General features: G+C 72.5%; 38 protein-coding genes and 2 pseudogenes. 19 read left to right on the top strand and 21 right to left on the bottom strand.

The features are described from left to right. Positions 1–677, bottom strand: a 677-nt coding sequence (locus ABZ484_RS09725) for a DMT family transporter (protein WP_358865338.1), incomplete at its 3' end; no start/stop codon positions are given. Between the two features lie 235 nt (positions 678–912). Here ABZ484_RS09725 and ABZ484_RS09720 point away from each other — a divergent pair. Continuing rightward, positions 913–2,391 carry a glutamate--cysteine ligase gene (locus tag ABZ484_RS09720; protein WP_358865337.1) on the top strand — a complete coding sequence of 493 codons (1,479 nt, stop codon included), beginning with the start codon at positions 913–915 and terminating at the stop codon, positions 2,389–2,391. Positions 2,392–2,459: 68 nt separating this feature from the next. Next, positions 2,460–3,674 (top strand): MFS transporter, encoded by a 1,215-nt coding sequence (locus ABZ484_RS09715; RefSeq protein WP_358865336.1) that lies wholly within the window; start codon positions 2,460–2,462, stop codon positions 3,672–3,674. Positions 3,675–3,689: 15 nt separating this feature from the next. Here ABZ484_RS09715 and ABZ484_RS09710 read toward each other — a convergent pair whose 3' ends face one another. After that, positions 3,690–5,141, bottom strand: a complete 1,452-nt coding sequence (locus tag ABZ484_RS09710; protein WP_358865335.1) for a WGR domain-containing protein — start codon at positions 5,139–5,141, stop codon at positions 3,690–3,692. A gap of 115 nt (positions 5,142–5,256) precedes the next feature. Between ABZ484_RS09710 and ABZ484_RS09705 the strand changes: the two genes are divergently transcribed. Continuing rightward, the gene (locus ABZ484_RS09705) at positions 5,257–5,793 is read left to right on the top strand and encodes an SRPBCC family protein (protein WP_358865334.1); all 537 of its coding nucleotides are present in this window, start codon (positions 5,257–5,259) and stop codon (positions 5,791–5,793) included. A gap of 120 nt (positions 5,794–5,913) precedes the next feature. Here the strand turns inward: ABZ484_RS09705 and ABZ484_RS09700 are convergent. Further along, positions 5,914–6,789, bottom strand: a pseudogene (locus ABZ484_RS09700) (FAD-dependent monooxygenase); the annotation flags it as partial. Positions 6,790–6,944: 155 nt separating this feature from the next. Further along, complete coding sequence (gene proP, locus ABZ484_RS09695) at positions 6,945–8,453, bottom strand: glycine betaine/L-proline transporter ProP (RefSeq protein ID WP_358865333.1); 1,509 nt, start codon at positions 8,451–8,453, stop codon at positions 6,945–6,947. Positions 8,454–8,686: 233 nt separating this feature from the next. Here proP and ABZ484_RS09690 point away from each other — a divergent pair, with 233 nt between their 5' ends. Further along, complete coding sequence (locus ABZ484_RS09690) at positions 8,687–9,775, top strand: lytic polysaccharide monooxygenase (protein WP_358865332.1); 1,089 nt, start codon at positions 8,687–8,689, stop codon at positions 9,773–9,775. A gap of 114 nt (positions 9,776–9,889) precedes the next feature. Continuing rightward, positions 9,890–11,134 carry a cellulose-binding domain-containing protein gene (locus ABZ484_RS09685; protein WP_358865331.1) on the top strand — a complete coding sequence of 415 codons (1,245 nt, stop codon included), beginning with the start codon at positions 9,890–9,892 and terminating at the stop codon, positions 11,132–11,134. 196 nt (positions 11,135–11,330) lie between these two features. Here ABZ484_RS09685 and ABZ484_RS09680 read toward each other — a convergent pair whose 3' ends face one another. The 10 genes and pseudogenes from ABZ484_RS09680 to ABZ484_RS09635 all read right to left on the bottom strand — a co-directional run bounded on the left by ABZ484_RS09680 (position 11,331) and on the right by ABZ484_RS09635 (position 23,995). Next, positions 11,331–12,473 carry a cellulose binding domain-containing protein gene (locus ABZ484_RS09680; protein ID WP_358865330.1) on the bottom strand — a complete coding sequence of 381 codons (1,143 nt, stop codon included), beginning with the start codon at positions 12,471–12,473 and terminating at the stop codon, positions 11,331–11,333. Between the two features lie 291 nt (positions 12,474–12,764). Then, complete coding sequence (locus tag ABZ484_RS09675) at positions 12,765–13,787, bottom strand: LacI family DNA-binding transcriptional regulator (protein ID WP_358865329.1); 1,023 nt, start codon at positions 13,785–13,787, stop codon at positions 12,765–12,767. Between the two features lie 122 nt (positions 13,788–13,909). Further along, on the bottom strand, positions 13,910–14,800 hold the full coding sequence (locus tag ABZ484_RS09670; RefSeq protein ID WP_358865328.1) for a serine hydrolase: 891 nt from the start codon (positions 14,798–14,800) through the stop codon (positions 13,910–13,912). Positions 14,801–14,948: 148 nt separating this feature from the next. Next, complete coding sequence (locus ABZ484_RS09665; RefSeq protein ID WP_358865347.1) at positions 14,949–15,593, bottom strand: carboxypeptidase-like regulatory domain-containing protein; 645 nt, start codon at positions 15,591–15,593, stop codon at positions 14,949–14,951. Between the two features lie 27 nt (positions 15,594–15,620). After that, positions 15,621–17,267, bottom strand: a pseudogene (locus ABZ484_RS09660) (MFS transporter); the annotation flags it as partial. 65 nt (positions 17,268–17,332) lie between these two features. Further along, the gene (locus ABZ484_RS09655; RefSeq protein WP_358865346.1) at positions 17,333–17,728 is read right to left on the bottom strand and encodes a MarR family transcriptional regulator; all 396 of its coding nucleotides are present in this window, start codon (positions 17,726–17,728) and stop codon (positions 17,333–17,335) included. Positions 17,729–18,276: 548 nt separating this feature from the next. Continuing rightward, positions 18,277–20,508, bottom strand: a complete 2,232-nt coding sequence (gene katG / locus ABZ484_RS09650; RefSeq protein ID WP_358865327.1) for a catalase/peroxidase HPI — start codon at positions 20,506–20,508, stop codon at positions 18,277–18,279. Between the two features lie 24 nt (positions 20,509–20,532). Further along, positions 20,533–20,979 carry a Fur family transcriptional regulator gene (locus ABZ484_RS09645; RefSeq protein WP_358865326.1) on the bottom strand — a complete coding sequence of 149 codons (447 nt, stop codon included), beginning with the start codon at positions 20,977–20,979 and terminating at the stop codon, positions 20,533–20,535. Between the two features lie 184 nt (positions 20,980–21,163). Beyond that, positions 21,164–22,804 (bottom strand): phosphoglucomutase (alpha-D-glucose-1,6-bisphosphate-dependent), encoded by a 1,641-nt coding sequence (pgm, locus tag ABZ484_RS09640; protein ID WP_358865345.1) that lies wholly within the window; start codon positions 22,802–22,804, stop codon positions 21,164–21,166. A gap of 168 nt (positions 22,805–22,972) precedes the next feature. Then, positions 22,973–23,995 (bottom strand): GAF domain-containing protein, encoded by a 1,023-nt coding sequence (locus ABZ484_RS09635; protein WP_358865325.1) that lies wholly within the window; start codon positions 23,993–23,995, stop codon positions 22,973–22,975. A 761-nt stretch (positions 23,996–24,756) separates the two neighbouring features. Between ABZ484_RS09635 and ABZ484_RS09630 the strand changes: the two genes are divergently transcribed. From ABZ484_RS09630 to ABZ484_RS09595, 8 genes are all read left to right on the top strand, one after another. Then, complete coding sequence (locus ABZ484_RS09630) at positions 24,757–26,709, top strand: beta-ketoacyl synthase N-terminal-like domain-containing protein (RefSeq protein WP_358865324.1); 1,953 nt, start codon at positions 24,757–24,759, stop codon at positions 26,707–26,709. Further along, positions 26,706–28,517 (top strand): AMP-binding protein, encoded by a 1,812-nt coding sequence (locus tag ABZ484_RS09625; protein ID WP_358865323.1) that lies wholly within the window; start codon positions 26,706–26,708, stop codon positions 28,515–28,517. Before ABZ484_RS09630 ends, ABZ484_RS09625 begins: the two co-directional genes overlap by 4 nt. A gap of 79 nt (positions 28,518–28,596) precedes the next feature. Continuing rightward, positions 28,597–29,781, top strand: a complete 1,185-nt coding sequence (locus ABZ484_RS09620; protein WP_358865322.1) for an NAD(P)/FAD-dependent oxidoreductase — start codon at positions 28,597–28,599, stop codon at positions 29,779–29,781. A gap of 187 nt (positions 29,782–29,968) precedes the next feature. After that, the gene (locus ABZ484_RS09615) at positions 29,969–32,833 is read left to right on the top strand and encodes a nitrate- and nitrite sensing domain-containing protein (protein WP_358865321.1); all 2,865 of its coding nucleotides are present in this window, start codon (positions 29,969–29,971) and stop codon (positions 32,831–32,833) included. A 12-nt stretch (positions 32,834–32,845) separates the two neighbouring features. Then, the gene (locus tag ABZ484_RS09610; protein ID WP_358865320.1) at positions 32,846–33,277 is read left to right on the top strand and encodes a roadblock/LC7 domain-containing protein; all 432 of its coding nucleotides are present in this window, start codon (positions 32,846–32,848) and stop codon (positions 33,275–33,277) included. Then, positions 33,270–33,644, top strand: a complete 375-nt coding sequence (locus tag ABZ484_RS09605; protein ID WP_358865319.1) for a DUF742 domain-containing protein — start codon at positions 33,270–33,272, stop codon at positions 33,642–33,644. Before ABZ484_RS09610 ends, ABZ484_RS09605 begins: the two co-directional genes overlap by 8 nt. After that, a complete protein-coding gene (locus tag ABZ484_RS09600; RefSeq protein ID WP_358865318.1) occupies positions 33,625–34,221 on the top strand; it encodes an ATP/GTP-binding protein in 597 nt (198 codons plus the stop codon). The genes ABZ484_RS09605 and ABZ484_RS09600 overlap by 20 nt, the downstream gene beginning before the upstream one ends. A gap of 108 nt (positions 34,222–34,329) precedes the next feature. Next, positions 34,330–35,010, top strand: a complete 681-nt coding sequence (locus ABZ484_RS09595; RefSeq protein WP_358865317.1) for a GPR1/FUN34/YaaH family transporter — start codon at positions 34,330–34,332, stop codon at positions 35,008–35,010. Positions 35,011–35,038: 28 nt separating this feature from the next. Here the strand turns inward: ABZ484_RS09595 and ABZ484_RS09590 are convergent, their stop codons facing one another. From ABZ484_RS09590 to ABZ484_RS09580, 3 genes are all read right to left on the bottom strand, one after another. Continuing rightward, positions 35,039–35,407, bottom strand: coding sequence for a cytochrome C oxidase subunit I (locus tag ABZ484_RS09590; RefSeq protein ID WP_358865316.1), 369 nt, complete (start codon positions 35,405–35,407; stop codon positions 35,039–35,041). Then, positions 35,404–37,083: a cytochrome c oxidase subunit I gene (ctaD, locus tag ABZ484_RS09585; protein ID WP_358865315.1), complete on the bottom strand. Its 1,680-nt coding sequence runs from the start codon at positions 37,081–37,083 to the stop codon at positions 35,404–35,406. The genes ABZ484_RS09590 and ctaD overlap by 4 nt, the downstream gene beginning before the upstream one ends. 196 nt (positions 37,084–37,279) lie before the next feature. Beyond that, positions 37,280–38,239 carry a LysR family transcriptional regulator gene (locus ABZ484_RS09580; RefSeq protein ID WP_358865344.1) on the bottom strand — a complete coding sequence of 320 codons (960 nt, stop codon included), beginning with the start codon at positions 38,237–38,239 and terminating at the stop codon, positions 37,280–37,282. Between the two features lie 103 nt (positions 38,240–38,342). Between ABZ484_RS09580 and mdlC the strand changes: the two genes are divergently transcribed. The 4 genes from mdlC (at position 38,343) to ABZ484_RS09560 (ending at position 44,363) form a co-directional block, all read left to right on the top strand. After that, entirely contained in the window at positions 38,343–39,923 is a 1,581-nt protein-coding gene (gene mdlC, locus ABZ484_RS09575; protein ID WP_358865314.1) for a benzoylformate decarboxylase, read from the top strand. A gap of 65 nt (positions 39,924–39,988) precedes the next feature. After that, positions 39,989–41,443 (top strand): benzaldehyde dehydrogenase, encoded by a 1,455-nt coding sequence (locus ABZ484_RS09570; RefSeq protein WP_358865313.1) that lies wholly within the window; start codon positions 39,989–39,991, stop codon positions 41,441–41,443. Between the two features lie 82 nt (positions 41,444–41,525). Further along, positions 41,526–42,773, top strand: a complete 1,248-nt coding sequence (locus ABZ484_RS09565; protein ID WP_358865312.1) for an aromatic acid/H+ symport family MFS transporter — start codon at positions 41,526–41,528, stop codon at positions 42,771–42,773. 156 nt (positions 42,774–42,929) lie between these two features. Beyond that, positions 42,930–44,363, top strand: coding sequence for a condensation domain-containing protein (locus tag ABZ484_RS09560; protein WP_358865311.1), 1,434 nt, complete (start codon positions 42,930–42,932; stop codon positions 44,361–44,363). Here the strand turns inward: ABZ484_RS09560 and ABZ484_RS09555 are convergent. The 3 genes from ABZ484_RS09555 to ABZ484_RS09545 form a co-directional block, all read right to left on the bottom strand. After that, positions 44,306–46,996 carry a SpoIIE family protein phosphatase gene (locus ABZ484_RS09555; protein ID WP_358865310.1) on the bottom strand — a complete coding sequence of 897 codons (2,691 nt, stop codon included), beginning with the start codon at positions 46,994–46,996 and terminating at the stop codon, positions 44,306–44,308. The genes ABZ484_RS09560 and ABZ484_RS09555 overlap by 58 nt on opposite strands. A gap of 146 nt (positions 46,997–47,142) precedes the next feature. After that, entirely contained in the window at positions 47,143–47,712 is a 570-nt protein-coding gene (locus tag ABZ484_RS09550; protein WP_358865343.1) for a TetR/AcrR family transcriptional regulator, read from the bottom strand. A gap of 92 nt (positions 47,713–47,804) precedes the next feature. Beyond that, a complete protein-coding gene (locus ABZ484_RS09545; protein ID WP_358865309.1) occupies positions 47,805–49,088 on the bottom strand; it encodes an FAD-dependent oxidoreductase in 1,284 nt (427 codons plus the stop codon). A 609-nt stretch (positions 49,089–49,697) separates the two neighbouring features. On the opposite strand from ABZ484_RS09545, the gene ABZ484_RS09540 reads away from it, so the two are divergent. Beyond that, a complete protein-coding gene (locus tag ABZ484_RS09540; RefSeq protein ID WP_358865308.1) occupies positions 49,698–50,438 on the top strand; it encodes a L,D-transpeptidase family protein in 741 nt (246 codons plus the stop codon). On the opposite strand, the gene ABZ484_RS09535 is transcribed toward ABZ484_RS09540, so the two are convergent. Continuing rightward, the gene (locus tag ABZ484_RS09535; RefSeq protein WP_358865307.1) at positions 50,428–50,904 is read right to left on the bottom strand and encodes an ATP-binding protein; all 477 of its coding nucleotides are present in this window, start codon (positions 50,902–50,904) and stop codon (positions 50,428–50,430) included. The genes ABZ484_RS09540 and ABZ484_RS09535 overlap by 11 nt on opposite strands. A gap of 250 nt (positions 50,905–51,154) precedes the next feature. Between ABZ484_RS09535 and ABZ484_RS09530 the strand changes: the two genes are divergently transcribed. Further along, positions 51,155–51,982, top strand: a complete 828-nt coding sequence (locus tag ABZ484_RS09530) for an ATP-binding cassette domain-containing protein (protein WP_358865306.1) — start codon at positions 51,155–51,157, stop codon at positions 51,980–51,982. The last annotated feature ends 8 nt before the right edge of the window (positions 51,983–51,990 follow it).

Here is a 51,990-nt window from a genome sequence, read left to right as displayed (position 1 = left end):
AGCGGGCCGCCCTGCATGGCGTGCTCCATCAGGAGCATGGCGCAGACACCGCTCGCACCGAAGGCGTACGTCTGCCAGGAGGTGAGGAACCCGGCGAGACCGTCGTCGGTGAGGATGTGGACGGCCGTCTTCATCAGGCCTGCCGTGAGGGCGAAGCAGATCGCGGTGGCCGTGCCGAGGCAGGCGGCACGGGCCCTGCCCGGCGGTCTGCGCAGCCCCACCGCGGTCAGCGCGGCAACCCCGCCGGCGCAGGCGACCAGCACGGGAAGCCAGCGGTCGACGGACACGTGGGTGCGGTTCCCCGAGGGTGCGGCGGCCAGCAGCGCCAGCCCCAGTCCGGCGACGACGGCGCACAGCCTCAGCAGCAGCGCGGCGGACGGCCGACGGCGCTGCCACAGCGACGCCAGCAGCAGCGCGAGGGGCAGCTCCAGCACGAACAGCGGCTGGACCAGGGACAGCGGGCCGGTGGCCAGCGCGGCCGCCTGCCACACACCGGCGGCGATCACGGTGAGCACCCCGGCGAGCCAGACGGGACGACGCAGCAGGTCGAGAATCAGCCCGGGGCGCAAGCCCTGGGACTGCGGCACGGTCAGCGCGGCCCTGCGCTGAAGCACGGTGGCGAGCGCGTTGCTGAGTGCGGCCAGCAGTGCGAACAGCGTCGGCAGGACGATTCCCATGCCCTCATCCTTGGCCGATCCGCCCGCCGGCCCCCGGGCGACACGGCCGTCGCGTCCTGTCCCCGCACCCCCTGGACCACCGTCGGCCCCACCGCGTGGACCACCGTCGGCCCCACCGCGTGGACCGCCGTGGGACGCTCCCCGTCCCGCGTGGTCCGGGCCGCCCGCCGGTGGGACGCTGGGTGGAGAGGTGTCCGAGGAGGGGGATCCGAGGAGGGGTGAACAGGGAGGGCCGATGGGACGGGACGTCCCGGCGCTGGTCTTCACCCGCGAGGACCGCCGCCGGTACCGGATCAAGATGCAGGAGTGCCTCGAGGCGCTGGCGCAGATGCTGCGCGCGTCACGGTTCGAGTCCGAGCGGCCCCAGGTGGGACTGGAGATCGAGCTGAACCTGGGCGACGACGTGGCGGAACCGGCGATGCGCAACAGCGATGTGCTGGAGGCGATCGCGGACCCCGCCTGGTCCACCGAGCTGGGCAGGTTCAACCTCGAGATCAACATTCCGCCCCGCCGTCTGACGGCGGGTGGCCCCGACGCCTGGGAGTCCGAGATCCGCGCCGCGCTGAACCACGCGGAGCGGCGCGCGGCATCGGTCGGCGCACACCTCATCATGATCGGCATCCTGCCCACGCTGCGCCAGGAGGACGTCGGCGAGGCGGCGCTGTCGGAGAACCCGCGCTACCGGCTGCTCAACGACCAGGTGTTCGCCGCGCGGGGCGAGGACCTGCGCATCGACGTGGACGGCGTCGACCGGCTGCGGACCTACGCGGACACGATCACCCCGGAGGCCGCCTGCACCAGCACCCAGTTCCACCTCCAGGTGTCCCCGGAGGAGTTCGCCGGGTACTGGAACGCGGCGCAGGCGATCGCCGGGATCCAGGTCGCGCTGGCGGCCAACTCCCCGTTCCTGTTCGGCAAGGAACTGTGGCACGAGACCCGCATCCCGCTGTTCGAGCAGGCCACCGACACCCGGCCGCAGGAGATCAAGGTGCAGGGGGTGCGGCCCCGGGTGTGGTTCGGGGAACGGTGGATCAACAGTGTCTTCGACCTGTTCGAGGAGAACCTGCGCTACTTCCCGGCGCTGCTGCCCCTGTGCGAGGAGCAGGACCCGCTGGAGACGCTGGACCGCGGCGACGTCCCCGAGCTGGCCGAACTGACCCTCCACAACGGCACCATCTACCGCTGGAACCGCCCGGTCTACGCCATCGCCCACGACAAACCGCACCTGAGGGTGGAGAACCGGGTGCTGCCCGCCGGCCCGACCGTCGCCGACACTCTCGCCAACGGCGCCTTCTACTACGGGCTCACCCGCGCCCTGGTGGAGGAGGAGCGGCCGGTGTGGTCGCGGATGTCCTTCTCCGCCGCCGAGGACAACCTGCGCACGGCGGCACGGCACGGCATCGAGGCACGGCTGTACTGGCCGGGGATGGGCGAGGTGCCGGTGGCCGAACTCGTGCTGCGGCGCCTGCTGCCGCTGGCGCACCGGGGACTGGAGCGCTCGGGCATGGACGAGGCGTGGCGGGAGCCGCTGCTCGGGATCATCGAGCAGCGGTGCGTCGCCGGCCGCAACGGGGCGATGTGGCAGAAGGAGATGTTCCACCACATCGACGCAACCGCCCGGGCGGGCCGGCACGAGGCACTGCGGCGGATGACGCAGATGTACGTCGAGTACATGCACCTCAACGCCCCCGTCCACACCTGGCCGGTCGACTGACGCCCGCGCCCCGGTTGGAGATCGTCCCGCTGTCCCATGGGCCGTCGCGGGCGAATACCATCTGCGGGATGTCGAACGGACCAGGCGCCGGCCGCGCCCACCAGGAGTGCGTGCGTTCACCCGTGTGGCGGGCGCCGGGAATGCGGCCGCTGCTCGGCTCGGCGGCGCTGGGCTTCGCCGGTCTGGCGTTGCTGCTGCCGGTCGCGCCCCTGTGGACCCAGCGCGGCGGGGCGGACGAACTGGGCGCCGGGCTGGTCAACACGGTGCTGATGCTGTTCACCGTGGTCGCCCAGTTGCTGGTCGCGCGCGTGCTCCGGCGTCTCGGCTGGGCCGGGACGCTCGCCCTCGGGGCGTGTCTGCTGGGACTGCCCGCCCTCGGGCACTTCCTCAGTGACCGGGTGGGCGTGGTCGTCGCCCTCGCGGCGGTGCGGGGGCTGGGGTTCGGGATCCTCACGGTGTGCGGCGCGACCGGAGTGGCGGCGCTCGTCGAGCCCGAGCGCCGCGGCCGCGCGGTCGGTGCGTACGGGCTGGCCGTCGCGGTCCCGCAGTGTGTGTTCGTCCCGATCGCGCCCTGGCTCGCCGAACGCGTCGGTTTCGGGCTGGTGTTCGCGGGCGCCGCCGTGCCGCTGCTCGCGGTCCCGCTGGCGCCTCGGGTGGCGCGCGCGCTGCGCGGCACCGAGGACCCCGGTGCGGCACCGGCCGAGGGGCGGGACGCCGGACGGCTCCGCCGTGTCCTGGTCGGGCCGATCGCGGCGCTGCTCGCCATCACCGCGGCCGGCGGCGCCATCCTCACCTTCACGCCGAGCCTGCTGTCCGACGCGACGGCCGTCTACGTGGCGCTCCTCGCGTTCACGGCGACGGCGGCCCTGTGCCGGTGGAGGTTCGGACACGTCGCGGACCGCAAGGGGGCGGCCCCGGCGATCGCGCCGCTGCTGCTGGCCGGGGCGGCCGGGCTCGCCGTCATCGGTGCGGGCACGGCGCACGGCCTGGGTGCGGGCGGTCCGGTCCTGGTCGTGACGGGCATGCTCGTCGTGGGGGTCGCGTACGGCGGCCTGCAGAACCTGACGCTGGTCCATGCCTTCGCCGCGGCGGGCGAGGCGGCGCGTTCCTCGGTCAGCGTCGCCTGGAACATCGGTTTCGACGCGGGGACGGGGCTCGGAGCGCTCGCGGCCGGAGCCCTCGCCACCGCGAGTTCCTACACGGTGGCGTACGCGGTCCTCGCCGCCACCACCGCGTTCGTGGGCGTCTGCTGGGCCGGCGCGCGGTGGGGCAACGGGTCGTAGAGACACCGGGTCGCCTCACAGCAGCCGCCGGATGTCACCGCGCACCCGGTAGAAGCCGCCCGCCGCCGGGTGCAGGGCGTCCACGACGTACCGCGCCCCGGGTTCGCGGATGGCGCGCGGGAACTGGACGTTCCACGAGGAGTCGTAGCCGTCGGACACCACGTGCACGCGCACCCGGCCGCCCTGCTGGACGCATTCGACGACGACCGCCCCGGCGGGAGCGTGGGCGACGGTGGCCACCGCGGCCACGGCCGTCGCCGGTGCGTAGGTCGGCAGGGCCGCGGCGAGCTTCACGTCCCGTGCGACCGGCACCGTGCCCTGCTGGGCGGCGGAGACGGCGGCCTCGCTCGCGTCGACGCACACCAGCGAGCCGTCCGTGGTGACCAGGTACAGACGCTCGTCGTGGTACTGCATCGACAGCGCCGAACCGCCGCCCGTGGCGAGCTTCCACAGCCGCGTGCCGTCCCGGTCGAAGCAGTAGACGGAGGACGCCGCGTCACCGGCGAAGACGAACCGTCCGCCGGGTGAGGTGGCGCACGAGTACACCGCGCCGTCACAGGCGTAGGTGGCCTGGATCGCGCCGGTCGACTTCGACAGCCGCTGGACCACGCGGTGCGCGGTTCCCGCGTACAGGGTGTCGTCCTCCTGCCAGCCGAACAGGACGGCGCCCCGGGTGGGGGTGTGCCACAGTTCGCCGGTGCCGTCGGGCGTGTACGCCGTCACGCCCCGGTGGTGGCCATGGTAGACGGCGCGGTCGTCGGCGCGGACCATCCAGGCGTGCTCGCCCTGGCTGCGGCGGGCCCACTGGTGCTCGTCCTCGTGGTCGATGACGGTGAGCCGGCCGTCGCGGTCCGAGACGTTCAGGATGCCCTCGTGGATGTCCAGCCAGAAGATGTCGACGTCCGCGGTGATGTCGTAGGCCGCGAACGGCAGCTTGGAGGACAGGTCGTACACCTTGCCGTCGTCACAGCCCGCGTAGATCCAGAAGTCGTCAGCGACCAGGCACTTCACGCCGTCCGGCAGGCTGAAGCGGGCGAGGACGCCGCCGTCGTGGTCCAGGGTGTAGACGTCGCCCGACTGGTTGCCGACCCAGCAGTGCTCGTCGTCGACATGGATGCCGAACGCCGCGGAGCCGGTGCGGAAGCGCCACAGCACGGGTGCGACGGCACGCGCGGTGGACGGAGCGGAGGCGACCTGACGCCGCGTCACCGGGCGCGGGGCGCGCTGTCCGGGAACGGCCGGGGCGTATCCCTTGCGGACCTTCTCGCCGACCTTCTTCGCCGCGGCCGTCCGTGCCTTCTCCGCCGTGGGGAACGTCGTCGTCTGCGTCTGCCCGGCGGCGCCTATCCGCCCGTACCGCACCGTCACCACCTGGCCCTCGACGATGACTTCGTAGAACTTGTGCGCGCCGCCGTCTTCCTGCGACAACTCCAGATACGTCGTCGACACGGTGGACCCGGTGGACATGGCAGACCCCTCCCCATGACGGATCCGCGGTCTCTCCGGCGGATCCCAGTGCTCGAACCATAGGAGGTGCCACTGACAATGGGATGATCGCCGAATCCGAGACGAGGGGGATGACATGTTCTTTGCCGACGGTCCCCGCGTGCGCTGCGACGTGCACGTGGAGGCGCCCATGGAGCGGGTCTGGGAACTGGTGACCGACATCGCTCTGCCCGCCCGGCTCAGCCCGGAACTGCTGCGCGTCGCCTGGCTGGACGGCGCGGACCGTCCCGTGCCCGGTGCGCGCTTCGAGGGCCACAACCACCACGCCGTGCTCGGCGAGTGGCGGACCGTCTCCCATGTGGTCGAACTGGACGAGCCGCGGGTGTTCGCCTGGGCGGTCACCGACGCGGACGGCCGTTACGGTGAGGCGACACTGGATCCGGCGAGGCCCATGGCGTCCTGGCGCTACGAACTCCAGGCCGAGGGCGGCGGCACGCGGCTGAGCCAGACGGTCCTCGTCGGGCCGGGCCGCAGCGGGGTCACGCTGGCCCTCGAACGCCGGCCGGACCGGGAGGAGGAGATCATCGCCCTCCGGCTGAAGGAACTGCGCGCCGGTATGGAGGCCACCCTGCACGGCGTCAAGTCCCTTGCGGAGGAAGGGGAACGAGGCTGACGCGGAGGGAGGGCGGCGGCCGGGCGGCCGGTTCCGCGAGCGCCGCCCGCCCCGTGCGGCCTCCCCGTCAGCCGAAGACGCGTGCCAGGGCGTCCAGCACCTCCAGCCGGCCCGCCGGAGTGCTCCGGTCGGCGGGTGGATGTGGGCCGCGTCACCGGTGATGAACACCCGTCCGTCGCCGTAGCGGTCGGCGATGCGGTGGCTGATCCGGAACACCGAGGACCACCGCAGTGCGGAGGCGGTCACCGGTCGGGGCGACAGCCGTTCCAGGGCGGCTTCGACGTGCTCGGTCCGCGGGGCCTCGGCGTCCTCCGCACCGTGCGCGGTCTCGTGCGCCGGGGTCGGCTCGGGCCGTTGGTCCGCGTGCGGTCCGGGGTGGAGCAGCGTCGAGACCCGGTAGCGCGAACGGCCGGGCAGCGGAACGCAGACGAGCAGGTCGTCGACGGTGCCGTCCTCGGTGCGGTGCAGAGCGCGCACCACGTGACCGGCGGGCAGGTCCCAGTCCAGCTCGACGTCGGCCAGCAGGTACGCCTCGGGGAACGCCCGGCCCTGGAACGACAGCCCCAGCCGTTCGCGGACGAGGCTGTGGGCGCCGTCGCAGCCGATGAGGAACTGGCTGCGCAGCTCGGTCTCCTCGCCCGTTCCGGCGCGCAGCCCGCTCGTCACCCCGGCCGCGTCCTGTGCGAAGGACACCAGTTCCGTTCCGCGTTCGACGTGCGTGTCGTAGCGGGCGAGGTGCTCCTCCAGGATGCGCTCGGTCTCGTCCTGCGGCAGTGCGGCGAAGCCGTACGGCACCTGGGGCGGCAGTGTCAGCTCGATGCCGGCCTGCTGGGCTCCGTTGACGTAGACGAGTTGTCCGCGCAGGGGTACGGCGGCGTCCAGCACGTCGCGCACCATGCCCGTCCGGTCCCAGAGCTCCAGGGTCCTCGGCTGTACGCCCACCGCCCTGGCGTAGGGCAGGCGTCGCGGCAGGCGGTCCACGAGCCGGCACCGCACGCACGACTCCCGGCACACGGCCCGCGCGTACGCCCCCTGCCCGTGAAGGTGCCGTCGTTCGCCCGCGCGGCCGGATCCGTTCCCCTCCATGGTCGCTCGCGGCCCGGCGCCCCGCCGGCGGGTCCCGGACCGCGGGGCGGTGCGCCCCGGCCCCTTCAGAACCTGGGCACCGGTGCCTGGCTCTCCACCAGGCGCGCGGCCTCCTCCGGCGTGGCCACCGAGGGCGGGGAGCCGTCCAGCGGGCGGCGTGCCGTCTCCTTCATGCACGCCACGGAGACCACGCCGACGAGCGCGGCGATCATGGTGTAGTAGGCGGGCATCAGGTCGCTTCCCGTGACGGAGATCAGCGCGGTGATCACCAGGGGGGTCGTCCCGCCGAAGAGGGACGCGGAGAGGTTGTAGCCGATGGACAGGGAGCCGTAGCGCACCTGGGTGGGGAACAGGGCCGGCAGGGCCGCGGACATCGTGCCGAGCAGGCACACCAGCGACAGGCCCAGCATCAGCATGCCCGCGGCGACCGCGGCCAGGCTGCCCTGCCGGACCAGCAGGAACGACGGGAGCGACAGCAGGAGGAAGCCGAGCATGCCGGTCATGAGGACCGGTTTGCGGCCGACTCGGTCGGACAGCTGTCCCACCCGGTTGATCACGAGCATCAGCACCACCATGGTGCCGATGAGGATCAGCAGGCCGTGGGTCTCGGAGTACCCCATCTCGTCCGACAGATAGGTCGGCATGTACGACAGGAACATGTAGTCGGCGACGTTGTAGGCGCCGACCAGGCAGACGCACAGGACGAGCGTCGGCCAGTACTCGCGGAAGATCTTCGCGAGGTCTCCCTTGGCGGTGGTCTCCACGGTGGACGCGGCCTCGGACGCCCGGTGGAGCGAGGTGTCCTCGAGTTTCTGGAAGGCGGGCGTCTCGTCCAGTCTCAGCCGCAGGTACAGGCCGACCAGTCCGATGGGGCCGCCCACCAGGAACGGCACCCGCCAGCCCCATGCCTGCATGCCGTCGCCGCCCAGCCATGCGGTCAGCAGTGTCACCAGTCCGGCCGCGGCGACGTAGCCGGCCAGCGTGCCGAGTTCCAGGAAGCTCCCGAAGAAGCCCCGGCGCCGGTCGGGCGCGTACTCGGCGATGAAGGTGGACGCCCCTCCGTACTCGCCGCCCGTGGAGAAGCCCTGCACCAGCCGGAAGAGGATGAGCAGGGTCGGGGCCCAGAAGCCGATCGTGGCGTACGAGGGGATCAGGCCGATGGCGAACGTGCCGATCGCCATCATGATCATGGTGAGGGCCAGGACCTGCTTGCGGCCGATCTTGTCGCCCATCGGGCCGAACACCATGCCGCCCACGGGGCGCACCAGGAAGGACACCGCGAAGGTCGCGAACGACGACAGCAGTTGCACCGTGTCGTTCCCGGACGGGAAGAACACATGCCCGAGGGTGACCGCCAGATAGCTGTAGATGCCGAAGTCGAACCATTCCATGGCGTTGCCGAGCGCGGCGGCCTTGACCGCCCGCTTCACGGCGGCCTCGTCCGTGACGGTGATGTCCGTGCGCCGCAAGCGAGGGTTCCTGCGCCGTTGCACGGCGCGGAACAGCGCATGATGGCGTCTGACGGCGCCCGGGTCGGCGTCGATCGCCCGAAGGCCCTCCTCGTGCTCCTCCATGACGGCTCCTTCCTGCCTGCGGACGGCTGCATGGGACCGCATGCTCCGTCGTGGCACCAGCAAACGGCACGGAGGGCGAGTGCGACATTCGGCACAGCGGAGACCGGCGAGGACGCAGGTGCGTTTACATCGGCCCCGGCTCTCGCTACCGTGAGAATGGGAGCGCTCCCATCTTTTCCCCTGCTTGTCATGTTCCGATCACGTCCACCATTCCTTCCGAAGGGAGTCCCTCGGTGACCCGACGCAGGACGTATTCCTTAGTCGCGGCGCTGGCCACTCTGTTCGCGGCGCTCGGCCTGACCTTCCTGGGCCAGGGCAGCGCGCAGGCGCACGGCGTGGCGATGATGCCCGGCTCGCGCACGTATCTGTGCTACCTCGACGCCCAGACGAGCACCGGCGCGCTCGACCCCACCAACCCGGCCTGCCGGGACGCGCTGAACCAGAGCGGGGCCACCGCCCTGTACAACTGGTTCGCCGTGCTGGACTCCAACGCCGGGGGCCGCGGTGCCGGGTATGTGCCGGACGGCACGCTGTGCAGCGCGGGCGACCGCTCGCCGTACGACTTCTCCGCCTACAACGCCGCCCGGTCGGACTGGCCCCGCACCCATCTGACGTCCGGTGCGTCGATGCAGGTGCAGTACAGCAACTGGGCGGCCCACCCCGGTGACTTCCGGGTCTACGTCACCAAGCCCGGCTGGTCGCCCACCTCGGAGCTGGGCTGGGACGACCTGGACCTGATCCAGACGGTCACCAATCCCCCGCAGACGGGCTCGCCGGGCACCGACGGCGGGCACTACTACTGGGACCTGAAGCTGCCCTCGGGCCGCTCCGGCGACGCGCTGATGTTCATCCAGTGGGTGCGCTCGGACAGCCAGGAGAACTTCTTCTCCTGCTCCGACATCGTCTTCGACGGCGGTCACGGCGAGGTCACCGGCATCCGCGGCTCGGGCGGCGGCACACCGACGCCCACCCCGACGCCCACGCCCACGCCCACGCCGACCGATCCCGGAACGGGCGCGTGCATGGCCATGTACTCCGTGACGAACTCCTGGAGCGGCGGTTTCCAGGGCTCCGTCGAGGTGATGAACCACGGCACCGCGCCGCTGAGCGGCTGGTCCGTGAGCTGGAAGCCGGGCGCGGGCACATCGATCGGCAGCGTGTGGAACGGTGCGCTGACGAAGAACTCGGACGGCACGGTCACGGTCAGGAACGTCGACTACAACCGGACCATACCGGCCGACGGCAGCGTCACCTTCGGCTTCACCGCCACCTCCACCGGCAACAACATGCCGGTCGGATCCGTCGGCTGCGCCACTCCATAGGCGCCACAGGCCGCTTCGGCGCGCCGCCGGCCGGCCGCTTCCGCGGGCCGTCCGGCGGCCGCCCCGGCCTGACCGCGCCGAGCAGATTCCCCCCACCGCACGGAAGGAGAACCCATGGTCTCGAGGACGGTGCGACCGCCGGGCAGACGGCAGGTGCGGGCGGCGGCGCTCGTCGCGCTGATGTCCGCGCTGCTTGCCTGGCTGGCCGGTTACGGACCGCTCAGTGCCGCCCGGGGAGCCGACGGGGGCGGGGCGTGCCGGGTGTCCTGGACGGTGAACCAGTGGTCCGGCGGCTTCACCGCCGAGGTGTCCGTGACCAACCTCGGTCCACAGGTGGGCAGCTGGACGCTGGGCTGGACGTTCGACGCCGGCCAGCGGGTGACCTCCGCCTGGAACGCCCGGGTCGCCCAGACGGGCACGGCCGTGACCGCCACCAGTCTCGACTACAACGGGTCGCTGGCCACCGGGGGTTCGGCGTCCTTCGGTCTCCAGGGCACATGGTCCGGCGCCAATCCCGCTCCCGGCGACTTCACCTTCAACGGGGCGCCGTGCGCCGACGGTTCGGACCCGGGGCCGGGTCCCAGCCCCGACCCGACGCCCAGCACCACGCCCACCACCAGTGCCACCCCGACGCCCAGCCCCACGCCCACGCCGTCCGGCGGTCCCGCTCCCGGGTGCGGCGACGCGACGGTGTGCTCCGGCTTCGAGGACCAGACCGGGAGCGTGCCGTCGGGCGCCTGGACGACCGTCGCACCGGACTGCCAGGGTGCCGGAAAGGTGGCGGTCGACGCGTCGGTGGCCCACACCGGAAGCCGTTCGGTGCGGGTGGACGGGGCCGCCGGTTACTGCAACCACGCCTTCGTGGCCACCACCAAGGACGTCTCGGCGGTGGGCCCGGTGGTGTACGGCCGGCTGTGGGTGCGCCACACGACATCGCTGCCCGCCGCGCACATCACCATGATCACCATGGCCGACGCCCGCGACGGCGGCCGGGACCTGAGGGTGGGCGGCCAGAACGGCGCCCTGCAGTGGAACCGCCAGTCCGACGACGCGACGCTGCCCGCGCAGAGCCCGGCGGGCGTGGCGCTCAGCGCCCCGCTGCCGACCGGACGCTGGGTGTGTCTGCGGTTCGCCGTCGACACCACCCGGCAGAGCATGGACACCTGGATGGACGACACGCAGATCGCCGGACTGCACGTGGACGGCACGCCCACGCAGGACGTCGACGCCCAGTGGCTCAGCCGCACCACCGCGCCCCGCCCCACCACGCTGCGGCTGGGCTGGGAGAGCTACGGCACCGGCGACGACACGCTCTGGTACGACGACGTGGCGCTCGGCTCGTCCCCTCTGTCCTGCTGACGGCGGGCGGCCGGTCCTGCCGAGGCGGGCGGCCGAACGCCACCCGGGCCCGCCCTGTCGGCGGGGAAGAGGGCGGGCCCCGGTGGTCCCAGGGCTGTTCAGCAGACCCTGGAGGCGGCGCCGCATGAGCGGCGCCGCCGGTTCAGGCGGTAGTGCAGGCAGTGCCGGTGCAGCCGGTGGTGCAGGCGGTGGCGGTTCAGGCGGTGGTGCAGGCGGTGCCGTTCAGGGTGAACCGGTCGGGCTGGGCGAACGTCCCGGTGTAGGTGCCCTGGAAGCCGAAGGACTGGCTGCCTCCGGCCGCGATCCGGGCGTTGAACCCGAGGCTCGTCGCGGTGACCGCGCCGGACGACGGGGACACCGTGGCGTTCCAGCTGTTGGTGATCTTCTGGCCGGAGGGGAGCGTGAAGCCGAGCCGCCAGTCGTCGACCGGCGCCGTCCCGGTGTTCGTCACGGTCACGTCGGCGGTGTAACCGCCCTGCCAGACGTTGGTCTTGTACGCCACCTTGCAGGACGCCGGGGTGCCCGGGTCGCCGGGGTCACCCGGGTCGCCCGAGCCGCCGCCGACGGTGACCGAGGAGGAGAACGAGTTCACCGCGAGCCCGGCGCCGTTGGACCAGGGTTCGAAGCCCGCCTGAACGCTCGTCAGGTACCAGGAGGAGTCGGCCAGTCCCCGGCTGATCGCCTGCCGCACGAAGTCCATCACGTCGAACGACCAGCTGCCGATGGCCGAGGGCGCGACGAAGGACAGCACGTCGTTGGAGCCGTTGTTGCCGGACCAGACCTGCCAGCTGCGGCCCGCGACGGTGGCCGTGCCGACGGCGGACCCCACCGGCTGGATGGAGCCGACCTTGTTGAACCACACCATGATCTCGGTGCGGTTGACACCGTCGGTACGGGGCGTCGGGTCGAGCCAGATGTCGTAGGCCGCGTCGTAGACGGCGTCCGTGACATAGCCGTACGAAATGCTGGTGGGCGCGGCGGAGATGGTGCTCAGCCGGGCCGGGAGGTTGGTTCCGGGCGAGCAGTTGGTGTAGTGGCAGCCGTTGTAGACGGAGGGGTACGACTTCGGCGCTCCGTTGGTGGGCACGGAACCGTCCGCCTGGGTGATGCGCAGGCCGGTGCTCGTGGCCGTGATGCACTGGGTGGCGCTGGTGCCCCAGCGGTTGTTCTGGACGACGTAGCGGCCCTGGATGGTGGTGGAGCCGAAGGCGTCGCAGATCTCGGTGTCGGCATGGGCCGCGGGCGTCGCGGTCACCAGGGCGGCCACCGCGGCGAGGGCGGTGAGCAGCGCGGCGAGCAGCCCGCGCACGCTGCGCACAGGGAGTGTCGACGGACCCATCGGGTGTCCTTTCGGTGGGGTACATGGGGCCCGGAGATGGGGAGCGATCCCGGCGGGTTCGAAATGGGAGCGCTCCCAATCGACGGCTCCCAGGAGCGTAGGCTCAAGTCATGCCCCTGACAAGAAGTCAGGAGGCGGCAGAATCGAACTTCTGTCGAAGCACCAGGTCACTACGGTGTCCGTGTTCTCGAGGCACGCGCAAGACGATGACATCCGGAGCCGAGCACACCTTTGGAGCGCTCCCGAAAACCGGGCATACCGCCCCTATGGTCGGTGTGCCTCAAGGACGTCTCAGGCCGAGTCCCTGCGGATCAGCCGTGTCGGCAGGATGACGTGACGCCAGGCGCGGCTGGAGTCCTCCAGCGCCTCCAGGAGCAGCCGGACCATGGCCCGTCCGATCTCCTCGACCGGCTGACGCACGGTGGTGAGCTGCGGATCGGTGTGCTGTGCCAGCAGGAAGTCGTCGAAGCCGATCACGGCGACGTCCTCGGGTACTCGGCGCCCCGCGGCGCGCAGCACGTTGAGGGCTCCGGCGGCCATGGTGTCCGATGCCGCGAACACCGCGTCGACCTCGGGGTGACGGCCCAGCAGTTCGGTCATCGCCCGGCGGCCGCTCTCCTCGCTGAAGTCGCCCTCGACGATCCACGAGGGGCCGAGGGTGTGGCCGGCCCTGCGCATGGCCTCCTCGTATCCGCGCAGCCGGCACTGGGCGACGTACATGTCCAGGGGGCCGGTGACGGTGGCGACGTGGGTCCTGCCGCTGCGCAGCAGGTGGTCCACGGCGTCACGGGCGCCGCCGACGTTGTCGGAGTCGACGTAGGAGGCGCACTCGTCGCCGGAGCGGCGGCCCAGCAGGACGGTGGGCAGGCGCAGTTCGGCGAGCATGTCGGGCAGCGGCTCACCGCCGCGGACGGACATGAGCAGCACGCCGTCGATGCGGCCGCCGCGCGCGTACTCGACGAAGCGGCGCCGCTCGGCGTCCGTGCGCACCAGGGTGAGCAGCAACTGGATGTCGGTGCCGGCCAGGGCGTCGCTGACCGCGCAGACGATCTCGGAGAAGAACGGCTCGCCGAACTGCCGCCAGTCCGTCTCCGTCATCGCCAGGGCCACCGCGTCCGCGCGGCGCGCCGCCAGGGAGCGGGCCGCCTGGTTGGGGACGTAGCCGAGTTCGGTGATGGCCCGCTCCACGGCGCGGCGGGTGGAGTCCTTCACCCCGTCGGCGTTGTTGATGACGCGTGAGACGGTGCCCCGCCCCACCCCGGCGAGCGCGGCCACTTCCTCGAGCGTCGGCGTGCCGGAGCGCTGCTTCCCCACGATCGCGTACCCCCCTCGGTGACCACCCGATACTACGGCCGGTCACGGCCGGTTGGGACCGTCGATCACGGCTGGTTCCGGCTGTCGATCACGGCTCGCTCCGGCTGTCGATCAGGGCTGGTTCAGGGGGAGGCCGAGGACAGGGCCTGGCGCGCCGCCTTCTCCACCAGGGAGACGCCGTCGCTCATGGACGCGCTGCCGTTGGACAGGACCGCGACGAGGTAGTGGTGTCCGTTCGCGGTGACGCGGCCGACGCTGTTGACGTCCCAGAGCCCGGTCGTGCTGCGCTGGAGCCAGCCGTTCTTCAGCGCCCACTGGGAGTCGGCGGCGGCCGAAACACCCCATGCCTGGTCGTCGGCGACGCGGCTCATCAGCGAGCGGATGTAGGTCCGGGACTCCCCGTTCAGGGCCTGGGTGGACGCGCTCGGCGTCGTGTCGTCGAACACGGCTCGCAGAAGGCGAATCTGGTCGCGTGCCGTGGTCTGGGTGAGACCCCACTTGACGCCGGGGCCGCCCTTCGTCGACGTCAGTCCGAGGCGCTTGTTGGCCGCCTCCAGGCCGGGAGCCCGGCCGATCTCCCGCCACAGGGTGTTCGCCGCCGCGTTGTCGCTGTGCCGGATCATCGGCTCCGCCTGCGCCCGCTCCTCGGCGGTGAGGTGGCGTCCGGCGTCCTGCGCCTGGAGCAGCAGCGCCGCGAGGATGTCGACCTTGACGATGCTGGCGGTGTCGTAGGGCACGTCCTCGCCGTACACCGTGGACGTCCGGCCCGGGGCGTCGAGGTCGAGCACCGCGGTGGTGACACGCGCCGTGCTCACGGGCTGCGCCGCCGCGTGGGTCCCGCCCGACGGCACGCCGGTGGCCGCGGCCGCCGGCGGTGCGTGCAGCGCGCCGAGGGAGAACAGCGTGGTCGCGGAGGACAGGAGCAGGGCGGCGCACGCGGCGGCGCGCCGGCCACGGCGCCCGGCGGTGGTCTTCGCGGTGGCCGGGGAACGCGGGTACGACAGGTAGGACATAGGCAAACGGGCCTCACCGAATGGTCGTCGCAGGGGCACTGAGGAGTGAACGTAGACAAAACGCGCGTCCTGCGACGTGGCCGCCGTCACTCGAAGCCGCTTTTGGCGCGAATTGAGACAACAGCCACAGTCCCGGCCCCGGCGTCCGTCAGCCGGGGGTGTGACCTACCTGGAGATCGACTCGGTGGGCCCCTCCGTCGCCCAGCGCCACCTCGGCGGCCACGGGCGGGTAGCCGGTGGCGACGACGGTGTAGGCACCCGGGGCCAGGTTCCGCAGGGTGTACGTGCCGTCCGTGGCGGTCGTGGCCGACGCCACCACGTCGCCGCGCTCGTTCAGCAGGGTGACGCGGGCGTCGGGCACGGGCCGGCCGGTGTGCTCGTGGCGTACGGTCCCGTGCACGCCGCCGGCGCCCGCCAGCGTGACCTCGGAGAAGACCGGTCCGCTGCCGGCGACGATCCGCTCGGCCCGGGGACGGTGCCCCTCGGCCGACACGACCAGGGTGTATGCGCCCGGCTCGGGTTCCGCCAGGGTGTAGGTGCCGTCCTCGGCCGAGCGGGCGAGGTCCCTCTGGTGACCACGGTGGTCCACGAGGGTGAGGGTGGCGTGGGCGAGCGGTCGGCCGGTGCCGTCGCGGACCCGGCCGCGCAGCGGACCACAGGAGCGTCCGGACGCCGGGTCGGCCTGCCGCGGGGGCGTCGCGGCGGCGGACCTGCGGGGCGAGGGCGCCGGGGACGGGGTCGCGGCGCCCGCCTCGGCCGGCGGCGCCGGTGCTTGCGGGGCGACCGGCGACACGGGCGGCGGCGACGCGGGGAGCGCGCCGTGGCGGCCCCGGACCAGGGACGCGCCCGCCGCCGCCAGCGACATCGCGATGGCCAGGGAGAACACCACGACCAGGCCGTCGTGGAAGGGCTGCGAGATCAGATGGGGGAAGTACTCGCGCCCGGTGAGGTGGGCGGCGGCGGACGGCGAGAGGTGACCGAGGATGGTCGGGCCCAGGAGATGCTCGATCGGGTTGTAGCCGAGGAAGGCGGCGAACAGCACGCCGACCGGCGGCAGCCCGGCGACCTGGTGGGCGGCTCCCGCCGGGACGCCCTGGGCGGTCAGGCCCGAGCTGAGCGTGTCCGGCAGGGTGCGGGAGAGTCCGGCCACCATGAGAGAGAAGAACACCCCCATGGACAGCACCATGCCGGCGTTCTGGAAGGTGGCGCGCATGCCGGAGGCGGCGCCGCGGGCGTCGGCCGGGACGCTCGACATGATGATCGACGTGTTCGGAGCGGCGAACAGGCCGCCGCCGAGCCCGTTGAGGAAGATCAGCCCGGCGAAGACCCAGTAGTCGAAGTCGCCGGGCAGGACGAGCAGCCCGGCGAAGGACGCCGCCATGACGACGAACCCGGAGGCGGCGAACAGCCGCGCGCCGAACCGGTCCGACAGCGCGCCCGAGACGGGTCCCGCGAGCAGGAAGCCGATGGTCAGCGGCAGCATGTAGATGCCGGCCCACAGCGGGGTGTCGGCGTAGTCGTAGCCGTGCAGCGGCAGCCAGATGCCCTGGAGCCAGATGATCAGCATGAACTGGAGTCCGCCGCGTGCGATCGCGCCGAGCAGGGTGGCCGCGTTGCCGCCCGCGAAGGCCGCGTGACGGAACAGCCGCAGCGGGAACATCGGTTCGGCGACCTTGCTCTCGATCACGCAGAAGGCGGCGAGCATCGCGGCCCCGCCGGCCAGTCCGGCCAGCACCCAGGGGTTGGTCCAGCCCATGGTGTGGCCGCCGTAGGGCTGGATGCCGTAGGTGATGCCCGCGAGCAGCGCGGTCAGCCCGACGGCGAAGGTGATGTTGCCCCACCAGTCCATCCGGCCGGGCCGGCGCACGCCCGTCTCGCGCAGTGACGCGTACGCCCACACGGTGCCGATCAGGCCGATGGGCACGTTGACCCAGAACACCGAGCGCCAGTTCCAGGTGACGAGCGCGCCGCCCAGCACCAGGCCGAGGAACGACCCGGCGATGCCCGCCACCATGTTGACGCCCAGGGCCATCCCTCGCTGCCGGGCGGGGAAGGCGTCGGTGAGGATGGCCGCGGAGTTGGCCATCAGCATCGATCCGCCCACCGCCTGCACGATGCGCCAGCCGATCAGCCAGAGCGCGCCACTGCCGCCGTGGAAGGGATCGAGGGACAGCACCACCGACGTGAGCGTGAAGATGAGGAAGCCGGCGTTGTAGATCCGGACGCGGCCCATCATGTCGCCGAGCCGGCCGAGGGCGACCACCAGGACGGCGGTGACGAGCATGTAGCCCATCAGCATCCACAGCAGGTAGCTGACGTTGGCCGGCTGGAGCGGATCGAGGCGGATGCCCGTGAAGATGCCGGGCAGCGAGATCAGCACGATGGAGCTGTTGATGGTGGCGAGCAGCATGCCCAGGGTGGTGTTGGTCAGCGCGACCCACTTGTAGCGGGGGTGGTCCGCGCCCATCCAGGTGCCGCGCGTGCGCGGGCCGGGGCCGGTGGTGCCGGGTATGCGGCCGGTGTCCTCGGCGGTCATGACATGCTCCCCGTGTCGTGCCGCGCGGTCAGGTGGCGCGGCGCCGCGGCGCCTTCGAGCATCCGTCGCACCAGGGGCAGGGCGGTCCGCACGGCCTCGCCCAGCGCCTGCTGCTCCTCGGCGGGAAGGGCCGCCAGCAGATCGGCCAGCCGGCCGTCCCGCAGCCGCCGGCGCTCGGCGAGCAGCTCCCGTCCGGCGTCGGTGACGGCGACGAGGGTCACCCGCCCGTCCGCGGGGTCGTCGACGCGCCGCACCAGACCCCGGCGCTCCAGGCGCTGCACCAGCTGGGTCATCGACGGCTGGGCGACTCCCTCGGCCGCCGCCAGGGCGGTCAGCCGGGCGGGTCCCTCGCGTTCCAGCCGGGCGAGGGTGGAGGCCGCGGTGAAGCTCATGTCCCGCCGGTCGGTCACAGCCCTGATCACGGCGGAGGCCGTCTCGGCGAGCGCCCGCGCCGTCTCCAGCGGTTCCTGGCCGCGGTCCGACTGATCCACGTCTCAAGTATCACGCCGCCTATATAGGCAGGCTATAAAATCTTGGTAAGAACGTGTCCGGACGCACGGACAGGCGGCCCGACCGTCTCGCGGCACCTGGGTGCGGCATCGGCCGGCACATCACTGCGGCATCCCCGGCGCCTGGCTACGGCATCCACCGGCGCACGGCTACGGCATCCCCCGGGCAGATGGCTGCGGCGTCGGCCGGCGCACGGCTACGGCATCCCACAGCGCACGGCTACGGCATCCCCCGGCGCAGGGGTACCGGCATCGGTCCGATCCGGCTGCAAGGCCGGCGCCGCCGCGACGGGCTCGCCGCCCTTCGCCCGCAGCGGGAAGGCAGTCGAACGCCGTGCGGGCGCGGCGACTTCACCCGGGGCAGCGGGCGCCGGGTACGCACACGTCCGGGCCGGCCCGCAGGGGCCGGCCCGGACGTGTGACCGCGGTGATCAGACCAGGTCGAACCGGTCGAGGTTCATGACCTTGACCCACGCGTCGACGAAGTCGTGCACGAACTTCTCCTTCGCGTCGTCGCTCGCGTAGACCTCGGCGAGCGCCCGCAGCTCGGAGTTCGAGCCGAAGACCAGGTCGGCACGGCTGCCGGCCCACTTGACCTCGCCCGTGGCGGCGTCGCGGCCCTCGAAGGTGTTCTGGTCCTCGCTCGTCGCCTTCCACGTCGTGCCCAGGTCGAGCAGGTTGACGAAGAAGTCGTTGGTCAGGGACCCGGGGGTCGTGGTGAACACGCCGAGCTGCGACTGCTGGTGGTTCGCGCCCAGCACGCGCAGACCGCCGACGAGGACCGTCATCTCCGGGGCGCTCAGGGTCAGCAGGTTGGCGCGGTCGAGCAGCAGGAACTCGGCCGGGAGGCGGTTGCCCTTGCCGATGTGGTTGCGGAAGCCGTCGGCGGTCGGCTCCAGCGCGGCGAAGGACTCCACGTCCGTCTGCTCCTGCGAGGCGTCCACGCGGCCCGGTGTGAAGGGCACCTCGACCTCGAAGCCGGCCTCCTTGGCGGCCCGCTCGACGGCGGCGCCGCCGGCGAGCACGATCAGGTCGGCGAGCGAGATCCGCTTGCCGCCGGTCTGGGCGGAGTTGAAGGACTCCTGGATGCCTTCCAGGGTGCTCAGCACCAGGGCCAGCTGGTCGGGGTCGTTGACCTCCCAGTTGCGCTGCGGCTCCAGGCGGATGCGGGCGCCGTTGGCGCCGCCGCGCTTGTCGCTGCCGCGGAAGGACGAGGCCGACGCCCACGCGGCGGACACCAGCTGGGACACCGTGAGGCCGGAGTCGAGGACCTTGGCCTTGAGCGAGGCGATGTCCTCGGCGCCGACGAGCTCGTACGTCCGCTCGGGCAGCGGGTCCTGCCACAGCAGGACCTCGGTCGGGACCTCCGGGCCGAGGTAGCGGGCGACCGGGCCCATGTCGCGGTGGGTCAGCTTGAACCACGCCCGGGCGAAGGCGTCCGCGAACTCCTCGGGGTTCTCCAGGAAGCGCCGCGAGATCGGCCCGTAGACCGGGTCGAACCGGAGCGAGAGGTCGGTGGTGAGCATCGTCGGGGCGTGGCGCTTGGACGGGTCGTGGGCGTCGGGCACGGTCCCGGCACCGGCGCCGTCCTTCGGCCGCCACTGGTTCGCGCCGGCGGGGCTCTTGAACAGCTCCCACTCGTAGCCGAAGAGGATCTCGAAGAAGCTGTTGTCCCAGGTCGTCGGGGTGTTGGTCCAGGTGACCTCGAGACCGCTGGTGATCGTGTCGCCACCCTTGCCGGTGCCGAAGGTGCTCTTCCAGCCCAGTCCCATGTCCTCCAGGCCGGCCGCCTCGGGGTCGGGGCCGACGTGGTCCGCCGGGCCGGCGCCGTGGGTCTTGCCGAAGGTGTGGCCGCCCGCGATCAGGGCGACGGTCTCCTCGTCGTTCATGGCCATCCGGCGGAACGTCTCGCGGATGTCGCGGGCCGCGGCGATCGGGTCCGGATTACCGTTCGGACCCTCCGGGTTGACGTAGATCAGGCCCATCTGGACCGCGCCGAGAGGGTTCTCCAGCTCCCGGTCACCGGTGTAGCGCTCGTCGCCGAGCCAGGTGGTCTCGGGGCCCCAGTAGACGTCCTCCTCGGCCTCCCAGACGTCCTCGCGGCCGCCGGCGTAGCCGAAGGTCGTGAAGCCCATCGACTCCAGGGCGACGTTGCCGGCCAGGATCAGCAGGTCGGCCCACGACAGGTTGCGGCCGTACTTCTTCTTCACCGGCCACAGCAGGCGGCGGGCCTTGTCGAGGTTGGCGTTGTCCGGCCAGCTGTTGAGCGGGGCGAACCGCTGCTGGCCGGCGCCGGCGCCGCCGCGGCCGTCGCTGATCCGGTAGGTGCCCGCGCTGTGCCAGGCCATACGGATGATCAGCGGGCCGTAGTGGCCGAAGTCGGCGGGCCACCAGTCCTGCGAGGTCGTCAGGACCTCCGCGATGTCCCGCTTCACGGCCGGCAGGTCGAGGGACTGGAACGCCTTGGCGTAGTCGAAGTCCTCACCGAGGGGGTTGGCCACGGCGGGGTTCTTCGCGAGGATCTTCAGATTCAGCCGCTCCGGCCACCACTGACGGTTTCCGCCACCCTGAGTCGGGTGCGCGGCGCGCCCGTGCGCGACCGGGCAGCCGCCTGAGGCCTCCGTCTTGGCATCGGTGACGACTGCATCGTGGTTCTCGGACATGGGAATCCTTCCGGACAGGGCGGATCACGGTGCTGAGGAACTACGGCTGGTGGCACAGTCGGGGCACAGGCCCCAGTAGATGACCTCGGCCTCGTCTATCGAGAAGCCGTGGTCGTCGGACGCGGTCAGGCAGGGTGCCTCGCCCGCCGCGCAGTCCACGTCGGCGACGGCACCGCACGACCGGCACACGACGTGGTGGTGGTTGTCGCCGACACGTCCCTCGAACCGGGCCGGGCTGCCGGCCGGTTCGATACGGCGCACGAGTCCCGCCGCGGTAAGGGCGTGCAGGGCCTCGTACACGGCCTGGAGGGAGACATGGCCGACGCGCTCACGCACCCCGGACGCGATCGCCTCCACGCCGAGGTGGTCACCCGCCCGCACGGTCTCCAGGAGTGCCACGCGCGCGGCCGTCACCCGCAGGCCCGCACCACGCAACTCCTGTGCCGCCGTCGGAGGCTCGGCTTCCGTCATGCCGCCGAACCTACCCTCATAAACACGAACGGTTCAAGAAAACGAAGGGTGAAAGTCTGGTGGGTTTCACGCGGGCCGGCCGGCGATCCTCGGGTCCGGCCGAGTTCCCGCCGAAAACGCGTCGGTCCGGGCGGGGACCGCCCTTCCCGGACCGACGTACACCTCCGTCATTCCCCTGGGCCGGTCAGCCGCCCAGCGCCGCCAGGACGACCTGCTTGGCCTCGTCCTGGACCTGGCGGAGGTGGTCGGCGCCCCGGAAGGACTCCGCGTAGACCTTGTAGACGTCCTCGGTGCCCGAGGGGCGCGCCGCGAACCAGGCGTTCTCGGTGGCCACCTTGATGCCGCCGATGGAGGCGCCGTTGCCCGGGGCCTCGGTGAGCACGGCCGTGACCGGCTCCCCGGCGAGGGTGTCGGCACTGACCTGGGCCGGGGACAGCTTGGCCAGCCGCGCCTTCTCCTCCCGGGAGGCGGGGGCGTCGATGCGGGCGTAGGCGGGTTCGCCGAAGCGCGCGGTGAGGGCCGCGTAGTGCTCGGACGGGGTCCTGCCGGTGACGGCCGTGATCTCGGAGGCGAGCAGGGCCAGGATGATGCCGTCCTTGTCGGTGGTCCACACCGAGCCGTCCCGGCGCAGGAACGACGCCCCGGCGGACTCCTCGCCGCCGAAGCCGAGCGAGCCGTCGGCCAGTCCGTCCACGAACCACTTGAAGCCCACGGGGACCTCGACGAGCCGGCGGCCGAGGTCGGCGGCGACCCGGTCGATCATCCCGGAGGACACCAGTGTCTTGCCCACGGCGGCCTCGGCGGGCCACTGCGCGCGGTGGGCGTAGAGGTAGGAGATGGCGGTGGCCAGGTAGTGGTTGGGGTTCATCAGCCCGCCGTCGGGGGTGACGATGCCGTGCCGGTCGGCGTCGGCGTCGTTGCCCGTGGCGATCCGGAACCGGTCGCGCTGCTCGATCAGCGAGGCCATCGCGTACGGCGAGGAGCAGTCCATGCGGATCTTTCCGTCCCAGTCCAGCGTCATGAACCGCCAGGTGGGGTCGGTGAGCGGATTGACCACGGTCAGGTCGAGGCGGTGCTGTTCGGCGATGCGGCCCCAGTAGGCGACGGAGGCTCCGCCGAGCGGGTCGGCGCCGATGCGCAGGCCCGCGTCGCGGATCGCGTCGAGGTCCAGCACGCTCGGGAGGTCGGAGACGTAGGCGCCGAGGAAGTCGTGGCGGCCGGTGCCGGGCGCGGCGAGCGCCCGCGTGTAGGGGATGCGGCGTACGTCCTTCAGCCCGGCCGCGATGATCTCGTTCGCCCGGTCCTGGATCCAGGAGGTCGCCTCGGAGCCGGCCGGGCCGCCGCTGGGCGGGTTGTACTTGAAGCCGCCGTCGCCGGGCGGGTTGTGGGACGGGGTGACGACCACGCCGTCGGCCAGGTGCGAGGTGCGGCCCCGGTTGTGGGTCAGGATGGCGTGCGAGACGGCCGGGGTGGGGGTGTAGCCGTCCGCGGCGTCGATGAGCACGGTGACGTCGTTGGCCGCGAACACCTCCAGCGCGGTGACCTTCGCCGGCTCGGACAGGGCGTGCGTGTCCGCGCCGAGGAAGAGGGGGCCGTCGGTGCCCTGCCCGGCGCGGTACTCGCAGATGGCCTGGCTGGTCGCGGCGATGTGGTCCTCGTTGAACGCCGTCGCCAGGGACGAGCCGCGGTGGCCGGACGTGCCGAACGCCACGCGCTGGCCCGGTTCGGCCGGGTCGGGGTGCAGAGCGTAGTACGCGGTCACCAGCCGGGCGACGTCGATCAGGTCCTCGGGCCCGGCCGGCCCGCCCGCTCGTTCCTGCTGCATGGCGCACTCCTCGCGTTCGATCGTGTGTCCGCTCGCCATGTCATCTTCCCCCCTCCCCGAGGCGGCGGGCGCGGCGACCGGCGGGGCCGGGGGTACCTTCCGGCCGAGGGCCGGGGACTGTCGCAACAGGCCCTGGGTGTCGGGCTGCCGGGCGCCGCGCGGGGACCGTCACCTAAGGGGCATGCCGTCGGACAGCGCGCCGCCGCCCAGTTGCTCGAACCGCTGCTGGACGTTGGCCGCGAAGGCCTGCGACTCGGCGCCGCCGTAGCCCTGCCCGGCGGCGCTCATCGCCACCGTCAGGACGCCCTTGAAGGGTGCGCTGGGGGAGGTACGCACCGGTGTGCACAGGAAGTTGAAGTCCTGGGGCGCCGGGGCGTCGTAGGTCCTCAGGGAGACCCGGGGCACCGTGGTCGGCCGGCCGGTGCGCAGCGCGTCGTCCATCGCCCGGAACACACCGACCTCGTCCAGGCCGGGCAGCACCCTGCGGCCGAGGCTGAACTGGGGCACCATGCCGAAGGCCTGGCCCTGCTTGCCGTTGGCGTAGCGCAGCAGGTGGTCGGGGCCCTCGGTGAGCATGATGGGGAACGGCGCCCCGTCGAACACCGCGAACAGCTCCTGCTGCTGGGCGAGCAGGCTGTCGCGCAGCTTGAACTCGGACAGCAGGGTCTCGGAGAGTTCCTGCATGCCCTGCCTGAGCTGGCGGTCCCAGGTGCGTGGCTTGAAGTCGGCGACGCACACGGTGCCGAGGATCACGCCGGTGTTGTCGCGCAGCGGAGTGCCCAGGTAGGAGCGCACGCCCAGGTCGTTGACCAGGGCGTTGCCCTTGAAGCGCGGATAGTCGAAGACGTCGTCCAGGGCGAGCTGGGACTGCTGGGCGACCACGTGGGGGCAGAAGCCGTAGTCGCCGGGCGCCTCGCGGGCGAGGTTGCTCAGATCGAACGGGATTCCGCCGCCCGCGGTGTCCACGGGCTCCTCGTCGGAACCGGTGGGCACGAACATGCCGCGGAACATCTGCCGCTCGTCGTTGATGAAGTTGACCATGGCCAGCGGCGACTGGGTGAAAGTGGCCGCGAGGCGCGCGACGCGGTCGAACGTGGCCTCCGCCTCGACCGTGTTGAGGCCGAGAATCCTCAGCCGGTGCGTCCGCTGCTCGCCGGAGGCGCGCTGCTGTTCGGGTGACAGGGAATCCATGGGGTCAGATCAAAGCAGAGTTCCGGCCCCCTGTGGATCACCACTCCCGGTCATTTCCGCCCCACCCGCCCCGCCGTCAACGTCTGTGCGGGGGGCAGGACTTGGCTTCCACGCCGGTCACCGTGGGGCGCTCCGGTCGGTACCGGGCAGGACCGGCACGTGCCCATTCGGGGATTCTGTCCAAACTTTTCGATGTTTCAACGCCCAGCGATCACTTCCCGTCAATCTTTGAACGCCCGGCGAACCGAAACGATTTTGCCCCCGACAATCATGCGGTGGACTTGCTGTCGACACTGACGCGTTCAGTCCGGCACGACACCAGGCGCTCGAATATGAGTTCGAAATTGGGAAGGGTGAGGCGGGTGCACGGTCCCCGGTCCGGGCCCGAGCAGTGGGTGCGTCGAGACCGTCGGCCCCGCTTCCTTGGGCGGGCGTCACACCGTCGGCCCCCTGTCCCCGCATCGGTTTTACGCCACGACTCCCGCCTGCCGTGATCGCGCGGCCCGGAGACGGCGGAGGCCCGTCGGCCTGAACGCGGTGGCGCCCCCGGCGGTGCACAGCCGGGGGTCCGCACGACGGGAGCGCCCACACGACGGGACCGCCACGCGACCGGTTCGCGAGATTCCCTTCTCCGCCGTCCTCGTTCCGGGACGGTTGCTCAGCCTCTGACAAGTGACGTATGCGTGCGGAAAGTTGCGATGGGGCAAGATCAACTGCGCCAGGGCGTAGGAGTCGTGGCGACGTATGAACGGAGTTCTCTCATGAACAGGTCCGACGTGGACCCTCGGTCGGTCGCGGTGATCGGCATGGCCTGCCGGCTGCCCGGCGCCGCCACGCCCGGTCAGCTGTGGGCTCTGCTGCGGGACGGCGTGGACGCCACCAGCGAGACGCCTCCTGAACGCTACGACGTGGACGCCCTCCACTCCCCCGGCGCCGGCCCGGGGCGCATAGCCGCCCGCCGGGGCGGCTACCTGGACCGGGTGGCGGAGTTCGACGCGGAGTTCTTCGGGATGTCGGCCACCGAGGCCACCGAACTCGACCCGCAGCAGCGGCTGTTGCTGATGACGGCCTGGGACGCGCTGGAGGACGCCGGGCAACGTCCCGACCGGCTGGCGGGCAGCCGGTCCGCCGTCTTCGTCGGCAACGCCCGCGCCGACCACCTGGAACTCTCCCTGCGCCGCGGCCCCGAGTCGGTGACGGCCGCCCAGCTCAACAACTTCCGCTCCCTGCTGTCCGCCCGCCTGTCCCACTTCCTCGACCTCCGCGGCCCCAGCGTCGTCGTGGACACCGCCTGTTCGTCCTCGCTGGTCGCCGTGCACCAGGCCGTGCAGAGCCTGCGCGCCGGGGAGAGCCCGCTGGCCCTGGCCGCGGGGGTGAACCTGGCGCTGCGTCCGGACGAGGGCCTGGTCCTCACCCACGCCGGCGCGATGGCCGGCGACGGGCGCACCAAGTTCGGCGACGCGGGCGCGGACGGCTACTCCCCGAGCGACGCGGTGGCCGTGGTCGTCCTCAAGCGCCTGACCGACGCGCTGGCCGACGGCGACCGCGTCCGCGCGGTCATCCGGGGCAGCGCGATCGGCAACGACGGCCGCACCAGCGACTCGGTGCTCAACCCGTCGCTCCAGGGCCAGCTCGACGTGCTGCGCTGGGCGTACGAGGACGCCGGCGTGGACCCGGCCGACGTCGACTACGTCGAGGCGCACGGTTCCGGCTCGCCGGCCCTCGACCCGCTGGAGCTGAGCGCGCTGGGCGAGGTGCTCGGCAGGGGGCGGCCCGCCCACCGGCCGCTGCTGGTCGGCTCGGTCAAGACCAACGTCGGGCACGCGGAGGCCGCCGGCGGCATGGCCGGGCTGGTCAAGGCCGTGCTGTGCCTGGAGCACGGCCAGATACCGGCCAGCCTGAACCTGGACACCCCGCACCCGGGCGTCGCCTGGGACAGCCTGCCGCTGGAGGTGCCGGCCAAACTCCGGGACCTGCCCGACCCGGGGCGGCCCGCCGTCGTCGGGGTCGGCGGGCAGGGCTCCTCCGCGCTCAACGCCCACGTGGTGCTCGCCCAGGCCGACGCCCCGGCCGCGGCGCCCGCCGGCGAGACGGACGCCACGCCGTACGTCCTGGCCCTCTCGGCGCACAGCCCCGCCGCCCTCGAGGCGCTGGCCTCGGCCTACGCCGCCTATCTGCGTCCGGGCGGCGAGGGAGCGTCGTACGCGCTGCGCGACATCTGCTACAGCGCGGCCACACGGCGGCAGCACCACACGCACCGCGTCGCGGTGGTCGGCCGCACCCACGAGGAGCTGGCGGACGCGCTCACCGGGGTCCCGGCACTGGGCGGGCGCCCGCTGTCGGCCGTCGCCGACCGCTACCTCGCCGGCGAGGAGCCCGACTGGGAGGCGGTGTTCGGCCCGCCGGGCCGCTACGTCCCGCTGCCCGCCTACCCCTGGCAGCTGCGCCGGTACTGGCCGGGCGAGGAGCACGGCGACGGGCACGACGAGGCCGGCGACCTGGCCGCCTGGGTGCTGCGCGAGCACGCCCGCACCGGTTTCGACGACGCCTCCTCCCTCACCGACATCGGCATCGACTCGCTGGCGAAGCTGCGGATCGTCGTGGAACTGGCCAAGCGGTGCCGGCAGGAGGTCGACCCGGAGGAGTTCGGGCGGCTGCGCACCGTCGGCGAGCTGCGGCAGTGGACCCGGGCGCTGGAGGCGGCGGTCCGGTGAACACCCCCCAGACCCTCTACGAGTGGTTCGCCCGCACGGCCGCCGCGCACCCCGAGGAGCCGGCCCTGGAGGTCGACGGGGCCCGGCTGACCTACAGCGAACTGCGCGAGCGCGCCGAGCGGACGGCCGCGGACCTGGTCGCGGCGACCGGCGGCGGCCCGCCGCGACGGGTCGGGCTGCTCGCCACCCGCTCGGTGACCGCCTACGCCGGTTACCTCGCCATCCTGCGGGCCGGCGCGACCGTCGTCCCCCTGAACCCGGAGCACCCCACCGCACGCACGGCCGGCGTCGTCGAAGCGGCCGCCCTCGACCTCATCCTGACCGAGACCCCCGACGCCGCCGCAGACCTCGGCGTCCCCGTCCACGTGCCCGGTCCGGCGACCCCGCACAGGGACGCCCCCGGCGCCACCGCGGGCGGCCCCGGGGCGGACGGTGCGGCCGTGGGGGTCGGCGGGGCGGACAAGGCGAGCGAGGCCGAGCAAGCCGACGCGGCCACCGCTACCGGCACGGCAATCGGGGCCGCCCCCACCGGAACCGGCGCGAGCACCAGCGCGAGCGGCGAGACCCCGACAGGGGACACGAAGGCCCACAGACCCGGAACGGCCGTCGGCGTAGACGGAGCCACAGGGGCCGGCGAGGCCGACGCGGCCGGGCGGGCCGACGCAGGTGTCGGAGCCCCTGCGGCGGGCAGCGGGGCGTTTCGGCAGGTGGGGCCCGACGATGTCGCGTACATCATCTTCACCTCCGGCTCGACCGGCGCGCCCAAGGGGGTGCCGGTGCGGCACCGGAACATCTGCGCCTATCTGGAGCAGGTCGCCGGACGGTACGGCATCGGCCCGGGCAGCCGGCTGTCGCAGACCTTCGAGCTGACGTTCGACGGGTCCGTGCACGACCTGTTCGTCGCCTGGGCGGGCGGCGGCACCCTCGTCGTGCCCCGGCGCAGCCAGTTGCTGTCCCCGGTCAAGACCATCAACAGCCTGCGGCTGACGCACTGGTTCTCGGTGCCGTCGCTGATCACGTTCGCCTCCCGTCTGGGCACCCTCGCCCCCGGCGGCATGCCCACCCTGCGCTGGAGCGTCTTCGGCGGCGAGCCGCTCACGCTCCAGGCGGCCCGCGAGTGGCGCACCGCCGCTCCGGGCAGTCGCCTCGAAGTCCTCTACGGCCCCACCGAAGTGACCATCTCCTGCACCGCCTACCGGTTCCCCGAGGACGTCGCCGACTGGCCGCACACCCCCAATGGCACCGCGCCGATCGGCGCCGGCCACCCGGCCCTGGAACTGATGCTGCTGGGCGAGGACGGCCGGCCGGGCGACACCGGCGAGCTGTGCGTACGGGGCCCGCTGCGCTTCGCCGGATACCTGGACCCCGCGCACAACGCGGGCCGCTTCCTCACCGAGGACCTCCGGCCGGCCGGCGACGGACCGCCCGAGCAGCGGCACTGGTACCGGACGGGAGACCGGGTCACCGTGCGGGACGGCCGGCTCGTCCACCTCGGGCGGACCGACCACCAGGTGAAGATCCGCGGTCACCGGATCGAGCTGGGCGAGATCGAGGCCGCGCTGCGCGGGCAGCCCGGGGTGCGGGACGCCGTCGTCGTCACCGTGCCGGCCGTCGACGGCGAGCCCGAGCTGCGGGCCGCGGTGAGCGGGCCGGGCTGCGTGCCCGACCGGCTGTACACGGCCCTGGGCGACCGGCTGCCGCCGTACATGATGCCCAGCCGGATCACCGTCCTGGAGCGGCTGCCGCTCAACCCCAACGGCAAGATCGACCGCCGGGCCGTGCTCACCGAACTCGGGTGCGCGCGCTGAGTTCTTCCTGACCTTCCCTGTCCCCGAGTCCCCGAGTCCCCGAGTCATCGTCCACCGACGTTCGTTGTGAGGCATCCGCATGTACGACGCCATCGTGGTGGGGGCGCGCTGCGCCGGCGCGCCCACCGCTCTGCTGCTGGCCCGGGCGGGACACCGGGTCCTCCTGCTCGACAAGGCGGCGTACGGCTCCGACACCCTCTCCACCCACCTGATCCACCAGCCCGGCGTCGCCGCGCTCGCCCGCTGGGGCCTGCTGGAGCGGGTGCGCGCCTCGGGCTGCCCGCCCATCGAGCGCGCGGTCTACGAGGTCGCCGACATCCATATCGAGGGCTGCGCCCGGGGTGTGGAGGGGCAGCGGGCGGGATTCGCCCCGCGGCGGCACGTGCTGGACGCCCTCCTGGTGGACGCGGCCGTCGAGGCGGGGGCCGAGTTCCGCGACCACTGCCGGGTGACCGGGCTGCTGCGCGACGGCACCGGCCGGGTCGTCGGCGTCGAGGGCAGGCACGGCGGGCGCGCGTTCACCGAGCGCGCGCGCCTGGTGATCGGCGCGGACGGGATGCGTTCCGCGGTCGCCCGGCTGGCGGCGGCGCCGTACACGGTGCAGGACCCCCGGCTGACCTGCGCCTACTACACCTACTGGCAGGACGTCCCGGCCGATCTGGAGCTGTACGAGCGGCCCGGCGGCTGGGTGGCCACGGTGCCCACCCACGACGCGGCGACCCTCGTCCTGGCCTACTTCCCCCAGTCCCGCTTCGAGGAGGTCCGTACCGACGCGTGGCGCGCCTACCGGGAGCAGATACGCGCCACCGCGCCCGCCCTGCACGAGCGGCTGGCGGACGCGAGGCCGGTGGAGCGGCTGCACGGCAGCGGCGACCAGCAGAACTTCTTCCGGCAGCCGACCGGACCCGGCTGGGTCCTGGTGGGCGACGCCGCGCACCACAAGGACTCCATCACGGCACGGGGGATCAGTGACGCCTTCCAGCAGGTCGAGGCACTGGTGGCGGCGGTGAGCGGCACGCTCGGCGGCGATCCCGCGCGCCTGGACGCGGCGCTGAGCCGGTTCGCCGACGACGGCAGGGCATCCCTCGCACCGGGCTACGAGGCCACGCTCGGCGCCGCCCGGCTGGACCCGCACGAGCGGCGGCTCTCCCTGCTGCGGGCCGTGCAGTCGGATCCGGAACTCACCTCGATCTACCTCGACATGGTGGCCGGGATCGCCTCCGCCTCGGACCTGTACACCCCGCGGCTGCTCGCGCTGCTGTGAAGGGTGCCAACTATGTGGAGATACAGGCCAGTTGCCGCAGACCGCATATGACGCTGCGCGATGATCCTGATACCGTGCAGCTCGCGCCGACCTCGATCACGGTGAGCCACCAGGCCGCAGCGCGGGGATCGTCGAACGTCGAGCGCACCTGCCCGCACCGCTGTACCGCTGCTGTACGAGGAATCAGATGCCAGGCACCCGCGACCGGCGGACACGTCACCGCGCCGCTTCCCCCCGATCACTGCGATCCTCGTTCGTCCTCCCCTTCGTCGTCCCCGCGGTCTGTCTCAGCGGCCTGTGGGGGTACACGGCGGCCGGACTCGTGGACGACCAGGTCCGGTTGCACACCGAGGCCGACCATGTCACGTCCCTCGCCCGGCCCGCGCAGGAGCTGCTGACGCGGATCCAGGACGAGCGCCGGCTGACCGCCGTGTGGCAGGCGGCCCGCACAGGCGCCGCTCGGGCGGACCTGGACGCGGCCCGCAAGAAGACCGACACCGCCCTCGCCGAGTACCACCGGCAGGCGGACGGCGCGGACACGGCCACGCTGCGGCGCCGGGCCGGGGCGTTCGACGGCGCGCTGGCGTCACTGGCGGACCGCCGGTCCGCCGTCGACGCGCGCAGGCTGTCGCCCGGCGACGCCTTCGCGTACTTCACCGACGCCGCCTCCCAGGGCCTGGCCCTGCTCACCGCGGCGGTGCGCGGCGACGACGGGACGCTGGAGCGCGCAGGCACGGCGACGGTGGCGCTGGCCCAGATCACCGAGATGCTGGCGCGCGAGGACGCGCTGGTCTCCGCGGCCCTGCCCGCCCGCCGCATCACGGAGGCCGACCGCGTCCGCTTCGGCGCGTACCTGGGCTTCCAGCGGGCCGCGCGGGCGGGGCTGATCGTCGAGGACCTGCCCGGCGACGCGGCCGCCGGGTACGCGCGGATCACCTCCGGCACGCGGTGGGCCACGGTCGGCTCGGTGGAGGACGCCGTCACCGGCGGCCGGGGCACCGCTCTGCCGCAGCGCGCCACCGACTGGCCGGCCGCCGCGGACGGCGTCGTGGGTGACGCCCAGACGCTGGGCGCCACCTCGTTGGAGGCGTGGGCCGGCGATGCCTCGGACCGGGCCGACGAGCTGCTGCTGGCCACCCTGCTGGGCACGGCGGCCACGCTGGCGGCGCTGGCCGCCGCCGCGGTCCTGGCGCTGCGCACGCGCCGCTCGGTGACGAGCCGCCTCGCCGAGTCCGACCGCCTTGCCGAGCGGCTCTCCGAACTCCGGTCGAGCGCCGAGCTGCTGGCGACCCACCGGCTCCCCGAGGTGCTGGGCCGAATAGAACGGGGCGAGCGGATCGATCCGGCCGTGCTCACCCCGCGGCGGTCGCAGGCGGGCGACGAGATCGGGCGGCTGTACTCGGCCGTCGACCAACTGGCGCACGTCGCCGCCCGGTCGGCGCTGCGCCAGTCCCGGGGCCGGGAGGGCTCGGACAAGGTCGTGGGGCAGCTCATCCGGCGCGCCCAGGTGCTGATCCACCGGCTGATCGCGCTGCTGGACGACCTCGAACGCAAGCACGAGGACTCGGACCTGCTCAAGGACATCTTCCGCGTCGACCATCTGGCCACCCGGGTGCGGCGACACGCGGAGAACCTGATGATCCTCAGCGGTGCTCCGCCGAGCCGCCGTACGACCCAGCCCGTCGCCCTCACCGATGTGATGCGCAGCGCGGTGGCGGAGACCGAGCAGTACACCAGGGTCAGGGTGAAGAACACGCCGGCGGACCGGCGGGTGGCCCTGGCCGGCCGTGCCGTCGCCGACGTCACGCATCTGCTGGCCGAACTAATCGAGAACGGCACCAGCTTCTCCCCGCCGGACACCCAGGTGACGGTGAGCGCCACCCGGGTCGCCAAGGGCCTGGCCGTCCATGTGGAGGACCAGGGCCTCGGCATGCCCGCGGACCTGCTGGAGCGGGCCAACCGACTGCTCGCCGAGCCGCCCAGGGTCGACATGACCGTGTTCGGCGAGGACCCCCGCCTGGGGCACTTCGTGGTGGCGCGGCTCGCCGAGCGGCACGGCATCAAGGTGGTGCTGCGCGAGTCGGACTACGGCGGCACGCTCGCCCTGGTGGTGATCCCCGTCCCGCTGCTGGAGGACACCTCCTCGCCCGTCGTCGACCAGCTCCAGTCGGCCGCGGTGGCCGCGGGCCGGGCCGTGGAGAGCGGGCCGGAACCCCGGCTGACGGGCGCCGGGCAGCACGCGGCCGCGGCCGGCCCCGACGCCCTGACGGGGGTGGGCGCCCGTGAGACCGGCGCCGAGGGCGTCATCGTCCACACGGCGCTGCCGGACCACAACGGTTTCCCCGAGTACGGAGGTGCAGGCCTGTTGCCCCCCGCGTCGGAACACCCCGCACCCACGGCCCCGGAGCCGGCCCCGTCCGTCCGGCCGTCCCCGCCGGCACCACCGGCCCATCCGGCGCCGTCGGCCCACGTGGCTCCACCGGCACCACCGGCCCACCCGGCGCCGTCGGTCCACGCGGCTCCACCGGCAAACCCGGCACCACCGGCCCACCCGGCGCCGTCGGCCCGACGCGCCGGGCCGGCCGGACCGGCTCCGCAGCCGCCGGCACCGGCCGCGGAGCCCTACCGGCGGACGGCACCGCCGCCCGCGCAGTCGCCCGCGCAGTCGCCCGCACACCCGTCCGTACAGGCGCCCGCACACCCACCCGCGCGGCAGATCCCGGAGCCGTCCGGAGGGCCCGGCGCGCCGGACACCCCCCGTCCGCTCACGACGCCGTCGGTCCTGCCGCAACGGGTCAGGGGGGCCAGCCTGGCCCAGCAGTTGCGCAGTCAGGCGGCACAGGCCGAGGACGAGCCCGAGGGCACGAGCGACGACGACGTCATCTCGCCGCACGCGTCGGCCCGTGCGATGAGCGCCATCCACCAGGGGCTCAAGCGGGCCTGGAGCTCCGAGAACGCCCAGGACGCCGAGTACGCCGAGGACGATGACACGCCGCACGGTGCGCACGGGCGGCCCAGCGACGCGGCAGGCCCCACTGCCCCTGAACTGTGAGGACGTTAAGCAATGACTGAGCAGGTACACACCGGACGTCAGCTCGACTGGCTCCTGGACGGTCTGGTGGACCGGATACCGGAGATCCGGTGCGCCATCGTGCTCTCCGGTGACGGTCTTCTGATCGGCAAGTCCAAGGACATGCTCCGCGACGACGCCGAGCACCTGTCGGCGGTGGCCTCGGGTGTGCACAGCCTCGCCCGCGGCGCCGCGCGTCACTTCCACAGTGGACGCGTGCAGCAGACGGTCATTCAGATGGACAAGGCGTTCCTCTTCGTCACGGCCGCGGGCAAGGGGGCCCGCCTGGCATCGCTCGCCTCTCAGGAAGTGGATGTGGGGATGATGGCGTACGAGATGGGCACGCTCGTCAAGCAGGTGGGCCAGTATCTGACGGCCGCGCCGCGCGTGCAGTCCGCGACCGGCGGCCCCGTTCAGGATGCCTGAGCCGCGCCGGCACGACGTCGAGGAGGCCGGACGCTACTTACGGCCGTACGCCATCACCGGCGGACGCACCCAGCACAGTCAGTACGCGTTCACGCTGATCACGCTGGTCGTGGCGCGGTCGGCGCACGGGCCGGCCACGGGCCATCTGGAGCCGGAGGCGGCCCACATCCTCGACCTGTGCCGGGACCGTGCGCTGGCGGTCGCGGAGATCGCCGCGCTGCTGGACCTGCCGGTGAGCGTGGTGAAGGTGCTGTGCGGGGATCTGCTCGACGCCTCGCTGATCCTGGTGCAGTCGCCGCCCGGTCAGGAGAGCCGGCCGAGTGTGGAACTCATCGAAAGGGTGATGGATGGTATCCGTCAGCTCTGAACCGGTCATGCCGACCGCGCTGAAGATCCTCATCGCGGGCGGCTTCGGAGTGGGCAAGACCACCATGGTGGCCGCGGTGAGCGAGGTGCCCCCGCTGGAGACGGAGGAGCGGATGACCGAGGCGAGCCTCGGTGTCGACGACCTGTCCGGGGTGGAGGGCAAGTCCTCGACGACGGTGGCGATGGACTTCGGCCGCATCACGATCGCTCCGGAACTGGTCCTGTACCTGTTCGGCACGCCCGGCCAGGACCGGTTCTGGTTCATGTGGGATGACCTGGCCACCGGCGCGCTCGTCGCGGTGGTCCTCGCGGACACCCGGCGGCTGGAGGCGTCGTTCGCCTCGATCGACTTCTTCGAGGCGCGCGGCATCCCTTTCGCCGTCGGCGTCAACTGTTTCCACGGGCGGCGCGACTGCACCGCCGATCAGGTGCGGGCCGCGCTGGACCTGGACGCGTCCACCCCGGTGGTGATGTGCGACGTGCGCGACCGCGCCTCCAGCAAGCAGGTCCTCCTCAGCGCGCTGGAGGCGGCCCGCGCCCGGGCCACCGCGGAACGTGACATGACGTACGCCGTGTGACGGCCCGGGAGTTCTGCCCGGCGCCGGGATCACGTTCGTGCGGGCTTCGGCAGCCCGGTCACATGGGCGGTGCCGTTTCCTCCCGGTGCCGGCGGGTACGCGGCGAGCGTGATCCCCACTGAGGAGAACGGCCCGGAGGCCGCCACCGTCACCGTCCGGCCGTACGGCAATCCGCTGCCCCTGGGGTTCTTCTCGTTCGGCATCGGCATGGTGCTGCTGGCCGGGATCGGCCTGGGCCTGCTCACCGGCGACGAGGTGCGCTCCGCGGGCATCCTGCTCGCGGTCTTCGTCTTCCCGCTGGAGTTCCTCGCCGCCGTCATGGCCTTTCTGACCCGGGACACCGCCGCGGCGGCGGCGCTCGGGCTGTTCGCCACGTCGTGGGCCGCGCTGGGAGTGCTGCACATCGTCGCGCCCGGGCAGCGGACCAGCACCGCCCTCGGCATGTACCTGTGCGCCTTCGCCCTCATGCTGCTGCCCTTGGCGGTGACCGGCTTCCTGGGCAAGGCGCTGCTCGGCGTGGTCCTGAGCGTCTCCACGCTGCGGGCCGCGCTGGCGGCCGCCTATCAGCTCGGTGCGCCGCACGCACTCGAACTCGCCGACGCCGCCGCCGCGTTGCTGCTGGTGGCGCTGGCGCTGTACGCCGGCACCGCCTTCCTCGTCGAGGACCTGCGGCAGCGTACGGTCCTGCCGGTACTGCGCCGCGGGGACGCCCGGCGGGCGGTCGAGGAGGATCCGGACGGCCGGCGGACCGGCCGGGCGCGGGAGCCGGGCGTCCGCAGGCAGTTGTGAAGGCGTCCCGCACCGCGCGGGCAGCGCGTCAGGACTGCGTGACGGCGAGGGTGAGCAGTGCCGCCGCGGCCAGGACGGCCACGGCGGCGATCACGGAGGCCACACAGCGCGCCCGCAACCGCGAGTACCGCTCCTCGTACTCGCCGCGCAGGCCCCGGCATCGGTCCGCGACGCGCTGGAGGTCCGCACGCGCCCGGACCAGGCAGTCGCGGACGTAGTGCTGTTCGATCTCCTCCCGCTGGGCGGTGGTCAGCCATTCCAGCGGCTCGGTGAAGGCGCGGGCCCGCTCCTCGGCCTCGGCGACGCGCGCCTGCCAGAGCAGATAGCCCTCCACCTGGTTGACGACGTGGGCGGGTGAGACCGGCTCGTCGTCCGTGCGTCTGCGTGCGTCCGTCATGTCGGCAGGCCCAGGTTCTCCCGCTTGTCCGTGAGCGAGACCTCGGGATGGCTCATGTCGAAGGCCGGGGACTCGCTGCGGATCATGGGCAGCGTGACGAAGTTGTGCCGCGGCGGCGGGCAGGAGGTCGCCCACTCCAGCGAACGGCCGTAGCCCCAGGGGTCGTCGATCTCGATCTTCTTGCCGTACTTGGCCGTCTTCCACACGTTGTAGAAGAAGGGCAGCGTGGACAGGCCCAGCAGGAACGAGCCGATGGTGGAGACCATGTTCAGCGCGGTGAAGCCGTCGGCGGCCAGGTAGTCGGCGTACCGTCGCGGCATGCCCTCGGCGCCCAGCCAGTGCTGGACGAGGAAGGTGGTGTGGAAGCCGACGAACAGCATCCAGAAGTTCATCTTGCCCAGCCGCTCGTCGAGCATCTTGCCGGTCCACTTGGGCCACCAGAAGTAGAAGCCCGCGAACATCGCGAAGACGACGGTGCCGAAGACGACGTAGTGGAAGTGCGCCACCACGAAGTAGCTGTCGGAGACGTGGAAGTCCAGCGGCGGGGAGGCAAGGATCACGCCGGTCAGACCGCCGAAGAGGAAGGTGATCAGGAAGCCGACCGACCACAGCATCGGCGTCTCGAAGGACAGCGCCCCCTTCCACATGGTGCCGATCCAGTTGAAGAACTTCACACCGGTCGGTACCGCGATCAGGAAGGTCATGAAGGAGAAGAACGGCAGCAGCACACCGCCGGTGACGTACATGTGGTGGGCCCACACGGTCACCGACAGGCCCGCGATCGAGATCGTCGCGCCGACCAGGCCCATGTAGCCGAAGATCGGCTTGCGGGCGAAGACGGGGATGATCTCCGTGACGATGCCGAAGAACGGCAGCGCGATGATGTACACCTCGGGATGGCCGAAGAACCAGAAGAGGTGCTGCCACAGCAGCGCACCGCCGTTGGCCGGGTCGAAGACGTGGGCACCGAACTTGCGGTCCGCCTCCAGCGCGAGCAGCGCGCCCGCCAGGATGGGGAAGGCGAGCAGCACCAGGATGCTGGTGAGCAGGACGTTCCACACGAAGATCGGCATGCGGAACATGGTCATGCCCGGCGCGCGCATGCAGACGATCGTGGTGACGAAGTTGACCGAGCCCATGATGGTGCCGAAGCCGGACAGGGCCAGACCCATGATCCAGAGGTCTCCGCCGATGCCCGGCGAGTGCACCGCGTCGGTCAGCGGGGAGTAGGCGAACCAGCCGAAGTCGGCCGCGCCGTTGGGCGTGAGGAAGCCACCCACCGCGATCAGCGAACCGAGCAGGTACAGCCAGTAGGCCAGCATGTTCAGCCGCGGGAAGGCCACGTCCGGGGCGCCGATCTGCAGCGGCATGATCCAGTTCGTGAAGCCCGCGAACAGCGGCGTCGCGAACATCAGCAGCATGATCGTGCCGTGCATCGTGAAGAACTGGTTGAACTGCTCGTTCGACATGATCTGCAGACCCGGACGGGCCAGTTCGGCCCGCATCAGCAGCGCCAGGATGCCGCCGAACACGAAGAACACGAACGAGGTGACCAGATACAGCGAGCCGATCGTCTTGTGATCGGTCGTCGTCGCCCACTTCACCACCACGGCACCGGCCCGCAGGCGGCGACGGGGACCGGCGGTTTCCGGCGTGATGTGCTGAACGTCTGTCATGCGGCCCGTGACACGCTTTCTCGCGAAGACATGGATGCGTGAGTTCCGCGGTGATGTCCGCAGGGCTCGGCACCATCCTCGTGGCTCGGGCACGCACGGCACCGTCTGCCGTCGCCGGGATGGCCCAACATCGGGCCGAATGCACCCGGTCGGCCTACACGGCGCGTGGGTCAGGCGCGTGGGTCAGGGGCGTGGGTCAGGCGGGCCGGGCCGGCCGCTCGGGTCCGACCGCGTACGGCGGGAGCTGCGCCGGGCTCACCCGCTCCCCCAGCACCTCGGCCATGAACCGCACCAGCCACCGTTGGGAGGGGCTGCGGGAGGACTCGTGCCGGGCGTAGAGGGCGACCTCGATCGGCTCGGTCTCGAAGGGCAGCCGGACCAGCCGCAGCCTGTGGGAGGCGGTGAAGACCTCGCCGACGTACTCGGGGACGATGGCGATCAGGTCGGTCTGTTCCAGCAGGTAGGGCAGCATCGAGAAGCGGGTGGCGTCGACCACCACGCGGTCCAGCAGGTCGTGCGTGGCGAGCACGGCCCGCGGCACGACGTGCCCGCTGGAGCCGAAGACGGTGGCGTGGTGCTCGGCGGCGAGCTCCTCCAGGGTGACCGCCTCGCCCCGGATCCGGGGGTGGTCGGCGGCCACCATGCCGACGTAGCGCTCGTGGAAGAGCGGGATCCGCACCGTCCGGTGGGAGGTCAGCACCGGGGTGGCCACAAAGGCGTCGAGGTCGCCGCGGCGCAGCTGCTGCTCGGCGTCGTCCACGTCGAGCGGCCGGACGATGAACGACACCCGGGGCGCACGCTCGCGGGCCGCCGCCAGGAGGCGGGGCAGCAGGGTGGCCTCGCCGAGGTCGGAGAGGGCCAGCGTGAACCGGCCCGGCATGGTGGCGGGGTCGAAGGCGTCGGCCTGGCGGATGGTGCCGTCGATCTCGGCCAGGGCCCGCCGCAGCGGCTCGTACAGCCGGCGGGCGCCGGCGGTGGGCGTCAGGCCGCGTCCCGTGCGCCGGAACAGTTCGTCGTCGAAGTGCCGGCGCAGCTTGCCCAGGCTGTAGCTCACGGTGGGCTGGGTGACGTGGAGGGTCTCCGCGGTGGCCGTGACGCTGCCGGTCTCGTACAGCAGCACGAACACGCGCGCGAGATTGAGATCAAAGCTCCGCATGGTCCCCATATCGAGGAACTCTATATCGCCGCTCGGGAACATTTATTGGTGCCCATGTCGGGGCCTTGCCTAGCGTGCGTCGCATCACTCGAAAGGAACGTCCGTGCCTTCCGTACGTCATGTCTCCCACGAGCTCCTGCGACGCCAGGGGCTCACCACCGTCTTCGGCAATCCCGGCTCCAACGAGCTGCCCTTCCTGGCCGGTCTGCCGGACGGCTTCCGCTACGTCCTGGGTCTGCACGAGGGGGCGGTCGTCGGCATGGCCGACGGCTACGCCCAGGCGACCGGGCGGCCGGTGCTGGTCAACCTGCACGCGGCCGCCGGCTCCGGGAACGCGATGGGCGCGCTGACCAATGCGGTGGCCTCGCGGACCCCGCTGGTGATCGTGGCCGGACAGCAGGTGCGCCCCGCCGTCGGCCCGGAGGCCAACCTGGCCAACGTGGACGCCCCGGCGCTGATGAAGCCGCTGGTCGGCTGGGCGGCGGAGCCGGCGTGCGCCGAGGACGTGCCGCGCGCGCTCGCGCAGGCCGTGTTCGAGGCCGAGCTCCAGCGCCGGCCGACGTATCTGTCGGTGCCCTACGACGACTGGGCGGCCGACGTCGACGACAACTGCCTGGCCGTGCTGGACCGGCGGGTCGAGCGGGCCCGCGTGCCGGACGGGGAGCAGTCCCGCCGGCTCGTCGAGCGGGTGGCCGCCGCCGAGCGGCCCGCGCTGGTGCTGGGCGGCGACATCGACTCGGCCGGCCTGTTCGACGACGCCGTGCGGCTGGCCGAGCGCCTGGGCGGGCCGGTCTGGGCGGCACCCTCGCTGTTCCGGCTGCCCTTCCCCAACCGGCATCCGCTGTTCCGCGGGGTGCTGCCCGCCGGGATCGCGCCCGTGTGCCAGGCGCTGGAAGGGCACGACCTCGTGCTGGTGCTGGGCGCGCCGGTGTTCCGGTACCACGAGTACCAGCCGGGCCGGTATCTGCCGGAGGGCACCCGGCTGATCCAGGTGACCGAGGACGCCTCCGCGGCCGCGCGGGCACCGATGGGCGAGGCGCTGGTCGCCGACCCGGGCGCGGTGATCGACCTGCTGATCGAGCGGCTGGGCTCCCCCGCCGCGCCCACGGGCCCGTACCGGCCGGTGCCCGAGCCGCCGGCCGCCGAGCGGCCGCTGCTGCATCCCGAGGAGGTCTTCGCGGCGCTGCGCGACCGGCTGCCCGAGGACACCGCGTACGTGGTCGAGTCGACCTCGACGAACTCCTCCTGGTGGCGCCAGATGGATCTGCGCCGGCCCGGCTCCTACTACTTCCCGGCGGCCGGCGGACTGGGGTTCGGGCTGCCCGGCGCGGTCGGGGTCGCGCTGGCACAGCCGGACCGGCCGGTCGTGGGCGTGATCGGCGACGGCTCGGCCAACTACGGCATCACCGCGTTGTGGACGGCCGCCCAGCACCGCGTTCCGCTGACGATCGTGCTGCTGCGCAACGGGACGTACGGCGCGCTGCGCTGGTTCGGCGGACTGCTCGGTGTGCCGGACGCCCCCGGCCTGGACATCCCGGGTCTGGACTTCACCCGGATCGCGGAGGGCTACGGAGTCCGCGCGACGCAGGTGGGCGACGTCGAGGAACTGCGGGCCGTCCTCGCCGAACGCCCCGACGGGCCGCGGCTCGTCCAGGTCGACACGGCCCTCACCACCCCCTCCTGAGCACACCTGCCCGCCCGGGCCGCACCCGGGCGACCCGACGAACCGCTTCGACGAAAGGGACACCGATGGCACTCCTGGACAGCGACGTCTGGGCCAAGAAGTTCTTCAGCGACGGCTGGCGGAGCTCCGCCGCCGAGCAGCCGGTCGTCGAGCCGGCGACCGGCGACCAGCTCGCGACGGTGGGCCTGGCGACGGCCGAGGACGTCGGCCGGGCCGCCGCGCGGGCGGCCGAGGCGCAGCGCGCGTGGGCGGCGACCTCCCCGCAGCGCCGGGCGGCGGTGCTGCGCCGGGCGGGCGAGCTGTTCGCCGAGCACGCGGCCGAGGTGGAGGACTGGCTGGTGCGCGAGGCCGGTTCGGTGCGGGCCAAGGCGGGCTTCGAGGTGGGGCTCGCCGTGGGCGAGTGCTTCGAGTGCGCGGGGCTGCCGACACATCCGCAGGGCGAGGTGCTGACCTCCGAGGAGGCCCGCTGGTCGCTCGCCCGGCGCCGCCCGGCCGGTGTCGTGAGCGTCATCGCGCCCTTCAACTTCCCGCTGATCCTCGGTCTGCGCTCGGTGGCGCCCGCGCTCGCCCTGGGCAATGCGGTCCTGCTCAAGCCGGATCCGCGCACCGCGGTGAGCGGCGGCGTGGTCATCGCGCGGATCTTCGAGGAGGCCGGGCTGCCGGCCGGGGTGCTGCACCTGCTGCCGGGGGACGGGGCGGTCGGCCAGGCGGTCGTCGAGGCCCCCGAGGTGCGGGTGGTCTCCTTCACCGGGTCCACGGCGGTGGGGCGGGCGATCGGCGAGCGGGCGGGCCGGCTGCTCAAGCGGGCCCATCTGGAGCTGGGCGGCAACAACGCACTGGTGGTGCTGGAGGGCGCGGATGTGCCCAAGGCGGCGTCGGCCGGAGCGTTCGGCTCGTATCTGCACCAGGGACAGATCTGCATGACGACCGGCCGTCACATCGTCCACGAGTCGCTGCTGGCGGAGTACACGGCCGCGCTGGCCGCGAAGGCGAAGGCGCTGCCGGTGGGCGACCCGGCCCGCGAGGACGTGGCGCTCGGCCCGCTCATCGACCGGCGTCAGCTGGAGCGGGTGCACGGCATCGTCACCGAGTCCGTCGCGGCGGGCGCGACCCTCGCGGCGGGCGGCGAGATCGCCGGCGCCGGCTACCGGGCGACCGTCCTGACGGGTGTGCGGCCCGACATGCCGGCCTGGCGCGAGGAGATCTTCGGCCCCGTGGCGCCCGTGATCGGCTTCTCCACCCTGGAGGAGGCCGCGGAGATCGTCAACGACTGCGAGTACGGGCTGTCCGTCGGCATCCTCGGCGATGTCGGTACGGCGATGAAGCTCGCCGACCGGATCGACTCCGGCAAGGTCCACATCAACGAGCAGACCGTCAGCGACGAGCCCAACGCGCCCTTCGGCGGGGTCAAGGCCTCCGGCACCGGCTCCCGGTTCGGCGGCGCGGCCGCCAACGTCGAGGCCTTCACCGAGACCCAGTGGGTCACGGTCCGCCCGGACATCGCCGACTACCCGTTCTGACGCTCGTCCCGATCCGCCCCTCTCCACCCGGCTCCACCCCGCTCCCGTCCGCCCGCACCCGTCCCCTGGGGGGTATGTCCCGATGACATCCACCGTCTCGTCCCGCACACCGGCGCAGTCAGGCACCACCGGGCGCAACGCCTGGACCGTCGTCCTGTGCTGGATCACCGTCATGCTCGAGGGATACGACCTCGTCGTCCTCGGCGCGATCATCCCGGTCCTGCTGCGCACCCATCACCTCGGCATGACCGCCGGTGACGCCACCACGATCGCGACGCTGTCGCTGGTCGGCGTGGCCATCGGCGCGGTCTGTGTCGGGCCGCTGGCCGACCGGCTGGGGCGGCGGCTGCTGCTCATCGGGTCGGTCGTGCTGTTCTCCGTGTTCACCCTGCTGGTGCCGCTGGCCGGCTCGGTGACGGTGTTCGCCCTGCTGCGCCTGATCGCCGGCCTCGGCCTCGGCGCCTGCATGCCGGTGTCGCTGACGATGATGGCCGAGCACATGCCGGCCGCACGCCGGGCCCGGGCCAGCACGCTGACCATGACCGGCTACCACACCGGCGCCGTGATCACCTCGCTGCTCGCGCTCCAGGTGACGGACAACTGGCAGATACTCTTCTACGTCCTCGGCGTCGCCGGTCTCGTCATCGCCGCCGTCCAGTGGTTCCGGCTGCCGGAGTCGGAGGCATTCGTCCGGGCCAAGGAGTCGGAGGGCGCGCAGCGGGTGCCCTTCACGGAGCTGCTGAAGCCGGCGTACCTGCGCGCGGGCATCGGGGTCTGGGTCGCCTCCTTCATGGGGCTGCTGCTCGTCTACGGCCTCAACACCTGGCTGCCGAAGCTGATGAACGACGCCGGCTACCCCGTCCCCACGGCCGTCACCCAGCTGCTGGTGCTCAACGCCGGCGGTGTCGTCGGACTGGTCGTGGGCGGCCTCGTCGCCGACCGGCGGGGCATCAAGGGCACCACGCTCGTCTGGTTCGCGGTCTCGGTGCTGATGCTGGCCTGCCTGAGCGTCAAGATGGACAGCGACCTGCTGCTCAACACCGTCGTCTTCTGCACCGGCGTGTTCGTCTTCTCCGCACAGGTGCTCGTCTACGCCTATGTGACCGCGTACTACCCCGCCGCCGTCCGCGGCACCGCCCTGGGCTCGGCCTCCGGGATCGGCCGGATCGGTTCGATCGTCGGCCCGTCGATCACCGGCGCCCTGGTCACCGCGGGCATCGGCCACCCGTGGGGCTTCTACTTCTTCGCCACGGTCGCGGTCCTCGGCTTCGCCGCCGTACTGACCCTGCCCCGGGCGACCCGGACCGCGCAGGTGGCGCCCGCCGAGTGACGCCTCGCGGGGCCGGCTCGGGGCACCATCCACGCCCCGGGCCGGCCCCGGACGGCACGGCCGCCCCGCGGACCCGGCCGGCGGCCACCCGCAACCACCCGAGCCTCTGCGCAGTTGCTTCCCTGTACCCCCATGCAACGGAGGCTTCCCTTGCGTATGACCGACATCCAGCGCTGCGAGGTCCGGCCCGGGCTGCTCGTCGAATGGAGTCTCGATCCGGCGGCCGTGCGGGCCGCGACCGGCCTGCCGGACGACTCCCGGCCACCGGCGTACATCCAGGAGTCGCACATCAGGACGGCCAGGTCCGTGCGGGAGGACGGCCTGTTCGTGCCGACCTGGCTGGGCACCGCGTTCGACATCCCGGGCAGCGTCGACCTGGACGTCCTCCAGGAGGCACTGCGCGGCTGGATGCTCCGCCACGAGACGCTGCGCAGCGGCTTCCGCTGGGCCGGCGACGAGATGCGCCGCTTCACTCTGGACGCCGCCGACGTGTCGCTGCGCCGCGAGACGATCGGCGAGTTCCGCGACGCGGACGTTCTGGTGCGGTATCTCCAGGATCGCTTCGACGTGGCGGCGGACGCGCTGCGCTGGCCGAACTTCCTGTACGCGGCCGTGGTCAGGGCGGACGGCGCCAGCGTGTACATGGCCTTCGACCACAGCAACGTCGACGCCTACTCCGTGCAGCGCATTCCGGCCGAGATCCACGAGCTGTACGCCGCGGGCGCCCGGGGCATCCGCCCCGAACGCGAACCGGCCGGCAGCTATGTCGACTTCTGCCGGACCGAGCGCACCAGCGCGGACGAGATCGACGGCACGGACGCGATCGTCGAGCGCTGGCGGGAGTTCATCGACCGGTGCGACGGCAGGCTGCCGAACTTCCCCGTCGACCTCGGTCTGGAGCCCGGCGGGCGGCTGCCCCGGCAGCAGCTCATGCGGGAGATGCTGGTGGACGCCGGGGACGCGGCGGCGTTCGAGGCGTACTGCCGCCCCTTCGGCGGGAGCCTGGTCGGTGTCCTGGCGGCCACCAGCCTCGTCGTCCACGAGATCGGCGGCCGGCCGGTGTACCGCACGGTCGTGCCGTTCCACACCAGGAGGAACTCCCGGTGGCTGGACTCGGTGGGCTGGTACGTCGGCGGCGCCCCGGTGGAGATCCACACCGACCAGGCACCCGACTTCGACGGCCTGCTGCGGATGGTGAGCGCCCAGTTGCGCGCCAACAGGTCGCTGGCCCGGATGCCGCTCGCCCGCGTGCTGCGCCTGCTCGGCTCGGACTTCCGTCCGACCTCGCCCGACCTGTACTCGATCGTCTCGTTCGTCGACGCCCGGGGCATCCCGGGCTCGGAGCGCTGGACGGAGCTGAAGGCCTACGGCCTGCTCCGGGTGTCCTACGGCGACCAGGTGTGCGCGTGGGTCACCCGGCTCCACGAGGGACTCCAGTTCGCGAGCCGCTACCCGGACACCGATGTCGCGCACAAGAACCTGCGGCTGTACGTCGAGCGGCTGCGGGAGGTGATCGTGTCGGTGGCCCGCTCTCAGCAGCCCGGGGGATCCTCCGGCAGGGCCAGTTCCGCCCAGATCACCTTGCCCTGAGGGGTGTAGCGGGTGCCCCAGCGCTCGGTCATCTGCGAGACCAGGAACAGGCCCCGGCCGCCCTCCTCGGTGGTCGCGGCGTACCGCAGGTGCGGTGAGGTGCTGCTGCCGTCGGAGACCTCGCAGATGAGGGTGCGGTCGTGGATCAGCCGCACGTGGATGGGCTCGGAGCCGTAGCGCAGGGCGTTGGTGACGAGTTCGCTCAGGACGAGTTCCATGCTGAAGGCGAGCTCGCCGAGGCCCCACTCGTCGAGTGTCGCGCTGGCCGCGTCGCGGATACGGGCGACGGCGGCCGGGTCGGCCGGCACGTCCCAGTCGGCGATCCGGTCGGACGGCAGCGCCCGGGTGCGGGCGACCAGCAGGGCGACGTCGTCCTTGGGCCGCGGGGGCAGCAGGGCTTCCAGCACGGCCTGGCAGCTCTCCTCCGGCGGCCGGTCGGGATGACCGGCGAGGGCGGCGCGCAGCAGTTCCATGCCCTCGTCCAGGTCGCGGTTGCGGTCCTCGACCAGGCCGTCGGTGTACAGCGCGAGCTGGGTTCCCTCCTCCAGCTCCACCTCGGCCGTGCGGAACGGCATGCCGCCGAGGCCCAGCGGCGGCCCGAAGGGCAGCTCGGGGAAGGTGGCGCTACCGTCCGGGTGGACCAGCACGGGCGCGAGGTGTCCCGCGCGCGCCATGGCGCAGCGGCGGGTCACGGGGTCGTAGATCGCGTAGAGGCAGGTGGCGCCGACGACACCGGCGGCGGCCTCCGGACAGGACTCGTCCTGGTCGATCCGGCCGACGAGGTCGTCCAGGTGGCTGAGGAGTTCGTCGGGGGGCAGGTCGAGGGTGGAGAAGTTGTGCACCGCGGTGCGCAGCCGGCCCATGGTGGCGGCGGCGTGCAGTCCGTGGCCGACGACGTCTCCGACGACCAGCGCGACCCGGCCGCCGGGCAGGGGAATCACGTCGAACCAGTCGCCGCTGACGCCCGACTGGGCGGGCAGGTAGCGGTAGCCGGCCTCGATGGCGCTCTGCTCGGGCAGGGCCCGCGGCAGCAGGCTGCGCTGGAGGGTGACGGCCATGGCGTGCTCGCGGGCGTAGCGGCGGGCGTTGTCGATGCTGACGGCGGCGCGGGCCACCAGTTCCTCGGCCAGGGACAGCTCCTCCACGTCGAAGGGGCCGTGCTCCTTGGTGCGCCAGAAGTTGACCACGCCGAGCACGACACCCCGGGCCTGGATGGGGGCGGTGATGAGCGAGTGGATGCCGTAGTCCACCATCCGGGTGGCGCGCTCCGGGTCCTGGAGATACCAGCCGTCGGCGGTCAGCAGGTCGGTCACCAGTTCGGAGCGGCCGGTGCCGTAGCCGCGGCCCTGGGGGGTGGAGGGCAGGAAGTCGATCAGCCGGCCCTTCTCGTAGAGCGGGTGGTCGTCGCGGACCCCGTGCACGGTGATCCGCCGGACGCCCGCCGCGGTGGGGCCCGGCTCCTCGCCGTGCAGCACGCCGTCGGCGAGGTCGACGGTCACGAAGTCGGCGAAGCGGGGGACGGCGACCTGCGCGAGTTCGTCGGCGGTGCGGGTCACGTCGAGGCTGGTGCCGATGCCCAGACCGGCGTCGTACAGGAGTTTGAGCCGCTCACGGGCGACCTCGGCCCGGCCGGAGAGCGCCTGGAGTTCCGTGGAGTCGCGCAGGGTGACGACCGTGCCCTTGGGGCCTCCGTCACGGTCGGTGGGCCGCTGGTTGACGGCGAGCAGCAGACCGCCGGCGAGGTGGACCTCGTCGGTGGCCTCGCGACCGGAGGCGAGCAGCGCGACCGTCTCGGGCTCCAGGCCGGTCAGCTGCGTCACGTTCCGGCCCTCCGCGTCCGGGGGCAGGTCCAGCAGCCGCCGGGCCTCGTCGTTCGCGAGGAGCAGTCGTCCGTCGTCGCCGACGATGAGCACTCCTTCGCGTACGGAGTGCAGCACCGCGTCGTGGTGGTCGTACATGCGCCTCATCTCGTCCGGGGCGAGGCTGTGGGTCTGGCGGCGCAGCCGCCTGCCCACGAGCGCCGTCACGGCGGTGGCCACGCCGAGCGCGACCGCTCCGGCGGTGAGGATGAGCGGGATCTGCCGGTCCACCTGGCTGGTGACGTTCTTGACCTTCAGCCCGGCGGAGACCAGGGCCACCACATGGCCGTCGGCGTTGTCGACGGGGACGGTGGCCTGCATCTCCTCACCGAGCGGTCCGTGGACGCTCTCGGTATAGACCTTGCCGGCCAGGGACGGACCGATCGTGCCGACGAAGCGCTTGCCGATGCGATCGGGCATGGGGTGGGTGTAGCGGATGCCGTGGGTGTCCATGACCACGATGAAGTCGACGCCCGCGGCCTTGCGCCCCGCCTCGGTCAACGGCTGGAGCACGGCCGACGGGTCGGGGGCCTTCAGTGCGGCCACGACGCCTGGGGAGTGCGCGAAGGTCTGGGCCACGGCGATGGAGCGGCTCTTGGCCTCGGCGCTGGTGTCCCGCTCCGACTGCATGAGGAGAGCGAAGACGGCGAAGGCCACGAGCAGCACCACGAGGGCCACCTGGAGGAGGAACATCTGTCCGGCGACGCTTCGCGGACTCTTTCCCACCAGCGACCGCCGCGATATCCGTCGAAGACGGGCAAAACGGTCTGCCATCTGGCCTTTCTAGCATCGACTTGCCCGAGTCGTCACGGCTTGAGCCGATAATCCTGCGTGATGGATATCACGAAAGTGACGGGAATCAGGTGGCGTGGATCACGGGATCGGCCGGTCAGGACAGGGATGGGGAGGTCGCGGCGGGCTCAGGAGGCGGGGCGACCGCGGAGCAGGGTGTCCAGATGGTCGAGGATCCATGCCCAGCTGTCCTGCGGGTCGGGCGCGCTGTGGCTGAATCCTCCGGCCAGCTCCAGGCTGACGTAGCCGTGGAAGACGGCGCCCAGCAGGCGGACCGCGTGCGTCTGGTCCGGTTCCGGCAGGTCGTAGCCGCGCAGGATCGCCCGCATCATCTGCGCGTGCCGCACGCCCGCGCTCGCGGCGGCCGTCTCCGGGTCGAGGCGGAGCCGGGCGGCGGTGTAGCGGCCGGGGTGTTCGCGCGCGTAGTCGCGGTGGACGTCCGCGAACGCGGCCAGGGCGTCCCGGCCGGCCCGCCCGGCCAGGGCCTCGGCGGCCCGGTCGGCGAGCTCCTCCAGCGCCAGCAGGGCGATCCTGGTCCTGAGGTCCTGGGAGTTCCTCAGGTGCGAGTACAGGCTGGCAACCTTGACGTCGAACCGTCTGGCCAGCGCCGACACGGTCACCTGGTCGAAGCCGACCTCGTCGGCGAGATCGGCTCCCGCCCGGACCAGTCGTTCGGTGGTGAGTCCAGCGCGCGGCACGGCTGCCATCCCTTCGTTTCCCTGAAGGGATTATGCGCTTTCCTAAAATTCTTAGGCAACCTCCTCGGGTCCGCCGGGCTCGTCCGGTGTCGTCAGCGGGCGGCCGTACGGCCGGCCAGGGCCCGGGCGACCCGGGTGGCCGCGTACTCCACACCGGCGACGAAGCGCATCATGGGGCCGAACACCGGGGCGGCCAGCGATCCGGTGAAGTGCAGACCCGGCACCGACGACTCGAAGCCGGCGGACAGCCGGGGCGCCCGCGAGCCGGGCACGTGCTCCAGCGCGCCGCGCACCGCCGGTGACAGGAAGGGGACCGCGTCCAGGTCGAGGCGGTATCCGGTGGCGGCCAGCACGTGGTCGACGGCGAGGGTCTCCCCCGCCCGGCCCGGCCCGGCGAGGTCCAGCCGGACGCCGGCCCCGGCGGCCTCGGCCCGGGTGACCCGGCACGCCGTGCGCACCGGTACGACCCCCTCCACCCGGTCCCGCAGCCACCATCCGCCCGAGGGCCGCAGCGCACGCCGGAACAGCAGCAGCCGGGCGGCGGCGGGCAGGTGCCGCACCCCGCCCGGGGCCCGGCAGACCGCGGCCAGGATCCAGCCGGTGCCCAGCGGCGAGGCGGGCCGGGCGATCCGCAGCGGCCACGGCCGGGTCGGGGTGGGAGTCGTCCCCCACAGCAGGCTCCGCTCCCGCACCAAGACCTGCGCCCGGGCACCCGCCTCGTTCAGCAGGGCCGCGCTCTCCAGCGCGGACTGGCCGCCGCCGATCACAGCGACCCGCCGGCCCGCGTAGCGGGACAGGTCGGTGTGCTGACTGGTGTGCGACACCAGCGCTTCGGCGCCCGGTCCCTCGGGCGCGAGACGCCGCAGATCCCGCGGTATGTGGGCCAGCCCGTTCAGCCCCGTGGCCACGACGACGGCCCCGGCCGAGAGCTCCTCCCCGTCGTCCAGACGCACGGTGAGCCGGGAGCCGCCGGCCGCGCGGTCCACGGCCACCACCCGCGCCGCCTCCACCTCACCGACGTACCGCTTCTGGAACCACTGCCCGTAGCGGACGAACACGTCGCACGGGATCGGTGTCAGCTCGGTCAGCTCCGGCTCGCCGTGCACCCGGAGGAAGTCCGCCAGCCGCCCGCCGGGCTCCGGCGCGGACAGATCGACGGCATCCGGGGTCGACTTCAGGAACATCCCGGTCGCCATGGCGTGCCGCCAGCTGCCCATGACCTCGCCGAAGACCCGCACCGGCACACCGCGCGCCCGCAGATGGGCGGCGACGGACAGGCCGTACGGGCCGGCGCCGATCACGACGGCCGGAAGCCTTTGCTTCCCGGTGAACGTCTCCTCGCGGGCAGGGCGTTGCCCCGGAAACGACTGCGTCATGCATCCCCCCGACTGGTCCCCCCGCCGCCCTCCCCAAGGCCGGCGCGACACTTCGGGACGGCACGACGGCTCAGCGCCGCCGCGCACCTCCCCCCTCCGCCGCTCAGTGTTACCCATCGCCCGCCGCCGGAATGCCAAATGGGGCCACGTTGCCAAAAGTTGGTCAAACCGTTGACCGAAGACGGACGTACGGACAGGACGAAGGCCTGCCCTGGCGGGGCAGGCCTTCGGGCGCGGACCGTCAGTGGTCCGTGCCGGCGGGAGAGCTGACGGCCGGCGGTGCGGTCATCAGCTTCCCGAACAGGGCCATGCACGTGGAACAGTGACCAGCCCGCTGTGCGCTCGCTCCGTCGACGCGTTGACCGAGCCGACGGCCGCACAACGTCTTGGCCGCGTTCTTGGCCATGACATGCCACACCAATGCGCCGCCGGGTTTGTCGACTCCTGCACACATCTCATACATGATCGGCTCCCTTGATGGACGCCTCTCTGACTCCAGGAGACACCCGATCAGCCCCACCCACGCTGCCACGGACGGCCATTCGGGTGACGCGGCGCCACGGGGGGCCGGGGTCAACGCACCCGCGGCGCGATGGAATCATGGGCGCCATGCGCAAAAGCGGTGCGATACGCGCGGCGGCCCTGGTGGCCCTGTGCGGCGCGGTGACGATGTCCCTGGCGTCCTGCGGCGGTTCCGGTCACCGGGACGCCAAGGGCGCGGCCGCCGACGGTCGCCGCACGGACGACGCACCGCCGTCGCGCACCTCCTTCGAGCGCGTGCCCGGCATCGGCGACCGGCTGTGGCAGCGCGTTCCCGCCGGCTCCCGCCAGGTCGTCGCGGTCTACGGCGACGGGCCCGACTCGCCCGACTCCACCGTCGAGCTCTTCGTCAAGGACGGTTCCACGTGGAAGCGCGAACGGTCCTGGGCGGCGCACAACGGCCGGAAGGGCTGGACCACGGACCACCACGAGGACGACAAGCGCAGCCCTGTCGGGGTGTTCACGCTGAGCGACGCGGGCGGTGTCCTGGACGACCCCGGGGCCAGGCTGCCGTACACCAGGTCCACCTCGTTCCAGGCACCCCACTCCTGGAACAAGGCCTACTGGCACGACTTCGACTACGTCATCGCCATCGACTACAACCGGGTCAAGGGCACCTCGCCCAACGACCCCACCCGGCCCGAAGGGCAGAGCAAGGGCGGCAGCATCTGGCTGCACATGGACCACGGCAGCGGCACCTCGGCGTGTGTGAGCCTGTCGAAGCCGGCGATGCGGTACCTGCTGCGCACCCTCGACCCGCGACAGCACCCGGTCGTGGTGATGGGCGACAGACACGACCTCAAGGCCTGACGGCGGACGCGTCGCCGCCCGGGCCGTCGAGCAGGGCGACGCGGGCGATGACGCGTTTGCCCACGGGCTCCCGGCGCGCCTCGAACCCCTGCACGACCGCCAGCACGATCTCCAGGCCGTGCTGCCCCACCCGGCCCGGATCGGCGGCCCGGGCCACCGGCAGCACCGGATCGCTGTCCCACACCGCGACCTCCACCGTGTCACCGGTGACCAGCAGGTCCATCAGGATGGGCCCCGCGGCGTACTTGCGGGCATTGGTGACCAGTTCGCTGACCACCAGCTGGGTCAGGTCCATGGCCCGGTCCGAGACCGGCAGGCCGTGCTCGGCCCGCACCCGGGTCAGAAACCCGACCGCGAGACGACGGGCCTCGGCGATGCACGTGGCGTCCCCGCAGAGGGCCGCGGCCGCCCTCGGCGCTCCGGCGTCCGAGGCCCTGCCCTCGCCTCCGAGGAGTACGGAATCCATGTCCACCGCCTTCACTGTTTCACCGAGCTGCGTGTACCCCGTCTTCGGGCCGGACACGCCCAGGCAATTCCTGTCATCTCCGTCACATCCGCCCCGGCGGTGACGTCCCGCCGTCCATCGGGCCGACCGCCCGCCAACCGTCCATCAACCGGACAGCCCGGCAACAACCTGCCGAATACATCTACCGTCTGTCGTGCCGGTGCGGCAAAGCCGGGCGGACCGGCTCGAACGCGTCGAGGGGAGACGGCTGATGACGAAGGAGACGGCGGAGCGGGAACAGGGCCCGGAGGCCGTCGTCGCGCTGCGTGAGGTGGGCGTACGCCGCTACACCACCGACCAGGTGATCCTCGACGCCGTCGACTGGACGGTCCGGCCCGGTGAGCACTGGGCGCTGCTGGGCGCCAACGGCGCCGGCAAGACCACGCTGCTGCGGCTGCTCGGCGCCCTGATGCACCCCACCACCGGCAGCGTCGAGGTGCTGGGCAGCCGGCTCGGCCGGGTCGACGTACGGGAACTGCGTGCCCGCATCGGGCATGTGACCTCCGCCCAGCGCGTGCCCCAGGACCTCGACGCCCACACCGTCGTGCTGACCGGCCACACCGGCACCGTGCAGCCGCTGTGGCGGATGTACGACGAGGCGGTACGGGAGCGGGCGCACGAGCTCCTGGCGGAACTGGAGATCAAGGAACTGGCGGACCGGCCGTACGGGGTCTGCTCGGGCGGACAGCGGGCGCGCGTCCTCATCGCCAGGGCGCTGATGGCGGATCCGGCCCTGCTGCTCCTGGACGAGCCGTTCAACGCCCTGGACCTGCCCTCCCGCGAGGATCTCGTCGAGGCCATGCACCGTTTGGCCGAGGGCCGTCCGAGGCTCGCCACCGTGACGGTCACCCACCACCTCGAGGAGCTCTCCCCCGCCGTCAGCCACGCGCTGCTGCTGCGCGAGGGCCGGATCCTGACCCGGGGGCCGGTGGAGGAGACGCTGACCGGCGCCTGGCTGACGGCCTGCTTCGGCCGGCCCATCGCCGTGAACCGGCACGAGGGCCGCTGGTGGGCATACTCCGGACGACAGGGCTCGTAACGGTCGGT

The sequence above is a fragment of the Streptomyces sp. NPDC006393 genome, assembly GCF_040628575.1.
Taxonomy (GTDB): Bacteria; Actinomycetota; Actinomycetes; order Streptomycetales; family Streptomycetaceae; genus Streptomyces.
The sequence above is the reverse complement of the archived record's forward strand: the minus strand, read 5'-3'. Positions and strand labels throughout refer to the sequence as shown.

Excerpts from the sequence above, each read along its gene's own strand:
- ABZ484_RS09720 (WP_358865337.1), top strand. The coding sequence starts at position 913 with ATGGGACGGGACGTCCCGGCGCTGGTCTTCACCCGCGAGGACCGCCGC.
- ABZ484_RS09715 (WP_358865336.1), top strand. The coding sequence starts at position 2,460 with ATGTCGAACGGACCAGGCGCCGGCCGCGCCCACCAGGAGTGCGTGCGT.
- ABZ484_RS09710 (WP_358865335.1), bottom strand. The coding sequence starts at position 5,141 with ATGTCCACCGGGTCCACCGTGTCGACGACGTATCTGGAGTTGTCGCAG.
- ABZ484_RS09705 (WP_358865334.1), top strand. The coding sequence starts at position 5,257 with ATGTTCTTTGCCGACGGTCCCCGCGTGCGCTGCGACGTGCACGTGGAG.
- proP (WP_358865333.1), bottom strand. The coding sequence starts at position 8,453 with ATGGAGGAGCACGAGGAGGGCCTTCGGGCGATCGACGCCGACCCGGGC.
- ABZ484_RS09685 (WP_358865331.1), top strand. The coding sequence starts at position 9,890 with ATGGTCTCGAGGACGGTGCGACCGCCGGGCAGACGGCAGGTGCGGGCG.
- ABZ484_RS09680 (WP_358865330.1), bottom strand. The coding sequence starts at position 12,473 with ATGGGTCCGTCGACACTCCCTGTGCGCAGCGTGCGCGGGCTGCTCGCC.
- ABZ484_RS09670 (WP_358865328.1), bottom strand. The coding sequence starts at position 14,800 with ATGTCCTACCTGTCGTACCCGCGTTCCCCGGCCACCGCGAAGACCACC.
- ABZ484_RS09655 (WP_358865346.1), bottom strand. The coding sequence starts at position 17,728 with ATGAGCTTCACCGCGGCCTCCACCCTCGCCCGGCTGGAACGCGAGGGA.
- katG (WP_358865327.1), bottom strand. The coding sequence starts at position 20,508 with ATGTCCGAGAACCACGATGCAGTCGTCACCGATGCCAAGACGGAGGCC.
- ABZ484_RS09645 (WP_358865326.1), bottom strand. The coding sequence starts at position 20,979 with ATGACGGAAGCCGAGCCTCCGACGGCGGCACAGGAGTTGCGTGGTGCG.
- pgm (WP_358865345.1), bottom strand. The coding sequence starts at position 22,804 with ATGCAGCAGGAACGAGCGGGCGGGCCGGCCGGGCCCGAGGACCTGATC.
- ABZ484_RS09635 (WP_358865325.1), bottom strand. The coding sequence starts at position 23,995 with ATGGATTCCCTGTCACCCGAACAGCAGCGCGCCTCCGGCGAGCAGCGG.
- ABZ484_RS09630 (WP_358865324.1), top strand. The coding sequence starts at position 24,757 with ATGAACAGGTCCGACGTGGACCCTCGGTCGGTCGCGGTGATCGGCATG.
- ABZ484_RS09620 (WP_358865322.1), top strand. The coding sequence starts at position 28,597 with ATGTACGACGCCATCGTGGTGGGGGCGCGCTGCGCCGGCGCGCCCACC.
- ABZ484_RS09615 (WP_358865321.1), top strand. The coding sequence starts at position 29,969 with ATGCCAGGCACCCGCGACCGGCGGACACGTCACCGCGCCGCTTCCCCC.
- ABZ484_RS09610 (WP_358865320.1), top strand. The coding sequence starts at position 32,846 with ATGACTGAGCAGGTACACACCGGACGTCAGCTCGACTGGCTCCTGGAC.
- ABZ484_RS09605 (WP_358865319.1), top strand. The coding sequence starts at position 33,270 with ATGCCTGAGCCGCGCCGGCACGACGTCGAGGAGGCCGGACGCTACTTA.
- ABZ484_RS09600 (WP_358865318.1), top strand. The coding sequence starts at position 33,625 with ATGGTATCCGTCAGCTCTGAACCGGTCATGCCGACCGCGCTGAAGATC.
- ABZ484_RS09590 (WP_358865316.1), bottom strand. The coding sequence starts at position 35,407 with ATGACGGACGCACGCAGACGCACGGACGACGAGCCGGTCTCACCCGCC.
- ctaD (WP_358865315.1), bottom strand. The coding sequence starts at position 37,083 with ATGACAGACGTTCAGCACATCACGCCGGAAACCGCCGGTCCCCGTCGC.
- ABZ484_RS09580 (WP_358865344.1), bottom strand. The coding sequence starts at position 38,239 with ATGCGGAGCTTTGATCTCAATCTCGCGCGCGTGTTCGTGCTGCTGTAC.
- ABZ484_RS09570 (WP_358865313.1), top strand. The coding sequence starts at position 39,989 with ATGGCACTCCTGGACAGCGACGTCTGGGCCAAGAAGTTCTTCAGCGAC.
- ABZ484_RS09565 (WP_358865312.1), top strand. The coding sequence starts at position 41,526 with ATGACATCCACCGTCTCGTCCCGCACACCGGCGCAGTCAGGCACCACC.
- ABZ484_RS09560 (WP_358865311.1), top strand. The coding sequence starts at position 42,930 with ATGACCGACATCCAGCGCTGCGAGGTCCGGCCCGGGCTGCTCGTCGAA.
- ABZ484_RS09555 (WP_358865310.1), bottom strand. The coding sequence starts at position 46,996 with ATGGCAGACCGTTTTGCCCGTCTTCGACGGATATCGCGGCGGTCGCTG.
- ABZ484_RS09545 (WP_358865309.1), bottom strand. The coding sequence starts at position 49,088 with ATGACGCAGTCGTTTCCGGGGCAACGCCCTGCCCGCGAGGAGACGTTC.
- ABZ484_RS09540 (WP_358865308.1), top strand. The coding sequence starts at position 49,698 with ATGCGCAAAAGCGGTGCGATACGCGCGGCGGCCCTGGTGGCCCTGTGC.
- ABZ484_RS09535 (WP_358865307.1), bottom strand. The coding sequence starts at position 50,904 with ATGGATTCCGTACTCCTCGGAGGCGAGGGCAGGGCCTCGGACGCCGGA.
- ABZ484_RS09530 (WP_358865306.1), top strand. The coding sequence starts at position 51,155 with ATGACGAAGGAGACGGCGGAGCGGGAACAGGGCCCGGAGGCCGTCGTC.